Origin of the sequence: Gilliamella sp. CG25 (assembly GCF_046635705.1) — a bacterium.
GTDB lineage: Bacteria > Pseudomonadota > Gammaproteobacteria > Enterobacterales > Orbaceae > Gilliamella > Gilliamella apicola_I.
In genome coordinates this window covers 1-57,671 of sequence record NZ_JBIDFJ010000013.1, presented here as the reverse complement: position 1 = coordinate 57,671, position 57,671 = coordinate 1, and the positions used below count along the sequence as shown (strand labels likewise).

General features: G+C 36.1%; 58 protein-coding genes and 1 pseudogene (1 of these 59 running past the window's edge). 17 read left to right on the top strand and 42 right to left on the bottom strand.

The window, feature by feature from the left end; genetic code table 11:
- The 20 genes from dnaE to pgk form a co-directional block, all read right to left on the bottom strand.
- Positions 1 to 1,077, bottom strand: the start of a protein-coding gene (gene dnaE, locus ACGH6P_RS09885) for a DNA polymerase III subunit alpha (protein ID WP_411597370.1). It extends 2,400 nt beyond the left edge of the window; the window shows 1,077 of its 3,477 coding nt (coding positions 1-1,077); it begins with the start codon at positions 1,075 to 1,077; its stop codon lies off the left edge, out of view.
- Positions 1,078 to 1,241: 164 nt separating this feature from the next.
- A complete protein-coding gene (gene fabF / locus ACGH6P_RS09880; protein ID WP_267352156.1) occupies positions 1,242 to 2,486 on the bottom strand; it encodes a beta-ketoacyl-ACP synthase II in 1,245 nt (414 codons plus the stop codon).
- A 160-nt stretch (positions 2,487 to 2,646) separates the two neighbouring features.
- Positions 2,647 to 2,880: an acyl carrier protein gene (acpP, locus tag ACGH6P_RS09875; protein WP_065559736.1), complete on the bottom strand. Its 234-nt coding sequence runs from the start codon at positions 2,878 to 2,880 to the stop codon at positions 2,647 to 2,649.
- 150 nt (positions 2,881 to 3,030) lie between these two features.
- Entirely contained in the window at positions 3,031 to 3,765 is a 735-nt protein-coding gene (fabG, locus tag ACGH6P_RS09870; protein ID WP_267352155.1) for a 3-oxoacyl-ACP reductase FabG, read from the bottom strand.
- 19 nt (positions 3,766 to 3,784) lie between these two features.
- Complete coding sequence (gene fabD, locus ACGH6P_RS09865) at positions 3,785 to 4,720, bottom strand: ACP S-malonyltransferase (RefSeq protein WP_411597369.1); 936 nt, start codon at positions 4,718 to 4,720, stop codon at positions 3,785 to 3,787.
- 36 nt (positions 4,721 to 4,756) lie between these two features.
- A complete protein-coding gene (locus ACGH6P_RS09860; RefSeq protein ID WP_267352153.1) occupies positions 4,757 to 5,710 on the bottom strand; it encodes a beta-ketoacyl-ACP synthase III in 954 nt (317 codons plus the stop codon).
- Positions 5,711 to 5,714: 4 nt separating this feature from the next.
- Positions 5,715 to 6,761: a phosphate acyltransferase PlsX gene (plsX, locus tag ACGH6P_RS09855; RefSeq protein WP_267352152.1), complete on the bottom strand. Its 1,047-nt coding sequence runs from the start codon at positions 6,759 to 6,761 to the stop codon at positions 5,715 to 5,717.
- A gap of 33 nt (positions 6,762 to 6,794) precedes the next feature.
- Positions 6,795 to 6,962 carry a 50S ribosomal protein L32 gene (gene rpmF, locus ACGH6P_RS09850; protein ID WP_025316508.1) on the bottom strand — a complete coding sequence of 56 codons (168 nt, stop codon included), beginning with the start codon at positions 6,960 to 6,962 and terminating at the stop codon, positions 6,795 to 6,797.
- 4 nt (positions 6,963 to 6,966) lie between these two features.
- Positions 6,967 to 7,476, bottom strand: a complete 510-nt coding sequence (yceD, locus tag ACGH6P_RS09845) for a 23S rRNA accumulation protein YceD (RefSeq protein WP_411597368.1) — start codon at positions 7,474 to 7,476, stop codon at positions 6,967 to 6,969.
- A gap of 256 nt (positions 7,477 to 7,732) precedes the next feature.
- A complete protein-coding gene (locus ACGH6P_RS09840; protein ID WP_411597367.1) occupies positions 7,733 to 8,650 on the bottom strand; it encodes a TPM domain-containing protein in 918 nt (305 codons plus the stop codon).
- Positions 8,651 to 8,658: 8 nt separating this feature from the next.
- The gene (locus tag ACGH6P_RS09835; RefSeq protein ID WP_267352149.1) at positions 8,659 to 9,255 is read right to left on the bottom strand and encodes a LemA family protein; all 597 of its coding nucleotides are present in this window, start codon (positions 9,253 to 9,255) and stop codon (positions 8,659 to 8,661) included.
- A gap of 446 nt (positions 9,256 to 9,701) precedes the next feature.
- Positions 9,702 to 10,016: an antibiotic biosynthesis monooxygenase family protein gene (locus tag ACGH6P_RS09830; RefSeq protein ID WP_065559744.1), complete on the bottom strand. Its 315-nt coding sequence runs from the start codon at positions 10,014 to 10,016 to the stop codon at positions 9,702 to 9,704.
- A 79-nt stretch (positions 10,017 to 10,095) separates the two neighbouring features.
- Positions 10,096 to 14,313 carry a DNA-directed RNA polymerase subunit beta' gene (rpoC, locus tag ACGH6P_RS09825; protein WP_065559745.1) on the bottom strand — a complete coding sequence of 1,406 codons (4,218 nt, stop codon included), beginning with the start codon at positions 14,311 to 14,313 and terminating at the stop codon, positions 10,096 to 10,098.
- A 91-nt stretch (positions 14,314 to 14,404) separates the two neighbouring features.
- Positions 14,405 to 18,433, bottom strand: coding sequence for a DNA-directed RNA polymerase subunit beta (rpoB, locus tag ACGH6P_RS09820; protein ID WP_065559746.1), 4,029 nt, complete (start codon positions 18,431 to 18,433; stop codon positions 14,405 to 14,407).
- A gap of 245 nt (positions 18,434 to 18,678) precedes the next feature.
- Positions 18,679 to 19,047, bottom strand: coding sequence for a 50S ribosomal protein L7/L12 (rplL, locus tag ACGH6P_RS09815; protein ID WP_065559747.1), 369 nt, complete (start codon positions 19,045 to 19,047; stop codon positions 18,679 to 18,681).
- A gap of 58 nt (positions 19,048 to 19,105) precedes the next feature.
- Positions 19,106 to 19,603 carry a 50S ribosomal protein L10 gene (gene rplJ / locus ACGH6P_RS09810; protein WP_025316516.1) on the bottom strand — a complete coding sequence of 166 codons (498 nt, stop codon included), beginning with the start codon at positions 19,601 to 19,603 and terminating at the stop codon, positions 19,106 to 19,108.
- A gap of 234 nt (positions 19,604 to 19,837) precedes the next feature.
- Positions 19,838 to 20,539 carry a 50S ribosomal protein L1 gene (gene rplA, locus ACGH6P_RS09805; protein WP_065559748.1) on the bottom strand — a complete coding sequence of 234 codons (702 nt, stop codon included), beginning with the start codon at positions 20,537 to 20,539 and terminating at the stop codon, positions 19,838 to 19,840.
- A 3-nt stretch (positions 20,540 to 20,542) separates the two neighbouring features.
- A complete protein-coding gene (rplK, locus tag ACGH6P_RS09800) occupies positions 20,543 to 20,971 on the bottom strand; it encodes a 50S ribosomal protein L11 (RefSeq protein WP_065559749.1) in 429 nt (142 codons plus the stop codon).
- Positions 20,972 to 21,146: 175 nt separating this feature from the next.
- Positions 21,147 to 22,226, bottom strand: a complete 1,080-nt coding sequence (gene fbaA / locus ACGH6P_RS09795; RefSeq protein WP_065559750.1) for a class II fructose-bisphosphate aldolase — start codon at positions 22,224 to 22,226, stop codon at positions 21,147 to 21,149.
- A gap of 74 nt (positions 22,227 to 22,300) precedes the next feature.
- Positions 22,301 to 23,464: a phosphoglycerate kinase gene (gene pgk / locus ACGH6P_RS09790; RefSeq protein WP_065559751.1), complete on the bottom strand. Its 1,164-nt coding sequence runs from the start codon at positions 23,462 to 23,464 to the stop codon at positions 22,301 to 22,303.
- Between the two features lie 229 nt (positions 23,465 to 23,693).
- Between pgk and rpsT the strand changes: the two genes are divergently transcribed.
- Genes rpsT through dtd form a run of 4 tightly spaced genes read left to right on the top strand, consistent with a single transcriptional unit; the run spans position 23,694 to position 25,953 of the window.
- Positions 23,694 to 23,957: a 30S ribosomal protein S20 gene (gene rpsT / locus ACGH6P_RS09785; protein ID WP_025316521.1), complete on the top strand. Its 264-nt coding sequence runs from the start codon at positions 23,694 to 23,696 to the stop codon at positions 23,955 to 23,957.
- 34 nt (positions 23,958 to 23,991) lie between these two features.
- Complete coding sequence (locus ACGH6P_RS09780) at positions 23,992 to 24,660, top strand: SPOR domain-containing protein (RefSeq protein ID WP_411597366.1); 669 nt, start codon at positions 23,992 to 23,994, stop codon at positions 24,658 to 24,660.
- An 8-nt stretch (positions 24,661 to 24,668) separates the two neighbouring features.
- Positions 24,669 to 25,511: a virulence factor BrkB family protein gene (locus ACGH6P_RS09775; RefSeq protein ID WP_411597365.1), complete on the top strand. Its 843-nt coding sequence runs from the start codon at positions 24,669 to 24,671 to the stop codon at positions 25,509 to 25,511.
- Between the two features lie 7 nt (positions 25,512 to 25,518).
- The gene (dtd, locus tag ACGH6P_RS09770; protein ID WP_267360798.1) at positions 25,519 to 25,953 is read left to right on the top strand and encodes a D-aminoacyl-tRNA deacylase; all 435 of its coding nucleotides are present in this window, start codon (positions 25,519 to 25,521) and stop codon (positions 25,951 to 25,953) included.
- A gap of 89 nt (positions 25,954 to 26,042) precedes the next feature.
- On the opposite strand, the gene ACGH6P_RS09765 is transcribed toward dtd, so the two are convergent.
- Positions 26,043 to 27,422 carry a histidine-type phosphatase gene (locus ACGH6P_RS09765; protein WP_411597364.1) on the bottom strand — a complete coding sequence of 460 codons (1,380 nt, stop codon included), beginning with the start codon at positions 27,420 to 27,422 and terminating at the stop codon, positions 26,043 to 26,045.
- 269 nt (positions 27,423 to 27,691) lie between these two features.
- Here ACGH6P_RS09765 and dauA point away from each other — a divergent pair, with 269 nt between their 5' ends.
- Positions 27,692 to 29,365, top strand: coding sequence for a C4-dicarboxylic acid transporter DauA (gene dauA, locus ACGH6P_RS09760; RefSeq protein ID WP_411590802.1), 1,674 nt, complete (start codon positions 27,692 to 27,694; stop codon positions 29,363 to 29,365).
- Positions 29,366 to 29,552: 187 nt separating this feature from the next.
- Positions 29,553 to 30,101 (top strand): HdeD family acid-resistance protein, encoded by a 549-nt coding sequence (locus ACGH6P_RS09755; RefSeq protein ID WP_220215987.1) that lies wholly within the window; start codon positions 29,553 to 29,555, stop codon positions 30,099 to 30,101.
- Between the two features lie 108 nt (positions 30,102 to 30,209).
- Here ACGH6P_RS09755 and rsgA read toward each other — a convergent pair whose 3' ends face one another.
- Positions 30,210 to 31,238, bottom strand: coding sequence for a small ribosomal subunit biogenesis GTPase RsgA (gene rsgA, locus ACGH6P_RS09750; RefSeq protein ID WP_411597363.1), 1,029 nt, complete (start codon positions 31,236 to 31,238; stop codon positions 30,210 to 30,212).
- A gap of 79 nt (positions 31,239 to 31,317) precedes the next feature.
- On the opposite strand from rsgA, the gene orn reads away from it, so the two are divergent.
- The 5 genes from orn to ACGH6P_RS09725 all read left to right on the top strand — a co-directional run bounded on the left by orn (position 31,318) and on the right by ACGH6P_RS09725 (position 37,277).
- The gene (orn, locus tag ACGH6P_RS09745; protein ID WP_065559759.1) at positions 31,318 to 31,881 is read left to right on the top strand and encodes an oligoribonuclease; all 564 of its coding nucleotides are present in this window, start codon (positions 31,318 to 31,320) and stop codon (positions 31,879 to 31,881) included.
- Between the two features lie 5 nt (positions 31,882 to 31,886).
- Positions 31,887 to 33,158 (top strand): lipid IV(A) 3-deoxy-D-manno-octulosonic acid transferase, encoded by a 1,272-nt coding sequence (waaA, locus tag ACGH6P_RS09740; RefSeq protein WP_267380173.1) that lies wholly within the window; start codon positions 31,887 to 31,889, stop codon positions 33,156 to 33,158.
- Between the two features lie 9 nt (positions 33,159 to 33,167).
- The gene (gene hemH / locus ACGH6P_RS09735; protein ID WP_411597362.1) at positions 33,168 to 34,133 is read left to right on the top strand and encodes a ferrochelatase; all 966 of its coding nucleotides are present in this window, start codon (positions 33,168 to 33,170) and stop codon (positions 34,131 to 34,133) included.
- A 207-nt stretch (positions 34,134 to 34,340) separates the two neighbouring features.
- On the top strand, positions 34,341 to 35,672 hold the full coding sequence (locus ACGH6P_RS09730) for a CoA-disulfide reductase (protein ID WP_411597361.1): 1,332 nt from the start codon (positions 34,341 to 34,343) through the stop codon (positions 35,670 to 35,672).
- Positions 35,673 to 35,855: 183 nt separating this feature from the next.
- Positions 35,856 to 37,277 (top strand): cation:dicarboxylate symporter family transporter, encoded by a 1,422-nt coding sequence (locus ACGH6P_RS09725; protein WP_411597360.1) that lies wholly within the window; start codon positions 35,856 to 35,858, stop codon positions 37,275 to 37,277.
- Between the two features lie 79 nt (positions 37,278 to 37,356).
- Here the strand turns inward: ACGH6P_RS09725 and galU are convergent, their stop codons facing one another.
- The 4 genes from galU to ACGH6P_RS09705 all read right to left on the bottom strand — a co-directional run bounded on the left by galU (position 37,357) and on the right by ACGH6P_RS09705 (position 41,156).
- Positions 37,357 to 38,271 (bottom strand): UTP--glucose-1-phosphate uridylyltransferase GalU, encoded by a 915-nt coding sequence (galU, locus tag ACGH6P_RS09720; RefSeq protein ID WP_411597359.1) that lies wholly within the window; start codon positions 38,269 to 38,271, stop codon positions 37,357 to 37,359.
- A 756-nt stretch (positions 38,272 to 39,027) separates the two neighbouring features.
- Positions 39,028 to 39,177, bottom strand: coding sequence for an entericidin A/B family lipoprotein (locus tag ACGH6P_RS09715; protein WP_081299206.1), 150 nt, complete (start codon positions 39,175 to 39,177; stop codon positions 39,028 to 39,030).
- A 29-nt stretch (positions 39,178 to 39,206) separates the two neighbouring features.
- On the bottom strand, positions 39,207 to 40,400 hold the full coding sequence (locus ACGH6P_RS09710; RefSeq protein ID WP_411597358.1) for an aromatic amino acid transaminase: 1,194 nt from the start codon (positions 40,398 to 40,400) through the stop codon (positions 39,207 to 39,209).
- Between the two features lie 372 nt (positions 40,401 to 40,772).
- Positions 40,773 to 41,156 (bottom strand): RidA family protein, encoded by a 384-nt coding sequence (locus ACGH6P_RS09705; RefSeq protein ID WP_267380183.1) that lies wholly within the window; start codon positions 41,154 to 41,156, stop codon positions 40,773 to 40,775.
- 184 nt (positions 41,157 to 41,340) lie between these two features.
- Here ACGH6P_RS09705 and ffh point away from each other — a divergent pair, with 184 nt between their 5' ends.
- The gene (ffh, locus tag ACGH6P_RS09700; RefSeq protein ID WP_267352135.1) at positions 41,341 to 42,708 is read left to right on the top strand and encodes a signal recognition particle protein; all 1,368 of its coding nucleotides are present in this window, start codon (positions 41,341 to 41,343) and stop codon (positions 42,706 to 42,708) included.
- 88 nt (positions 42,709 to 42,796) lie between these two features.
- Here ffh and ACGH6P_RS09695 read toward each other — a convergent pair whose 3' ends face one another.
- A complete protein-coding gene (locus ACGH6P_RS09695) occupies positions 42,797 to 43,663 on the bottom strand; it encodes an EamA family transporter (RefSeq protein ID WP_220215998.1) in 867 nt (288 codons plus the stop codon).
- Positions 43,664 to 43,831: 168 nt separating this feature from the next.
- Positions 43,832 to 44,818: an octaprenyl diphosphate synthase gene (gene ispB, locus ACGH6P_RS09690; protein WP_267352134.1), complete on the bottom strand. Its 987-nt coding sequence runs from the start codon at positions 44,816 to 44,818 to the stop codon at positions 43,832 to 43,834.
- Positions 44,819 to 44,972: 154 nt separating this feature from the next.
- On the opposite strand from ispB, the gene ACGH6P_RS09685 reads away from it, so the two are divergent.
- A complete protein-coding gene (locus tag ACGH6P_RS09685) occupies positions 44,973 to 45,812 on the top strand; it encodes a TonB family protein (RefSeq protein WP_411597357.1) in 840 nt (279 codons plus the stop codon).
- Between the two features lie 102 nt (positions 45,813 to 45,914).
- Here ACGH6P_RS09685 and pepP read toward each other — a convergent pair whose 3' ends face one another.
- Positions 45,915 to 47,228: a Xaa-Pro aminopeptidase gene (pepP, locus tag ACGH6P_RS09680; protein WP_411597356.1), complete on the bottom strand. Its 1,314-nt coding sequence runs from the start codon at positions 47,226 to 47,228 to the stop codon at positions 45,915 to 45,917.
- A gap of 29 nt (positions 47,229 to 47,257) precedes the next feature.
- Positions 47,258 to 47,800: a UPF0149 family protein gene (locus ACGH6P_RS09675; protein ID WP_411597355.1), complete on the bottom strand. Its 543-nt coding sequence runs from the start codon at positions 47,798 to 47,800 to the stop codon at positions 47,258 to 47,260.
- A gap of 123 nt (positions 47,801 to 47,923) precedes the next feature.
- Here ACGH6P_RS09675 and ACGH6P_RS09670 point away from each other — a divergent pair, with 123 nt between their 5' ends.
- The 4 genes from ACGH6P_RS09670 to crr all read left to right on the top strand — a co-directional run bounded on the left by ACGH6P_RS09670 (position 47,924) and on the right by crr (position 50,967).
- Positions 47,924 to 48,268, top strand: a complete 345-nt coding sequence (locus ACGH6P_RS09670) for a hypothetical protein (protein ID WP_267352127.1) — start codon at positions 47,924 to 47,926, stop codon at positions 48,266 to 48,268.
- Between the two features lie 142 nt (positions 48,269 to 48,410).
- Positions 48,411 to 48,668 carry a phosphocarrier protein Hpr gene (gene ptsH / locus ACGH6P_RS09665; RefSeq protein WP_065559773.1) on the top strand — a complete coding sequence of 86 codons (258 nt, stop codon included), beginning with the start codon at positions 48,411 to 48,413 and terminating at the stop codon, positions 48,666 to 48,668.
- 55 nt (positions 48,669 to 48,723) lie between these two features.
- Positions 48,724 to 50,451, top strand: a complete 1,728-nt coding sequence (gene ptsI / locus ACGH6P_RS09660; RefSeq protein WP_065559774.1) for a phosphoenolpyruvate-protein phosphotransferase PtsI — start codon at positions 48,724 to 48,726, stop codon at positions 50,449 to 50,451.
- Between the two features lie 9 nt (positions 50,452 to 50,460).
- Entirely contained in the window at positions 50,461 to 50,967 is a 507-nt protein-coding gene (crr, locus tag ACGH6P_RS09655) for a PTS glucose transporter subunit IIA (protein WP_267352124.1), read from the top strand.
- Positions 50,968 to 51,038: 71 nt separating this feature from the next.
- On the opposite strand, the gene pgi is transcribed toward crr, so the two are convergent.
- From pgi to ACGH6P_RS09595, 12 genes and pseudogenes are all read right to left on the bottom strand, one after another.
- A complete protein-coding gene (pgi, locus tag ACGH6P_RS09650; protein WP_411597354.1) occupies positions 51,039 to 52,688 on the bottom strand; it encodes a glucose-6-phosphate isomerase in 1,650 nt (549 codons plus the stop codon).
- A 135-nt stretch (positions 52,689 to 52,823) separates the two neighbouring features.
- On the bottom strand, positions 52,824 to 52,988 hold the full coding sequence (locus ACGH6P_RS09645) for a hypothetical protein (protein WP_411597353.1): 165 nt from the start codon (positions 52,986 to 52,988) through the stop codon (positions 52,824 to 52,826).
- Positions 52,989 to 53,285: 297 nt separating this feature from the next.
- A complete protein-coding gene (locus tag ACGH6P_RS09640) occupies positions 53,286 to 53,555 on the bottom strand; it encodes a hypothetical protein (protein ID WP_411597352.1) in 270 nt (89 codons plus the stop codon).
- 198 nt (positions 53,556 to 53,753) lie between these two features.
- Positions 53,754 to 54,044, bottom strand: a complete 291-nt coding sequence (locus ACGH6P_RS09635) for a hypothetical protein (RefSeq protein WP_411590825.1) — start codon at positions 54,042 to 54,044, stop codon at positions 53,754 to 53,756.
- Complete coding sequence (locus tag ACGH6P_RS09630; protein WP_411597351.1) at positions 54,041 to 54,385, bottom strand: hypothetical protein; 345 nt, start codon at positions 54,383 to 54,385, stop codon at positions 54,041 to 54,043. The genes ACGH6P_RS09635 and ACGH6P_RS09630 overlap by 4 nt, the downstream gene beginning before the upstream one ends.
- A 342-nt stretch (positions 54,386 to 54,727) precedes the next feature.
- Positions 54,728 to 55,090 carry a DUF596 domain-containing protein gene (locus ACGH6P_RS09625; RefSeq protein ID WP_411590828.1) on the bottom strand — a complete coding sequence of 121 codons (363 nt, stop codon included), beginning with the start codon at positions 55,088 to 55,090 and terminating at the stop codon, positions 54,728 to 54,730.
- 186 nt (positions 55,091 to 55,276) lie between these two features.
- A complete protein-coding gene (locus ACGH6P_RS09620; protein ID WP_411590829.1) occupies positions 55,277 to 55,675 on the bottom strand; it encodes an Imm7 family immunity protein in 399 nt (132 codons plus the stop codon).
- Positions 55,676 to 55,691: 16 nt separating this feature from the next.
- A pseudogene (locus tag ACGH6P_RS09615) lies at positions 55,692 to 56,018 on the bottom strand (restriction endonuclease fold toxin).
- On the bottom strand, positions 55,984 to 56,238 hold the full coding sequence (locus tag ACGH6P_RS09610; protein ID WP_411597350.1) for a hypothetical protein: 255 nt from the start codon (positions 56,236 to 56,238) through the stop codon (positions 55,984 to 55,986). Before ACGH6P_RS09610 ends, ACGH6P_RS09615 begins: the two are co-directional and overlap by 35 nt.
- A 185-nt stretch (positions 56,239 to 56,423) precedes the next feature.
- Positions 56,424 to 56,765: a DUF6717 family protein gene (locus tag ACGH6P_RS09605; RefSeq protein ID WP_267380196.1), complete on the bottom strand. Its 342-nt coding sequence runs from the start codon at positions 56,763 to 56,765 to the stop codon at positions 56,424 to 56,426.
- Positions 56,762 to 57,187, bottom strand: a complete 426-nt coding sequence (locus tag ACGH6P_RS09600) for a hypothetical protein (RefSeq protein ID WP_411597349.1) — start codon at positions 57,185 to 57,187, stop codon at positions 56,762 to 56,764. The genes ACGH6P_RS09605 and ACGH6P_RS09600 overlap by 4 nt, the downstream gene beginning before the upstream one ends.
- A partial coding sequence (locus tag ACGH6P_RS09595) for a hypothetical protein (RefSeq protein ID WP_411597348.1) occupies positions 57,180 to 57,671 on the bottom strand: 492 nt, incomplete at its 5' end. The genes ACGH6P_RS09595 and ACGH6P_RS09600, both read right to left, overlap by 8 nt.

The window sequence follows — 57,671 nt, the reverse complement described above, 5'->3', positions numbered from 1 at the left end:
CGGACCGACAGGAATATCATTATCTTTAGACCATTGAATAAATTCCATAACGATCAGGAAATAGCCAGGAAACCCCATTTGGTTGATTACGTTTAATTCGGTTTCTAAACGTTCATCATATTCTGGTCGTTTTTGTTGTCTAACGTTAGGATCAGGAAATAAAAGTTCTAATCTTTCTTCCAAACCTTCACGTGATTTGTGAACTAAAAAATCTTCTGTAGACATATTCCCTGTTGGGAACTTAGGTAAAAAATACTCCCCTAATCGAATCGACACATTACAACGTTTGGCTATTTCAACACTATTTTCTAATGCTTCTGGAATGTCAGAAAACAGTTCGCACATTTCTTGTTCTGAACGTAAATATTGTTCAGCTGAGTAGTGTTTGGGTCTATTAGGATCTTCAAGGGTATTACCATCGTGAATAGCAACCCGAATTTCGTGAGCTTCAAAATCAGAAGGAACCAAAAATCTTACATCATTAGTTGCCACAACAGGTAATGCATATTGTTCTGCAAGTTTAACCGCACTATGAATAAATAGTTCTTCATTAACACGTTTGGTACGTACTAATTCAAAGTAAAAATGATCTGGAAAGTTTTCACAATAAAATTGAATAGCATTATCAATAATTGATTGATTATTGCGAATGATTCCGATACCAATATCACTTTCACGACCCGCTAAAACAATTAATCCAGATCGATACTCTGTTAACCATTCTTGATCAACAACCGGAATATCACCGATGTAACCTCTTTCATAAGCTTTGGAAATCAGTAAGGTAAGATTTTTATATCCATCATTATTGGCTGCAAGTAAAGTTAACCGAAAAATATCATCTGGCATTTGTGGATTTTTTATAGCAAGATCAGCACCAATAATAGGTTTGATGCCTTTTGACATTGCTGTGCCATAAAATTTTACAAGACCACATAAATTAGTAAAATCGGTAATCGCAAAGGCTGGCATCTGTAACTTGCTCACCTCATTTACTAATGTGCCTACTTTCGCAATTCCGTCAACCATAGAAAAATCGCTATGCAAATGGAGATGAATAAATTGTGGTTCTGCCATAATTTCCAGTAATGATAATGCTTTAAAATTTATATAAGATTATAACACAAGCTATATAAATATTCTTATTCTCTTTGTCGATAAGATTTAACACATCTAAAATAATTTTCAGGAAGGCTTTCGTCGATAATAAAAATTACCGACGAATAATTTAGAATAAGAAATTAGATTTTTTTGAATAACACTGAACCATTCGTTCCACCGAAACCAAACGAGTTACACAGTGCATACTCTAAATTCTTAACTTGACGAGCTGTATGAGGAACATAATCGAGATCACATCCTTCATCAGGATTATCTAAATTAATTGTTGGCGGTACAGCTTGATCACGTAATGCAAGTACAGTAAAGATTGATTCAACAGCACCAGCTGCACCGAGTAAATGACCAATCATTGATTTTGTTGAACTGACCATAACTTTGCTTGAATTTTCTTTAAAAATACTTTTTACTGCTTGAGTTTCAGCTTTATCACCTGCAGGAGTCGATGTCCCATGCGCATTGATATAACCAACTTGATTAGGTGTAATACCTGCATCACGAATTGCACATTTCATCGCTAAAGCTGCACCACTACCATCTTCTGGAGGTGAAGTCATATGGTAAGCATCGCCGCTCATTCCAAAACCGACAACTTCAGCATAAATTTTAGCACCACGTTTTTTAGCATGCTCATACTCTTCTAAAAACATGATTCCTGCACCGTCGCCAAGTACAAAACCATCACGGTCTTTATCCCAAGGTCGACTCGCCGCTTTAGGATTGTCATTATTGGTTGATAATGCACGTGCTGCACCAAAACCACCAATACCAAGCGGTGTACTCGCTTTTTCGCCACCACCGGCAAGCATGCCGTCTGCATCACCATAAGCAATCATTCTTGCTGCATGTCCGATATTATGAACGCCAGAAGAACAAGCGGTAGCTATAGTAATACTCGGTCCTTTTAATCCATAAATAATAGATAAATGACCAGCAATCATATTAACGATGGTTGATGGAACAAAAAATGGGCTAATTTTACGTGGTCCGCCATTAATTAGCGCACTGTGATTTTCCTCAATTAATCCAAGTCCACCAATACCTGAACCAATAGCGCAGCCAATACGTTCTGAATTTTCTTCCGTAATTTCGATGCCAGCATCTTGCATTGCTTGAATACCAGCGGCTATGCCATATTGGATAAAATAATCCATTTTACGTGCATCTTTACGTGAAATATTATAATCTTCGCCATTAAAGTTTTTAACCATCGCTGCGAAGCGCGTTGCAAAAGGGGCTGTATCAAAATGTTCGATGAGTTCAACACCACTTTGACCTGCTAATAAAGCTTGCCATGTGGATTCAACTGTATTACCAACTGGAGATATCATGCCCATTCCAGTAACAACAACTCTGCGTTTAGACACATTGTCCTCCAGAAAAGGATTGAGATGAAATTTGAATCAATGAAATTTTTACTTTGAGTTTTCTAATAATAAACATCAAGTTGATATACTTCAACAAGTTAAAGACATAAATATAAACTAGGCGATCAGTTGACCGCCTATTATGAAAACTCAGCTAAAATTATTGATTTGCAGTAATATAATCAATTGCTGATTGAACAGTTGTGATTTTTTCAGCTTCTTCGTCAGGAATTTCTGTATCGAATTCTTCTTCTAAAGCCATAACTAGTTCAACAGTATCAAGAGAGTCAGCGCCAAGATCTTCTACAAAAGAAGATTCATTTTTTACTTCGTCTTCTTTCACACCAAGTTGCTCAACAATAATACTTTTAACTCGCTCTTCAATAGTGCTCATACTCTTTTTTTTCCTATAAAAATCGCCGAAAGTGGCGGTGAATGTAAGTTTATAAAATGTTGAAAAAGATGCAAATCATTTTTCAACCCAATTGCTTAATTTTTGTTCGAATCGTCAAAATATTAACTTATTTTACACTATTCCAATCAATTACACCATATACATGCCACCATTGACATGCAAAGTTTCACCCGTGATGTAAGAAGCTTCATCAGATGCCAAAAATGCCACAGCACTTGCAATTTCAGCGGGTTCACCTAAACGCCCTGTAGGGACTTGTGCTAATGTTAACGCTTTCTGATCATCAGTAAGTGCTTCTGTCATATCTGTTGCGATAAAGCCTGGCGCAACAACATTGACTGTAATTCCTCGTGATGCGACTTCACGAGCTAATGATTTACTAAAACCAATTAAACCTGCTTTTGCTGCCGCATAATTCGCTTGACCGGCGTTACCCATCGTTCCCACAACTGAACCGATAGTAATAATTCTGCCATAACGCTTTTTCATCATAGTTCGCATTAAGGCTTTTGAGAGACGAAACACAGAAGTTAAATTGGTATTCAAAATATCTTGCCATTCATCTTCTTTCATTCTCATTAATAAATTATCACGGGTAATACCTGCATTATTAACCAAAATATCGATATCACCAAATTCCGTTTTAATTGCACCAATAACCGATTCAATTGATGCTTCATCTGTCACATTCAAAGCATAACCTTTACCGTGTGAGCCTAAATATTGGCTTATTGCTTCAGCACCTTTTTCCGTTGTTGCTGTACCAATAACTGTTGCACCACATGCAACTAATTTTTCTGCAATCGCTTTACCTATTCCGCGGCTGGCACCTGTAACTAAAGCAATTTTTCCTGATAGGTTCATAACTACCTCTTTTAAATTTTTATTTAGTATTTTCTAACGCAACATCTAATGAAGCTTTATCATTGACTGCACAAGCAGACAATGAATCATCAATACGTTTAGTCAATCCTGTTAATACTTTACCTGGTCCCATTTCAACTAAAATGGTTATACCTTGTTTTGCCATTTCTTCAACTGTTTCAGTCCATCGAACAGGACTATAAAGCTGAGCAATAAGCGCTGCTTTAATTTGATCTGCAGATGATTCAACTTTAACATCGACATTATTAATTACTGCAAATTTTGGCGTATTAAAAGTAATGTTTTCTAATGCTATTGCTAATTTATCTGCTGCCGGTTTCATCAATGCACAATGTGAAGGAACACTCACGGCAAGAGGTAATGCGCGTTTAGCACCTGCTTCTTTACATAAAGCACCAGCACGTTCAACCGCTTCTTTATTACCAGCAATAACAACTTGACCCGGTGAGTTGAAATTAACAGGTGCAACAATTTGACCTTGAGCGGCTTGTTCACATGCTTTACGAATTGATTCATTATCAAGTCCAATGATTGCATACATTGCGCCTGTACCTGTTGGTACGGCTTCTTGCATAAGTTGTCCGCGTAGTTCGACTAATTTGATAGCATCTTTAAAATCAATAACACCTGCACAAACTAATGCTGAATATTCACCTAAACTATGGCCTGCCATAAAATCTGGTTGTGCACCATTTACATTCTGCCATACCCGATAAATTGCTACAGATGCAGCAAGTAACGCAGGTTGTGTTTGCCAAGTTTTATTTAATTCTTCTACTGGACCATCTTGTACAAGTGTCCATAAGTCATAGCCTAATACCTGTGAAGCTTCATCAAAAGTTGATTTCACAATTGGATAATTATCAGCAAGATCTTTTAGCATACCTACCGCTTGTGAACCTTGTCCTGGAAATACCATTGCAAATTTGGTCATTTTAAAATCCTTGATCACATAAAAATAATTGATTAGTTAAAATCTAATGAGCGCAGAGCCCCATACAAAACCGCCACCAAATGCCTCTAATAGAATTAATTGGCCACGTTGAATGCGTCCATCTCGGACACCTGCATCTAATGCACAAGGTACCGATGCAGCTGAAGTATTTCCTTGTTTATCCAACGTTACAATGACTTTACTCATATCCATATCTAATCGTTTAGCTGTCGCTGAAATAATTCTTAAATTTGCTTGGTGAGGCACCAACCAATCTAAATCGGCTTTATTAAAAGCATTTTCAGTTAAAAGCTCATCAACTAAATTTGAGAGTTCTTTAACTGCTATTTTAAACACCTCATTACCATGCATCGTCATATAAACAGGATCATTCATATCACGGCGATCAACATAAGGATATTTTAATAGATCCCCGTAACGTCCATCGGCATGTAAATGTGAAGCAATAATACCAGGCTCTTCAGATGCGCCTACAACAACAGCACCTGCTCCATCACCAAAAATAATAATAGTGCCACGATCATCCGGATCAACACCACGTGTTAACATGTCAGACCCCACTACTAAAGCATATTTGATCGCACCACTTTTTACATATTTATCCGCAATATCTAACGCATAAACAAATCCTGAACATGCAGCCGAAACATCAAAGGCAATCACATCACCTATTTCAAGTTTAGCTTGTAGTTCAGTTGCAGAACTTGGAAAAGCATTCACTGAAGTTGCTGTTGCAACAATGATCAAACCGATATCATTTTTATCGATACCTGCCATGTCAATAGCATTAATTGCAGCTTCATAGGCCATTGTTGTTACAGTTTCATCTGGAGCGGCAATACGCCTTTCTTTGATGCCAGTGCGTGTCGTAATCCATTCATCACTAGTATCAACCATTTTTTCAAGATCTGCGTTGGTTCGTATCTGTTTTGGAAGATAACTTCCTGTTCCTAATATCTTTGTATACATCTAATTATTCGCTCTTAGGTAGTGCGGAAGAAAGACTGGTTGCAATCTTCTCTGGTATATTTGTTTGTATAGCCAAAATAGCTTGTTCTATTGCTGCAAAAAAAGATTTTTGATTGGCACTACCGTGACTTTTAATCACAATACTTTGAAGTCCAAGTAAACAGGCTCCATTATATCGCCCAGGATCCAAATAACAAAAATTTTTTGCAATCTTTCTTTGTATCCATTTGCTCAGTAATTTCATTAAAAATGAATTATGATTTAAGGATAATTTGAGCGAAGACATAAAAATTTTGATTAAGCCTTCTACCGTTTTTAATGTTACATTACCCACAAATCCATCACAGACTAATACATCGGTTTTACCAGTTAAAAGATCATTGCCTTCTAAATAACCGATATAATTAATTTGTTCATTCGATTTTAAAACTGCCGCTGCTGCACGAATTTTATCTAATCCTTTAATATCCTCTTCACCAATGTTAAGTAATGCAACTCGTGGAGTTTCGATCTTAAGTACGGTTTTGGCAAGAATCTCACCCATTATCGCAAATTGTACTAACATATCACTATCACATTCAGCGTTAGCGCCAAGATCCAAAACGACTGTATCATGATTATTTAATGCTGGTATAGTCGCAACCAGAGCGGGACGGTCAATACCGGTTAGAGAATGTAATAATAGTTTAGACAACCCCATCAAAGCGCCCGTATTACCCGCACTAACACATGCCTGAGCAGAGTTATCTTTGACAAGTTCCAATGCGATTCTCATTGAAGAGCCTTGACTATGACGAATTGCGTAAGAGGGTTTCATGTCATTCGTAATCACAGTGGTTGATTCTATCAATACCAATCGACCATCATTTTGATACTGTGCAATAAGTTTGGTGTTTTCTTTAGACAAAAAGGAGCTTATTTCTGTTAGATTACCTACCAGAAAAATAGAAAGATTTGGATAACGATTTAATGCTTGTATTGCAGCAGGAACAACAATACGAGGACCGAAGTCCCCGCTCATAGCATCTAACGCGATGGTTAGATTATCCAAAATGTCACCTGAGGATTTCTAAATTCGCAGTAATTATTTAGAAATCACTTTACGACCACGATAATAACCATCAGCGGTTACGTGATGACGTAAATGTGTTTTACCTGATTCATCAACTGAGATATTAGCAACAGTTAATGCATCATGTGAACGACGCATACCACGTTTTGCACGAGTTTTACGATTCTGTTGAACAGCCATGGATTTACCCCTTATTCTTTAAACTAACTAAAATTGCAAATGGATTTGGCTTTTCATTCTCTTTTGGAATATCACCAAATACCATATCTGCCTCTGACACTTCGCAGTGTTTACTATCATGTACCGGCGCAATTGGTAACGAGAGAATAATTTCGTCCTCAAGTAACGCTAATATATCCACTTCACCGAACTCGTTCATCAGAACAGGTTCATAATGTTCCGGTAGTGTCTCTGCTTGAGCATCGCTCTTTACAGGACTAAATTTATTCATCACATGAATTTCAGTGATAAAAGGTTTAAAACAACGTTGGCAAATCAGTTCCAACATTATCTTCGCATCAATGTTGATAACACAGAGTTTTTGCTCATCATAATCAAAAGATAAGCGGCACTCGATATCACTTTTTGGACTTTCAATCCTTGTTGCACTTTTTGCTGGATAATATCCAACATAATCAAGTCGTTTCTGTGCAGCTTTAATAGGATCGATCGTTAATGGCAATTTATTTTGCATAAAATATGCACATCTACCTTAAAAAATTATTCAGTGTAGCTAAAAACTACACGATGCCGTAAGGCGCGCATATTACCTTTAAATCAAGGTTTCGTCAATGGGATCGTAGAAGATAATTTGTTTTAGTCGTTGATTATTGGCTTGATATTTTTATTACTCCATTATTTCAATAATATAAAAAACATCAAATTTGAAATTTTTATTTGATAATTATAAGCCAATTTTAACAAACTAATTAAAACGATTTCTAATCAATCTACCAGCTACCAGAAGCGCCACCACCACCACTACGACCACCTCCGCCACCGCTAAATCCTCCTGAGCCGCCTCCAAACCCACCACCGCCAAAACCTCCTCCACGGAATCCGCCGCCACCTGAACCACTGCTACCATTTATTCGTAAAAATCCACTCGCAATCGTACTCATGACAAACGCCAAGAATAGTAAGATAAAAGCAATGGATATAGAATGACCATTCCATAAGGTAAACCCACCTACTGATAATCCATTAAGTAGCCCAGTACCCAAATTTCGACTGGCAGAGCGTTTAGACGATCCTAGCGGAATAATACTATTGATAACAAAGCAAATGAAAAAAGAGACCAAACCATAATTAAATAATTTAGCACCAAATTCACCAGCAAGAAGCGTACCAATATCGGATTCATTGCTATTTTCATTACCTAGAGGTTCTGAGTTATCTATTTTTTGTTTCAAGACGGATATAGCATTTTTGATACCTTGATAATAGTTATTTTGTTTGAATTCCGGTGTTAATTGTTCACGAATAATATGACTAGCAATTAAATCGGTTATGGTTCCCTCTAACCCATAACCGACTTCAATATGCATACGTCTATCGTCTTTAGCAATTAATAATAAAATACCATTATCTTGTCCTTTTTTTCCTATTCCCCATTGAGCAAAAACTCGAGTCGCGCATTGTTCAATGGTTTCATCTTCAAGTTTTGCAATCATTAATATGATAATTTGAGCACCGTCAGTTCTTGGTTTTTCAAATTCAATTAGGCTCGATTCTAAATCATCAATTTGTGATGGCGTCAGTGTATTTGTCGTATCAATCACCCGCTGGGTAAATTGTGGAATTTCAGTCAGCCCAAAACAAAACCAACTGAATATTAACAATAAGCTAACTGGAAAGTATCTCTTCATTATATTCACTACCCAAAATTAACTGCAGGTGCATTAGAAATCTGTTTTTCATTTTCAACACTAAACTGTTGTTTTGGTTTCACACCTAAAACATCTGCTACCCATTTTGTGGGTAATTGACGGATATAAATATTGAAATTTTGCACTGCTTCAATATAGCGTCCTCGAGCAACAGCAATACGGTTCTCAGTACCTTCAAGTTGGCTCATTAAATCTTGATATAGTGTATTAGCTTTAAGCTCTGGATAATTTTCACTGACTGCTATCAAACGACTTAATGCAGAACTCAATTCAGATTGAGCTTGTTGAAATTTAGAAAATAAAGTAGGATCGGTAAGTTGATCTGCGTTTAATTGTATTGAACCAACTTTGGCTCGGGCGTCAGTGACTTGTGTAAACACCTCTTTCTCGTGTGTCGCATACCCTTTAACAGTATTAACCAAATTAGGGACTAAATCTGCTCGACGTTTATACTGGTTAATAACTTCTGACCATGAAGCTGCCACTTTTTCATCTTGGGTTTGGATACTATTGTAGTTTTTAAAAAAAATGAATCCAGCAACAATAAGTAACGCAATAATGAGTAACACAAGTTTTGATTTCATCGTAAACCCCTTATAAAATTGTCTAATTAATAGGTAATTTAGAAAAACACAACTAATCGAAACTAATAACAATTAAACTAAGGACATCAAAATATAGATCAATATATGAAATGAGCACTGAATATCATCAATACATAAACATGATTTGAATCAGAACTAAAAAGAACACTATAAGTAATAAAGAAAAGATAGTCAGGAAAAAAGTAATTCAATGTGGATTAGCTTAATTTTTCATTGGTTTTGTATTTTTTAGAATAAATAACGCTAATCACACCAATATTTTTATAATAGTTAGATTGTATTATAGCCATTTTTATAAACTTTGCGAAGTATAATCATAACTTATTATTTAATTCCTTATGTCACTATTAGATTATTGCTCACATAACCTTAATGAATTAATGATGAATCGGAATATTAGATTTTTGTTTGTTTCATCAAATTTATTATTTTAGTAAAACATCAAAACATTCTAATTGTGCCGGTTCAAAATAGATATCACTATTATTCGGTCGATTATTCGTATTACGATGAGTGTGTTTGAAGTGATCTGAGTTTACCCAAGCTTCAAAATCAGCCTTAGATTCCCACTCGGCAAATGAAGAAAATAAAGTATAATCCTGCTCAGTTTTTCCTTGTAGAAAGTAAAAGCGATTAAATCCTTTCATCTCTTTCAAATGACTATCACGATTACGCCATATGTCAATAAAAGTCTCTTCACTACCTCGTTTTATTTTAAAACGGTTCATAACAATATACATATAAAACTCCTTTCATTTCATTTGAGATAAAAAAATAGCACGTGCAATCACGTGCTATTTTAATAACTCGTCCTACTGACTATTGGTTTTCTTCTGCAGAATTAAGTAACTCAGCTAAGTTAGCTGTTGCTTCTTCAGCAGAAATTGTTGTTTGAATATCATCACTTGATGGCATTGCACGTTTACGTAAACGCTCTTTATGGTAAGCATAACCAGTACCAGCCGGAATCAATCGACCAACAATGACATTTTCTTTTAAGCCACGTAATTCGTCGTTTTTACCAGCAACAGCTGCTTCGGTTAATACGCGAGTCGTTTCTTGGAACGATGCCGCAGAAATAAACGATTCAGTTGTTAATGATGCTTTAGTAATACCAAGTAGATCGTGTAAATAAACAATTGGTTCTTTACCTTGTGCTTCAAGTTCACGATTAATAATCTTCAAGCGTGAAACTTCAAGTTGTTCACCGTCAAGTAGACGAGAACCACCCGGATGAATAACCGTTGCTTTACGCAGCATCTGACGAACGATAACTTCAATGTGTTTATCATTGATTTTTACACCTTGCAGGCGATAAACTTCTTGAACTTCGTTAACAATGTAACGTGTTACCGCATTTACACCACGTAGACGTAAGATATCATGTGCTGATTCAGGACCATCCGAAATCACATCACCACGTCCAACTTGTTCGCCTTCAAATACGTTAAGTTGACGCCATTTAGGAATCATCTCTTCATATGGTTCACTGCCATCTAATGGCGTGATGATCAAGCGACGTTTACCTTTGGTCTCTTTACCAAACGAAATAATACCATCAATTTCAGCAAGAATAGCTGATTCTTTCGGTTTACGAGCTTCAAATAAGTCAGCTACGCGTGGTAAACCACCGGTAATATCTTTAGTCCCTACAGAGGCTTGTGGAATACGTGCAAGCGTATCACCCACATTGATTTCTGCACCATCTTCTAATTGAACTAATGCTTTACCTGGTAAGAAGTATTGTGCAAGCATTTCAGTACCCGCAACATAGATATCTTTACCTTTAGCATCAACAATCTTGATTGCCGGACGTAAATCTTTACCTACACCTGTTCGCTCCGCGACATCTAAAATAACAATCGATGATAAACCTGTTAATTCGTCGGTTTGACGGGTAATAGTTTGACCATCAACCATATCAACAAATTTAACAAAGCCTTTCGCTTCAGAGATAACTGGCATTGTATGCGGATCCCAGTTAGCAACTGTTTCACCAGCATCGACTGCTGCACCATTACCTTTTGTTAAAATCGAACCATAAGGAACTTTGTAAGTCTCTTTCATTCGACCTAAATCATCGATAATCGTTAACTCAGCATTACGTGATGTAATAACCAATTTCTTGTCTGGGTTAGTCACAAATTTAGCATTAGTTAATTTAATACTACCTTTGTTTTTAACTTGAACACTTGATTCTGCTGCCGCTCTTGATGCCGCACCACCGATATGGAACGTACGCATGGTTAACTGTGTACCCGGCTCACCGATTGATTGAGCTGCGATAACACCGATTGCTTCACCTTTATTCACCAAGTGACCACGTGCTAAGTCACGACCATAACATTTCGCACAAACACCAAAATCAGTATCACACGAAACGACAGAACGGACTTTAACACTATCAACCGATTCAGCTTCTAGTAAATCACAATAGCTTTCATCAAGTAATGTGTTACGTGGAATCAAGATATCGGCACTGCCTGGTTTTAACACATCTTCAGCCGTTACACGACCTAATACACGTTCACGAAGTGGCTCTTTAACATCTCCACCTTCGATAACCGGTGTCATCACTACGCCTTCTAATGTGCCACAATCGTCTTCAATAACAACTAAATCTTGTGCAACATCAACTAAACGACGAGTCAAATAACCAGAGTTCGCCGTTTTTAACGCTGTATCAGCAAGACCTTTACGAGCACCATGGGTAGAAATAAAGTACTGAAGTACGTTTAATCCTTCACGGAAGTTTGCTGTAATTGGTGTTTCGATAATAGAGCCGTCCGGTTTTGCCATCAAACCACGCATACCTGCTAACTGACGAATCTGTGCTGCAGAACCCCGCGCACCTGAGTCGGCCATCATATAAATACTGTTGAAAGAAGATTGTACTTCTTCTTTACCTTCACGATTAATCACTTTTTCAGTTGATAAGTTATCCATCATGGCTTTTGCAACACGTTCATTGGCTGCTGCCCAGATATCGATAACTTTATTATAACGTTCACCTGCTGTGACTAAACCTGATTGGAATTGCTCTTGAATTTCAGCAACTTCAATTTCAGCTTCGTTGATAATTTGTAATTTCTTAGCCGGAATTTCCATATCATCAATACCAACTGAAACACCAGAACGTGCAGCATAAGCAAAACCGGTATACATCACTTGGTCAGCCAAAATTACGGTTTCTTTCATACCTAGTTGACGATAGCAAATATTCAAAATACGTGAAATTGCTTTTTTGCCAAGTGGTTGGTTGATCACTGAGTAACTCATCCCTTTTGGCATAATCAACCATAAAATAGCACGCCCAACAGTAGTATCAATAACTGACGTGGTTTCTTCCCACTCACCAACACTATTACGTTGGCTTTCAGTAATACGCACTTTAACTTTAGCATGTAGCTCAACAAGACCTAAACGATACAGTTTTTCTGCTTCTTTAGGACCGGTTAAAATCATGCCTTCACCTTTCGCATTGACTTTATCACGAGTCATATAGTAAAGACCTAATACCACGTCCTGTGAAGGAACAATAATAGGCTCACCACTCGCAGGCGAAAGAATGTTGTTGGTTGACATCATTAACGCACGCGCTTCTAATTGCGCTTCTAACGTTAATGGTACGTGAACCGCCATTTGGTCACCATCGAAGTCAGCATTGAATGCCGCACAAACTAATGGATGTAACTGAATCGCTTTACCTTCAATTAAGATAGGTTCAAATGCTTGAATACCCAATCTGTGAAGTGTTGGTGCACGGTTCAGTAATACGGGATGTTCACGGATAACTTCATCTAAGATATCCCAAACAATCGCATCTTCACGTTCAACCATTTTCTTCGCAGCTTTGATGGTTGTTGCATAGCCACGACGCTCTAATTTACCGTAGATAAATGGTTTAAAAAGCTCAAGTGCCATTTTTTTCGGTAAACCACATTGGTGTAAACGCAAGTATGGTCCCACTGTAATTACAGAACGACCTGAGTAGTCAACACGTTTACCTAATAGGTTTTGACGGAAACGACCTTGCTTACCTTTAATCATATCGGCAAGTGATTTTAATGGACGTTTGTTTGAACCGGTAATAGCACGACCACGGCGACCATTATCTAATAATGCGTCGACAGATTCTTGTAACATACGTTTTTCATTACGTACAATAATATCTGGCGCAGCTAAGTCTAATAAACGTTTTAAACGGTTATTACGGTTGATCACTCGACGATAAAGATCATTCAAATCTGATGTTGCAAAACGTCCGCCATCAAGTGGTACTAATGGACGTAAATCTGGTGGCAACACAGGCAATACGTTTAAGATCATCCATTCAGGTTTATTTTCTGATTGAATGAATGCTTCAATAATCTTAATGCGTTTAGTGATTTTCTTCCGTTTTGTTTCAGAGTTTGTTGTTGAAAGTTCGTCACGTAGTGCTTCACATTCCGCTTGTACATCAATATTACGCAACAACTCTTGGATAGCTTCGGCACCCATGCGAGCATCGAATTCATCACCAAACTCTTCTAACGCATCTAAATATTGCTCTTCTGTTAAGATTTGACCACGCTCTAAGTTGGTCATACCACCATCAAGAACCATAAATGATTCAAAATAAAGAACACGTTCGATATCACGAAGTGGCATATCTAACAATAAACCAATACGAGATGGTAATGATTTTAAAAACCAGATGTGTGCAGTTGGCGATGCAAGTTCAATATGCCCCATACGCTCACGACGTACTTTCGCTTGAGTTACTTCAACGCCACATTTTTCACAGATCACACCACGGTGTTTTAAACGTTTATATTTTCCACATAAACATTCATAGTCTTTAACTGGTCCAAAAATACGCGCACAAAACAATCCATCACGCTCAGGTTTGAACGTTCGATAGTTGATTGTTTCAGGTTTTTTAACTTCACCAAAAGACCATGAACGAATCATATCAGGAGAGGCAAGACCTATCTTGATAGCATCAAAATCTTCTGTTTTTGTCTGTGCTTTTAGAAACTTTAGTAAGTCTTTCACAATTGGCTCCTATGGAGTTAAACCAATTAGATAACTTATTATCGCTAATAAGTTATCCCTATAAATAGAAATCATTTTTAGTGAGTGAAGATTACTCTTCATCTAACTCGATATTAATACCTAACGAACGAATCTCTTTTAACAATACATTAAATGATTCTGGAATCGCCGGTTCCATACGATGATCACCATCTACAATATTTTTATACATCTTAGTACGGCCGTTTACGTCATCTGATTTAACCGTTAGCATTTCTTGTAGTGTGTAAGCAGCACCATAAGCTTCAAGTGCCCATACTTCCATCTCACCGAAACGCTGACCACCAAATTGAGCTTTACCACCCAATGGCTGTTGAGTAACCAGACTATATGAACCTGTAGAACGTGCATGCATCTTATCATCAACTAAGTGATTTAATTTCAGCATGTACATATAACCTACCGTTACCGGACGTTCAAACTGTTCACCTGTACGACCATCATATAATGTAATTTGACCTGAAGTCGGCAAATCACCCAATTCTAGTAATGACTTGATTTCTTGCTCTTTTGCACCATCAAACACTGGTGTAGCAAGTGGCATACCATTACGTAAATTTTGTGCCAATGTCATCACTTCTTGATCGGTAAATTCTGCAACATTAACTTTTTGTGCAGCACCTAAACCAAGATCGTATGCTTTTTGGATAAACTCACGTAATTTAGCAAGTTCTTGCTGTTCTTTAAGCATTGTGTCAATTTTTTGACCAATACCTTTAGCCGCCATACCTAAGTGGGTTTCTAGGATCTGTCCAATGTTCATACGAGACGGAACCCCTAGTGGGTTTAGCACGATATCAACTGGACGACCTTTGTCATCATATGGCATATCTTCAATTGGATTAATCTTAGAGATAACCCCTTTGTTACCATGACGACCCGCCATTTTATCACCAGGCTGAATTTGACGTTTAACCGCTAAGTAAACTTTAACAATTTTGAGCACACCAGGTTGTAAATCATCACCTTGTGTAATCTTCATGCGTTTAGCTTCAAGCTTTTTGTTAAACTCAAGTTTAATTTCTTCGTGCTGTTCAGCAAGTTGCTCTAACTGTGCTTGTTTGCTTTCGTTTGAAATACCGATTGTTAACCATTTTTCTCGTGGTAAGGCATCTAATTTATCAGCTTTAATACCACCTGAAATTAACACATCACGAATACGCGCAAATAAAGCTGCTTCTAAGATTTTAAGCTCTTCAGTTAAATCTTTTCTTGCTTGTTTAAGTTGCATCTCTTCAATTTCAAGTGCACGTTTATCTTTTTGTACACCATCACGAGTGAAGACTTGAACATCAATAACCGTACCAGAAACACCATTTGGTACACGTAAAGACGTATCTTTAACGTCAGATGCTTTTTCACCGAAAATTGCACGTAGTAATTTTTCTTCTGGTGTTAATTGTGTTTCACCTTTAGGCGTCACTTTACCAACAAGAATATCACCACCTTTCACTTCAGCACCGATATAAACAATACCTGATTCATCTAATTTAGAAAGCGCAGCTTCACCCACATTTGGAATATCAGCTGTGATTTCTTCAGCACCTAATTTAGTATCACGAGATACACAAGATAACTCTTGAATATGGATCGAGGTAAAACGATCATCTTGTACCACTTTTTCAGAAACTAAAATAGAATCCTCAAAGTTATAACCATTCCATGGCATAAATGCCACGCGCATGTTTTGACCTAATGCAAGTTCACCTAAATCAGTTGATGGGCCATCTGCAAGTACATCACCACGTTCAACTTTTTCGCCTAATTCCACACATGGAATTTGATTGATACAGGTATTTTGGTTAGAACGGGTATATTTAGTTAAGTTATAAATATCAATCCCTGTTTCACCCGCATACATTTCATCTGCATTGACATTGACTACGATACGTGACGCATCAACATATTGAACAGTACCACCACGACGAGCAACGGCTGTTACACCTGAGTCAACAGCTACCGCACGTTCCATACCAGTACCAACAAATGGTTTTTCCGCTTTTAACGTCGGAACTGCTTGACGTTGCATGTTTGCACCCATCAAAGCACGGTTCGCATCGTCATGTTCCAAGAATGGAATTAATGATGCACCAACCGACACGATTTGTTGTGTTGAAACGTCCATATAATGAACTTGTTCAGGACTATATAAGCCCGATTCACCATTTAAACGACAAGTCACTAAATCTTCTTTAAAGCGACCTTCTTCATCAAGGTTTGAGTTTGCCTGTGCAATAACAAATTCACTTTCGTCAATCGCTGATAAATAATTAATTTCATCAGTCACAACACCGTCAATCACTCGACGATATGGTGTTTCTAAGAAACCATACTCATTAGTACGAGAATAGACCGCTAACGAGTTAATCAAACCGATGTTTGGACCTTCAGGCGTTTCAATCGGACATACACGACCATAATGAGTTGGATGTACGTCACGGACTTCAAAGCCTGCTCGCTCACGAGTTAAACCACCTGGACCTAATGCAGAAATACGACGTTTATGCGTAATTTCAGATAATGGATTGTTTTGATCCATAAACTGAGATAACTGGCTAGAACCAAAGAACTCACGGATTGCCGCTGAAATTGGTTTAGCATTAATCATATCTTGTGGCATTAATGAATCAAGATCACCTAAAGATAAACGCTCTTTTACGGCTCTTTCAACACGTACTAAACCAATACGGAATTGGTTTTCTGCCATTTCACCAACGCTACGAATACGACGATTACCTAAGTGGTCGATATCATCAACATCGCCATGACCATTACGAATACTGATTAATTTCTTCATAACGTCAACGATATCATCTTTAGTTAAGACGCTTTGACCTTCAATATCATCACGACCTAAAGAACGATTAAATTTCATTCGACCAACCGCTGATAAATCATAACGTTCATCAGAGAAGAATAAGTTGTCAAATAACGCTTCTGCAGCTTCTTTTGTAGGTGGCTCACCTGGTCGCATCATGCGATAAATTTCAACTAATGCACCTAAACGATCGCGTGTTGAATCAACATTTAATGTTTCAGAGATAAACGCCCCATGATCAAGATCATTGGTGAATAATGTTTCAATTTTTTTGTAGCCTGCATTCGTTAATTCTAATAACAATTCTAATGAAATTGGTGTATTAGCAAATGCAATGACTTCACCTGTCGCGTCATTGACATAGTTTTTAGCAAGCACTTTATTAACGATGTATTCAACAGGTACATCAATTTTGCTTACTTTATCTTTTTCTAATTCACGAATATGACGTGCAGTAATACGGCGACCTTTTTCAGCGTACACTTTACCTTTTGATTCAATATCAAATAAGGCTGTTTCACCACGTAAACGCTCTGGGACTAAATCCATTTTTAATTTGGATTTGCCAACTTCAAAAATGGTTTTCTCAAAGAAGATATTTAAAATTTCTTCTGTTTCATAACCTAATGCGCGCAAAATAATTGTTGCTGGAAGTTTACGACGACGGTCAATACGAGCAAAAAGATTGTCTTTTGGATCAAATTCGAAATCAAGCCAAGAGCCACGATAAGGAATAATCCGAGCATTATATAAAACTTTACCAGAAGAGTGTGTTTTACCTTTATCACTATCAAAGAACACACCTGGACTACGATGTAATTGTGAAACGATTACCCGTTCGGTACCATTGATTACAAATGTTCCATTGTCCGTCATTAAAGGAATTTCGCCCATGTAGACGTCTTGCTCTTTAATATCTTTTACAGTTCCTTCTGGTGCATCTTTATCATAAATAACTAAACGTAATTTTACGCGCAACGGTGCTGAGTAAGTGATCCCTCTAATTTGACATTCTTTTACATCAAACACAGGTTCGCCCATCTTAAAGCTCACGTATTGTAACTCAGCATTACCACTATAACTTTTTATCGGAAATATTGAACGAAAAGCGGCTTCTAAACCATACTGACCTTCTGGATCTTGCTCAATAAATTTCTGGAACGAATCAAGTTGAATAGAAAGAAGATACGGTATATCCAAGACTTGTGGACGCTTACCAAAATTCTTACGAATTCGTTTTTTCTCGGTATAAGAGTAAACCATTAGTTCCTCAACTTGCTTATCTGCTATTTTAGCATGATTAAATATTCATCAGGAGCACTTCAATCGAATAATAACGCCTGACACCTCATCGAAAATATCTATAAATATCAATTGATTAGGCTTAATAAATATACTATTTCTTTATTGCTTTTTATTGATAGTCTTCAAATAAAATTCTTCGACTTTTTACAGCGCAAAAAGGCTGGAGGTAAAACCCCCAGCCATTTAGCTTGCTATCGATTAACTTATTTAAGTTCGACAGCTGCACCAGATTCTTCAAGTGCCTTTTTAAGTTCTTCAGCATCAGCTTTGCTAACACCTTCTTTAACTGTTGCAGGAGCTGATTCAACAAGATCTTTAGCTTCTTTTAAGCCTAAACCAGTTGCACCACGAACTGCTTTGATAACAGCTACTTTATTTGCACCAACATCTTTTAAGATTACATCAAATTCAGTTTTCTCTTCAGCTGCTTCAGCTGGACCTGCTGCTGCAACTGCAACAGCTGCTGCTGCAGAAACACCGAATTTTTCTTCCATCATAGATACTAGTTCAACAACGTCCATTACAGACATTTCAGCAACTGCATCTAAAATTTGTTCTTTAGTGATAGACATAATATAGTTTCCCAAATTTACAATTTTTAATTAATAAAATTCGTCATCATACTGCTAATTAAGCAGCTTCTTTTTGATCACGAACAGCTGCAAGAGTACGAACCAATTTGCCAGCTGCGGCTTCTTTCATGGTTGACATCAAGCGAGCTAATGCTTCTTCATAAGTAGGTAATGTTGCTAAGCGATCAATGTTCGCTGCAGTAATTAACTCACCTTCAAAGGCTGCGGCTTTAATCTCAAATTTATCGTTTTCTTTTGCAAACGCTTTAAAAATACGCGCAGCAGCACCTGGGTGCTCGTTTGAAAACGCAATTAGAGTAGGACCAACAAACGTATCTTTTAAACACTCATATTGAGTGCCCTCTACAACACGGCGTAATAGCGTATTACGAACAACACGCATATAAACACCCGCTTCACGAGCAGATTTACGTAATGCAGTCATTTTTTCTACAGTTACGCCACGAGAATCGGCAACAACTGCAGATAGCGCACCTTTGGCGATTTCATTAACTTCAGCAACAATTTCTTGTTTATTTTGAAGATTTAGTGCCATTGGTTTTGCTCCTGGATTAAAACTAGGCAAAGCCTAGACTTATTTAAACTAACTATAACAATATAGTTAGCACAACCACGATGAGCAGAATTCCTGTATTATATCTTATCAGGTTCTGTCACCGTCTACGTAGGAAAATTAAGTAATTAAACGTCAATTACACCTACGGTCTTGGACGGGGTCTGGTTAAGGCCAGACACCAACCGATTTTTTTATTTAATTAATAATGATTAATTAAACAGATGCATTCAATGTTGTTTGATCGATAGCAACACCAGCGCCCATAGTAGTAGAAAGACTTACTTTCTTCACAAAGACACCTTTAGAAGATGCTGGTTTTGCACGTTTTAACGCAACAAGTAATGCTTCTAAATTTTCTTTAAGTTTAGCTGCATCAAAATCAGCTTTACCGATAGTAGTATGGATAATACCATTTTTATCGTTACGGTAACGGATTTGACCTGCTTTCGCATTTTTTACTGCTTCAGCAACGTTAGGCGTTACAGTACCAACTTTAGGGTTTGGCATTAAACCACGTGGTCCTAAAATTTGACCTAATTGACCAACTACACGCATAGCGTCTGGCGATGCGATAACGACATCAAAATTCATTTCGCCTTTTTTGATTTGATCCGCAAGATCGTCCATACCAACTAATTCAGCACCCGCTTCTTTAGCTGCTTCTGCATTTGCACCTTGTGTAAACACAGCTACACGAACACTACGACCAGTACCATGTGGCAATACAATTGCACCACGAACATTTTGGTCTGATTTACGTGAATCAATACCTAAATTTACAGCAACATCAACGCTTTCAGTAAATTTAGCAGTCGCAAGCTCTTTTAATAAAGCAATTGCTTCGTTGATTTCATATTGTTTAGTTGCATTCACTTTTTCGCGGATAAGTTTAGCTTTCTTAGATAATTTAGCCATCGATTAACCCTCCACTTCCAAGCCCATTGAACGAGCGGTTCCTTCAATAGAACGCATCATTGATTCAATGGTAGCACCATTCATATCTGCAGCTTTTAATTCAGCGATTTCGCGAATTTGAGCACTCGTTACTTTACCTACTTTTTTCTTGTTAGGCTCACCTGAACCAGACTTGATTTTAGCAGCTTTCTTCAATAGTACTGCCGCAGGAGGAGTCTTAGTAACAAAGGTGAATGAACGGTCTGAATAGACTGAAATAACAACTGGAATAGGTAGACCTTTTTCCATGCTTTCTGTTTTCGCATTAAATGCTTTACAGAATTCCATGATATTAACACCATGTTGACCAAGTGCTGGACCAACTGGTGGACTAGGATTTGCTGCACCAGCTGCAACTTGCAACTTGATGTAAGCCTGTACTTTTTTTGCCATTTTTTGGTTTCCTTCTCTCGGGTGCAAACGCTTCTATTATATAAATAGACAGCTCCCCTAAGTTAAATGAGGGCAGAATTATCCTACAATTGATATACAAATGCAAGATTTATTTTATGAACAATTAATACAAAGTAGGAGATTCCCCACTTTGTATTAAAAATGAAAACGTTAATTAAAGTACGTTAACAGCGTTAAGTTCTTTAAATGCAAGTTCTAAACGAGCAACTAAAGAATCTTGACCTTTACGTAACCAAACACGTGGATCATAGTATTTTTTGTTTGGCGCATCAGGTCCTTCAGGATTACCTAATTGACCTTGTAAATAAGCTTCATTAGCTTTGTAGTAATCTAAAATACCCGCCCAGTTAGCCCATTGAGTATCGGTATCGATATTCATTTTGATAACACCATAACTAACTGCTTCTGCAATTTCTTCAGGTGTTGAGCCTGAACCACCATGGAATACAAAATTCAGTGATTTTTCAGGTAAGTTAAATTTTTCTGATACGTATTTCTGTGAGTTATCTAAAATTTTTGGTGTTAATTTAACATTACCTGGTTTGTAAACACCATGCACGTTACCAAATGATGCAGCGATAGTGAAACGAGGGCTAATTTCGCTTAAACGCTCATAAGCATAAGCGACATCTTCAGGTTGAGTATAAAGTGCTGAACTATCCATATGGCTGTTATCCACACCATCTTCTTCACCACCAGTACAACCTAATTCTAACTCTAATGTCATTTTCATTGCAGACATACGAGCAAGATACTGACAACAAATATCAATGTTATCTTTTAATGTTTCTTCTGACAGGTCGATCATATGTGAAGAAAATAGTGGTTTACCAGTTTTAGCAAAGTGAGTTTCACCAGCATCAAGTAAGCCATCAACCCATGGAAGTAATTTTCTTGCACAGTGGTCAGTGTGAACAATCACTGGTACACCATATTTTTCAGCCATTAAATGAACATGTTTTGCACCAGAGATAGCACCTAGTACTGCACATTCTTGTCCTTCTAATTTAAGACCTTTACCAGCGATGAACTGTGCACCACCATTTGAGAATTGAACAATAACAGGAGAACCTACTTTTGCCGCTGTTTCAATTACCGCATTAATTGTGTTGGTATCAACACAGTTAACTGCTGGTAAAGCAAAGTTATTTTCACGAGCGATTTGAAATACTTTTTGAACATCATCACCAGTTACAACACCGGGTTTAACGACATCAGAAATCTTTGTAGCCATTTTATTACCTATGATTTAATTATTATAAAAAATAAAGGATGAGTAATCATCTCATCCTTTTTACTGAATCTATATTATGCTTTTGCTCTCGCTTCTAACATTGCAACAGCAGGAAGTTTTTTACCTTCAACAAACTCAAGGAAGGCACCTCCACCAGTTGAGATGTAAGAAATTTTATCTTCAATTCCAAATAAGTCAATTGCAGCTAACGTATCACCACCACCGGCAATTGAAAAACCTTCACTATCAGCAATTGCTTTAGCAACAATTTCAGTCCCACGACGGAAATTGGGGAATTCAAATACACCAACTGGACCATTCCATAATATGGTTTTCGCTTTTTTAATAATATCAGCTAATGCTTCAGCTGATTTATCACCTAAATCAAGAATTTGTTCATTTTCTTTAACATCAGAAACCGATTTTTCTGTAGCCGTTGCTGTTTCACTGAATTCAGTCGCAACACGTACATCAGTTGGAACAGGAATATGGCAGTTAGCCATCAATTTTTTCGCTTCCGGGATTAAATCCGCTTCATATAGCGATTTACCTACATTATAACCTTCAGCCGCAATGAAGGTATTAGCAATACCACCACCGACAATAATTTGATCAGCGATTTTTGAAAGCGAATCAAGTACAGTAAGTTTAGTTGATACTTTAGAACCTGCAACAATCGCAACCATTGGACGAGCCGGATTATCAAGTGCTTTACCTAACGCATCAAGTTCCGCAGCTAATAAAGGACCAGCACATGCGATAGGTGCAAATTTACCCACACCATGCGTTGAAGCTTGAGCGCGGTGAGCTGTTCCAAATGCATCCATTACATAGATATCACAAAGTGCGGCATACTTTTTAGATAACGTTTCATCATCTTTACCTTCACCCACATTGAAGCGTACATTTTCAAGAACCACTAATTCGCCTTCTTTAACATCTACACCATCAAGGTAATCTTTAACAAGACGGACAGGAAATGAAACATGTTCTTTTAAGTAATCAACGACTGGTTGCAATGAGAATTCAGGGTTATATTCTCCTTCTGTTGGACGACCAATGTGAGAAGTCACCATCACTTTAGCGCCTTTTTTGATTGCTTCTTCAATTGTCGGTAATGATGCCTTGATACGTGCATCAGAAGTGACTTTACCATTTTTGACTGGTACATTAAGATCTGAACGAATAAATAAACGTTTCCCTTTTAGATCAAGATCTTGCATTCTAATAACAGACATGAGACTTCCTCTTAATAAAAAAATATAAATAAAAATAAACTTCATGTATTCTAACATAAAAATTCTTTTTAGGTTATAGCGATTATTGTTCAAATAGTAAACGTTTGTCATCAATGTGTAATTTATAAATTGCAAATTTTTTATGTAACGGCATTGACAACTGGCAGAAAATCAGGCATATTTTGCCGCCTTATTAATATGTAATTTTATTTAAACTTGGGAGTTGACTTTGGCTAATATCAAATCAGCTAAAAAACGTGCGGTTCAATCCGAAAAACGCCGTAAACATAATGCTAGTAACCGTTCAATGATGCGTACTTATATCAAGAAAGTTTACGCAGCTGTTGCAGCTGGTGATAAACAAACAGCTGAAGTAGCATTCAAAGACATGCAAGCAGTTGTTGACCGTCAAGCGGCTCGTGGCTTAATCCACAAAAATAAAGCTGCACGTCATAAAGCAAATTTAATTAAACAGATTAAAGCATTGGCTTAATGCCCGAATCTGTTAACTATTGTAGTTAAAGAAAATGCTAAAAAGTGGTGTAAGCCACTTTTTTTATTTGTATAATAATCAGTTATTCCATATCAATAAAAAAAGAATAAGAGAGTATATTGTGGTTCAGCGTGATTATGTGAGAAGAAAAAGTCGACCGAAAAAAAACAAATCAAGCTTTATGCCAAAATTTATGATATTTATGGCAATTGTTCTTATTGTCTTATTTTCCGCCATTCTCTATTTAATTACCAATAATAAACCTAACAAACCCGTTGAACAACCAAAAGTCAAAACGCCTCCACCTGCCGTTACCTTACCAGAGCAACCTCAGGAACGTTGGACATACCTTAAAGCGTTAGAAACGCCCAATGCCAGTTCAAACGCAACATCGAATTCAGTTGCAAGCGAACGGCAACAAATTTTAGATAGTTTTGCGAATAACACCAATACACGATCGAATACCAATCAAACCTCATCGACAACAACGAAATGGACATTACAATGTGGTGCTTTTAAGGAAAAAGCCAATGCGGACACCCTAAAAGCTCAACTTGCTATGACAGGTATAAATGGTAATATTTCTTCTGGTCAGTTATATCGCGTTACAGCTGGGCCCTATACTAGCAAAAGCGAAGCTGATAAGGCGTTGAACTCATTAAAAAATAGTGGGATCAATAATTGTATTCTTTCTAACAAATAGAAAAAACCATGAAAACATTTCAGCAGATAACGTTGTTCTTAAAAATGTTGTGGGCTAAAATCAATCAGGATCAGTTGACCACATCCTCTGCCAGCCTTGCCTATACCACAATACTGGCACTCGTTCCGCTTATTACTGTTATTTTTTCATTATTATCCGCTTTTCCAATGTTTGATGAAATTAGCCTATCGCTAAAACAGCTCATTTACAGTAATCTCGTGCCTACCGCAAGTGAAACCATTCAAAATTACTTAGAACAATTTATCACCAATACTAAAAAGATGACGGTAGTGGGTATAGTTGGATTAATCGTTACCTCATTATTGCTTATTAACTCAATTAATAGTGCGCTTAATCATATTTGGAGAACGAAACGCAAACGCTCATTTATGTATAATCTAACTATGTACTGGACAATATTGACTTTGGGGCCTATTTTAGCGGGCTCAAGTGTAGCGGTCAGTTCGTATATATTTTCGTTAAACTGGTTATCAACTGGAGCAACGGGGAATATTATGCTGAGTAGTTTACCGTTTATTATTTCTGTCGTTGGATTTTGGTTACTTTACAGTATTATCCCTACTGAATCCGTTCCTTTTAAAGAGTCATTCATTGGTGCGATTGTTGCAGCAATATTGTTTGAAATAGGTAAACGTGCCTTTGCGTTTTATGTAAGTTCATTTCCAACTTATCAGTTAATCTATGGCGTAGTATCTTCTATTCCAATCATGCTTGTTTGGATTTACTGTTCTTGGTGTATTGTCTTATTTGGCGCTGAATTTGCAGCAACCTTAACCGAATTTAACCGCCCTAAAAAACGAATATCGGATAACCAAGCTCAAGCGGAGTAATATTTTTATGATTGCCTTAATCCAACGTGTTAAACAAGCTTCTGTCACTGTTGAAGATCAGATTATTGGAAAAATTAATCATGGTTTGTTGATATTACTTGGTGTCGAGCAAGATGATGATGAACAAAAAGCAATTCGATTATGTGAAAAAGTCCTTGGCTACCGTATTTTCAGTGACAGCGACGGTAAGATGAACCTTAATGTTAATCAAGCTCAAGGTGAAGTTCTTGTTGTATCCCAATTTACTTTAGTTGCAGATACCCAAAAAGGAATGCGTCCAAGCTTTACCAAAGGGGCTAAACCAGAAGATGCCAATAGACTGTATCAATTCTTTGTTGAGCAATGCCAAAAGAATATTAAGACGCAAACTGGTCAGTTTGCAGCAGATATGCAAGTATCATTAATTAATGATGGTCCGGTAACCTTCTGGCTTCAGGTTTAGTCATTTGACGGATCATAGGCTTATGCAGAAATAGTTTCTACTTTACCTAATTCAGTAATACAGTCATTTACCATATGCTCAATCTAGAATCATTTTAATTTTTTTAGCATATCGATATCGGATTGATTTTCATTTAAGCCTAATTGATTTAATTTATTGGTATAATACTGTTTAACATCCTGCCAACGATAATAAGGATATTGTTGGGTGCTAATTGGCAGATGGACTTCTTGTTCATTTAATAAGATTTTAACCAGTATCGGATGATGTGGTTGTTCACTTTTATAAAAAATCCATTGTATATTGGCGCCCATAGGAATAATTTTTTCTGCATGCCAGACAGTCGGATAATCAAATAGCGTCTTGGCAACTTTTGTTGTACCCTCAATTTCCATTAGCGTTGCAAACGGAGAAAGCGTCTCTGCATGGGCAAAACGCAAATTAGCATCAACATTATTATTGGTAATTGCGTTATCGGCCGTCATTAGCATATTCCTTAATAAAGGTGCAGCAATTTTAATTTGAATACCATTGGCATCAAATGCCGGACCAATTTGTAAATAATTTTTGGCAGTGACAACCGTATTAAACCACGCATTTGCTTCCTCTGAAAAATAATCATCAAAATTAAGTTGATGATTAACTAATACCTCTGTGGGTAATGCCTGTAACTCTTGATAGAGTTGATAAACGGCCAGACTAAAATCTTCGGTTTTAATCGAATAATATTCACCAATATCCATTCCTACATTTAATTTTTCAATAAAATTATGGGTAAAAAATTTTATGGCGACGGTTTGACTCAGTGCGACAGTTTTAGGTGAACATTTAATTGCTTTTAAGGCATTTTTAACCGCTTTACTCTGTTTATATTTATCATAAGCAGGCGAATAGTTAAAAAAGCGTAACAACGTTTGTTCATTTTCGGGCTGGGTGGTGACTTGAATATGAGGATATTTTGCTTTAAAGGGTTGGACAAAAATTTCAGCCGTCTCTTTAGCCCTGGGCGACGTAGATGAAATCACCGCAATGTTATGTCCTTTAAAGACCGTTGGATTATTTTTTAACATTCGCTGACTGATGAGACCAATATCTTGACGCCCTAAATCGGTTAACTCTCCATAGTGATTATTATTCAACTGTTTAATATACAAAACTTGCTTGAGTAACGATTTTCCTTCATCAGTGAGTTGATTATCTTTGTCTGCTAATAATAATGTTTGATAGGCAATCTCTTCATATTTTGATTTACTAATATAGCGAGAACCATGACGACCAATATGATTAATATAAAATGCTTGATAGCCTTTTGGAGCAGGGGTAATGGTTTGCTTAGTATCATAATGATAGGCGGTTTTTGAGCCTGCTAGTTGTGGTAATGCAAAACAAAATGAAGAGAAAGCAAGTAACATAATTGTACCTATTCCCCTAGAAGAATGAACAAACACGTTTTGATTAATTACTACCATACATTGCTCCTGCTAATCATACCATATCAAGAAAAGCGAATGGGTCTACGACATTATTTTTAAACGATACTGGTATCAAATCAATAGAAAAAAGCACCTTAGAAACAATTTACAAAATCATTCCTAATAAACTTATTTATGCCTCAATTGAAAAAGCCTAACGCAATTAAATGACAATATAAATTATTTTAATAACACTCTTTTAATTTTTGTAAAAAAGATTATCTTAGTAAGCATTTCAAAAAACTTCTATTAGTCGAATAAAAATAATGAAATTATATGGCATAACTGGCACCAAAATTTGTTGCGCTTTTATCGCAGCGTGCATAAAAGATCGTTACACATCTACCCGTTTTTTTAAGGATTTAATTGCTGGTATTACGGTTGGTATTATTGCTATACCATTAGCCATGGCTTTAGCAATAGCGAGTGGTGTTCCACCACAACATGGGCTTTACACCGCAATAATTGCAGGTTTTGTCATTGCATTAACCGGAGGTTCACGCTTCAGCGTATCGGGCCCAACAGCGGCATTTGTCGTGATTTTATATCCCGTTTCATTACAATTTGGTTTGTCTGGATTACTTGTTGCGACCTTATTATCCGGTGTCTTTCTAATAATCATGGGAGTAATTCGACTTGGTCGATTAATTGAATATATTCCTTTACCTGTTGTTTTAGGCTTTACCTCTGGCATTGCGATAACTATCGCCACCATGCAAATCAAAGATTTTTTTGGTTTAACACTTGAACACATGCCGGAAAGTTATATCAGCAAAGTAACCGCTTTAGTTAAAACCTTTCCAACTATTAATTTTGCCGATACTTTAGTAGGGATTGTAACACTGATAGTACTGATTGTGTGGCCGAAACTTCGAATAAAAATATCCGGGCATTTACCTGCATTAATAACGGGTATTTTGGTCATGTTTATTTTGAATCAATTTGGCTATGAAATTGAAACTATCGGTTCTCGATTTATCTATATTTTACCTGATAATAGCATCGGTCATGGTATCCCGTCCGTTTTACCCGAATTTATCTTACCTTGGCAGCACGCTGATTTTAAATGGGATTGGTCAATGTTATCCGCTCTGCTTCCAATTTCGCTTACAATGGCAATGCTATGCGCGATTGAATCATTATTATGTGCCGTCGTATTAGATGAAATGACCCATACAAAACATCACTCAAATAGTGAACTTATCGGACAAGGATTAGGCAATATTATTGCGCCATTTTTTGGAGGGATTTCAGCAACAGCCGCTATAGCCCGTTCCGCTGCTAATGTCAAAGCTGGCGCAACATCACCTATTGCTGCCGTGCTGCATTCGATTGTAGTATTGCTTGCACTCATTTGTTTTGCACCATTATTATCCTATATCCCTTTATCAGCAATGGCAGCCTTGTTATTAATTGTGGCATGGAATATGAGCGCTGTGCAACGAGTGATATATATAATTAAATGCGCACCTAAAGATGATATTTTAATCATGCTTATTTGCATGTCTTTAACGGTATTATTTGATATGGTTATTGCTATAACACTTGGCATAGTGTTAGCTTCAATCCTATTTATGCGTCGTATTGCACACATGACACGATTGGTTGAACTCAATCGAAGCAGTGAAAAAACATTAGTACTTCGCATTAATGGACCACTATTTTTTGCCGCCGCTGAACGTACCTTTTCCGAAATCTATCAGAAAATAAATGGCTATGAGCACATCGTATTACAGTGGGATGCGGTGCCTATTCTTGATGCGGGTGGGCTTAATGCATTACGCCATTTTGTTGATGAATTGCCAGAACAAGTAGATTTATCTATTTGTGAATTACAATTCCAACCATTGAAAACATTAGCCAGAGCCAAGTTTATACCGATTTCGAATAAATTAATGTTTTATTCAACATTAGATGAAGCACTGAAAGATAAAAATTAAAAGGACAATTAGTTTTATTATATTGATTAATTATTATACGCAAAGGAAATGGTACGCATTTTCTTTGCACATTTAGCATTACTTCCGTCATGCTTTCTTTTCGCTCGCTAAAAACGTCTGGCAAGTTTGAATTGAAAGGCTATGTTGATTACAACCGAAAGTTAACCATATAAAATAGGAATTTAATATGATATCTACTGAAAATAACACTCAAGATCTTAAACAAAAAACAGGCTGGTTTATTTTTATCGGTGTGATTTTAATTATTTTGGGATGCTTAGCATTAGGCTACCAGTTTATTGCAACTGTCTTTTCTGTTTACTTTATCGGTTCATTACTTTTAATTGCAGGTATTGCGCAAATAATACATGCCTTTAATATTAAAGGTTTTGGTCAAACAGCCTTATGGGCGGTAATGGGCATTTTGTATATCTTTATTGGATTAATGGCGTATTTCCAACCTATTGCCGTTTCTTCTGCGTTTACATTACTGATTTCACTCTTACTGGTTATCAGTGGATTTACACAAATATTTGCTTCATTAAATAACCGAGAAATACCACGTTGGGGATGGATTTTAGCATCGGGGATTATTACGCTAATTTTAGGTTTAATGATTATTGCCGGCTGGCCATACGATAGTCTTTGGGTATTGGGCATGTTTTTAGGAATTGACCTTATTTTCCAAGGTTGGGCGTATGTTGCTATCGGTTTTGCACTTAAAAAGCGCCAATAGTTAAAATAACTATACTAATTGCTCATAATCAAGTGTTTTGGGATTATGAGCAATGTTTTCTAACTCATTCAATCTCACTGTCATTTTCTGAACGTATTGAAAAGCAGGCTATTTATAGCTTTTATTTGTTTTAGCCTTCACATCCTTCATGGATAGTAAAATACGATGATAATTATCAAGTCTCGATGGTGCTATTTTTCCTTCTTGTACCGCTTTTTGTAACAAACATCCTGGTGTATTTAAGTGATTACAATCACGGAATTGACACCCGCCTAAATAATCATCAAACTCTATAAAGCCATGAATAACTTGTTCAGGTTCAAGATGCCACAATCCAAATTCACGAATCCCCGGCGAATCAATAATATCGCCACCATTGGGTAGATGATAAAGCCGTGTAGAGGTTGTAGTATGTTGACCAAGACCCGATAATTCAGAGATATCGCCTGTTAAAGCTGATTGTGCCTGTTCAGGCAATAACAGATTAATAATGCTTGATTTACCTACGCCAGACTGACCAACCAAAATAGACACTTTTCCTTGCAACGCATCTTGCAAAGGGGCTAACCCTTGCTGATTTTGACAAGAGACAAACAATAACGGATAACCAATATCCCGATAAATTGATAACTGCTTTTCAATCTCCGTACGCTGTTCAGGGGTAAGTAAATCAATTTTATTTAACACAATTATGGGCTGAATATTGGTTGCTTCACAAGCCACTAAATAACGATCAATAATGTTCAAAGATAATTCCGGTAAAACTGCCGATATAATGACAATCTGATCGACATTGGCTGCGACAGGTTTTACACCGTCATAAAAATCCGGACGCACCAATTCTGAGTGTCGAGGATGTACTGCCTCAATAATACCATTAGTATTGGGTTCCAAACTCTCTCGCCATATTACTTTATCACCGGTAACCAACGACGGTAAGGTACGGCGAATACTGCAACGATAAATTAGTCCAGTATCATCTTCGACGTCAGCGGATTTACCATAACGACTCACAACGACACCTTCACGCGGCAACGAAAAACTCGACAAGTTGTCATCTTGTCTTGTCTCTAATCGTTGCTGATGTTTAGCAGCTACACGCCTTTTTTGATTTTTTGATAATTGATTTTTTGCCACAGTTACGAATTTTTTACTAAACAGTTTGACAGATATGCTACACTACTCGGCATTAAAAAGAAAATTTCCACAGCAAATTATGATCAAACACTCTCAAATTAATAGTAGTAATCTAATTTGGATTGATCTTGAAATGACGGGACTTGATCCAAAAACTGATCGTATTATTGAAATTGCCACTATTGTAACTGATTCTGACCTTAATATTCTTGCAGAAGGTCCGGTTATTGCTGTTCATCAATCAGATGAACAATTAGCGCTCATGGATGAATGGAATCAAAACACTCATGGCAATTCGGGATTAATCGACCGTGTACGCAAAAGTACTATTTCAGAACAGCAAGCCGAACAACAAACCATCGCATTTTTACAACAATGGGTACCAGAAAACTGCTCACCAATATGTGGTAATACGATTGGTCAAGATCGACGTTTTTTATTTAACTATATGCCGAAGTTAGAAAAATATTTTCATTATCGTTATTTAGATGTCAGTACTATTAAAGAATTAGCAAAACGTTGGAAACCCGAAATTTTGAAAGGCATTACAAAACAAGGTACCCATCAAGCACTTGACGATATTCGTGATTCCATTTCAGAACTTGTCTATTATCGTCAGCATTTTTTTAATCTAGATCATTAACGTGCATGCAAATTATCTATACCCTTTTATTATATCTAATTCAGCCATTTGTTTGGCTAAAACTATTATGGCGCAGTCGTAAAGCGCCAGCCTACCGTCAGCGCTGGTTAGAACGATATGGTTTTTGCAAAAATAAAGTCAAACCAAATGGTATTTTAGTGCATGCCGTATCCGTAGGTGAAACAATAGCGGCGATTCCGCTAATTAAAGCATTGCAACAAAAATATCCACAGTTACCAATCACTGTTACCACCATGACGCCGACAGGTTCTGAGCGAGTAAAATCGTTATTAAAAGACAGTGTCAGTCATGTTTATCTACCCTATGATCTGCCCGGAGCCATAAAACGATTCTTAAAAACCACAAAGCCTAAAATTGTTATAATTATGGAAACTGAACTTTGGCCTAATTTAATTAGCCAATGTTATAAACAAAAAATTCCTTTAATTATTGCAAATGCCAGATTATCAGAACGATCTGCTGCTCGCTATGGCAAATTAGGCAAAGCAGTCAAACAATTATTTTCGAAAATCAGTATGGTGGCAGCTCAAAATCAGCAAGATGGTGAACGATTTGTTTCACTTGGTTTACCTGCTGATCATTTAGCAATAACAGGCAGCATAAAGTTTGATATTAACTTATCCAATGAGCAGCGCCAAAACATAAACCAGTTAAAACAACAATGGCAATTAAAAAGGCCTGTGTTAATTGCAGCAAGTACCCATAGTGGCGAAGATGAAATTATTTTAACTGCATTTAAAAAATTACTGCTTAAACATGCCAATTTATTGTTAATTCTGGTTCCACGTCATCCTGAACGTTTTAAAACGGTTGAAAAACTCATTAGTGATAATGGTTTTAATTATTTAAAGCGTAGTACAAATCAAATACCTACAGAACAAACTCAAATAGTTTTGGGCGATACAATGGGCGAACTAGTAGAGCTTTACGCAATGGCAGATATCGCTTTTGTTGGTGGTAGCCTAGTAAAACAGGGTGGACATAATCCTTTAGAGCCTGCACTGCACCATATTGCTATTATTACCGGTGAATATTTTTTTAATTTCCAAGTGATTTGTGAACAGTTGATTGAAGCGCAAGGAATGATTGTTTGCACAAACTCAGCGGATGATTTATATTCAACAATAGATCGCCTATTAAATGATAATAGTCGCCGAGTACAACTGGGCGAAAATGCCTATCTCGTTTTGAAGCAAAATCAAGGAGCACTCAGTAGACTTTTAGCAGTTATTAACCATTATCTTAATATCAAATGAGGCTAAGCTGTGGATAAAAAAAACGGTTTATTATTGGTTAATTTAGGTACACCTAACGCGACAACGCCAGATGCTATAAAACAGTATTTAACAGAATTTTTGCTTGATCGACATGTTGTTGATCTGCCCAGCTTTATTTGGTATCCAATTTTAAAATATATTATTTTACCTAAACGTATCCCCTACATTCTCAAGCATTACCAAAAAATCTGGATAAAGAGTAGTTCACCTTTGTTACATTACAGTAAATTGTTACACGAAAAATTGCAGCAACACTTACCCAATATAAAATGTGAGCTTGCCATGACGTATGGTGAGCCGAGTCTTCAAGCTGCCTTAAATAACTTAAAATCCTGTAAAAAAATTACGTTGTTACCCCTATTCCCGCAATATTCTACAACCACAACACTTGCCGTTCTAGATAAAATCAAACAATTAAATGATACCAATATTATAAGAAGTAATATTCACTATATTCGAGACTATGCTGATCACCCAAGTTACATTAATGCACTCTATTTACAGATAAAACAGGCTTTTTTAAAACAAGGGCAACCCGATGTTTTACTCCTTTCTTATCATGGTATGCCTGAGCGCTATATTATTAAACGCCATGATGATTATATCGAGCGATGTGAACTCACCACCTTATTATTAATTGAAAAGTGTTTAGCGAACGGAATCACACTGCCAATACAAATGGCCTATCAATCAAAATTTGGAAAAGGAAAATGGGTTGAACCAAACACGAGTGACATACTTAGAAATTTAGCTTTAAATGGCGTGACTCGTGTTCATGTGATGTGCCCAGGATTTTCTGCGGATTGTATTGAAACTTGTTATGAAATAGATCAAGAAAATCGAGAAATATTCCTTAATTCAGGAGGAAAACACTTTCATTACATCCCTGCATTAAATGATTCACAACAACATATTAATACTATCATCGATCTCATACATCAGACGGAATCTTAAAAACCGATCCGACTTTTTTTTCGATTAATTTGATTTTTAATAAGATTAAAACTATATTTGCAAGTGAAATGTTAAATTTAACACATCATTGTACATTTATTACAATTAAAATGGACAATTATGAATACTTATCGATATGCTTTGTTACTTTACCTTGATCAATGAGCAGATAAGTGTTCAAAATAGGCGCACAAAGGAGAATAATAGATGAAAATAATCATTATTGGAGCTCAAGCAGCTGGGGCGAGTGCTGCAGCTAAAGCCAAAAGAATAAACCCTAATGCAACAATTCGTATCTATGAAAAATCGGATATTGTTTCATTCGGTGCGTGTGGCTTACCTTATTATATTGGCAATCATTTTACTGATGCTAATGAAATGATATCCCGAACACCTGAACAATTTCAAAAAGATGGTATTGAAATAAAAACACGACATGAAGTGATATCTGTTGATGTTAAACAAAAAAAATTACTTATTAAAGATTTAAGTAACGGTGAAAACATTGAAGATAGCTATGACAAATTGCTATTTGCTGTAGGTGCAAGTCCAATTATTCCAACACTGGCTAATGATCAGCTGGACAATATTTTTACGTTACGCAATCTTTATGATGGATTAGCAATCAAAGAAGCGCTGTCAAAACCGGAATGCAAAAATATTATTATTGTTGGAGCTGGTTATATTGGATTGGAAATAGCCGAATCACTGGTTGCATTAAAAAAGAAAGTAAAATTAATTCAATTAGACAATCGAGTATTAGTCGAAGCATTCGATGAGCAACTTACTGACATTATTCAGGAAAATATTGAGCAACATTGTGACTTACATTTACAAGAAAGTGTCCAAGGTTTCATTGGTCAAGATAAAGTGACGCAGGTTATTACAAATAAAGGACAATATCCTGCTGATCTGGTTATTATCGCTACCGGTGTTAGACCAAATAGTCAAATCTACAAAAATATTGGCATTAATACCCTAAATAATGGTGCCATTATTACCGATGATTTAGGTAGAACAAATATCACTGATATTTATGCCGCTGGAGATTGTGCCACGCTGTTCCATAAAGTCAGCCAAACTAAAGTCTATATTCCATTAGCAACTGGCGCAAACAAATTAGGGAAAATTGTAGGTGAAAACATTGCAGGTGGCAATTGTCAATTTCCTGGTACGTTAGGCACATCAGCGCTCCGAGTATTTAATATTGAAGCAGGACGAACAGGAATAACTGAAAATGAAGCCATCAAATTAGGTATCCCCTATAAAACGGTTTTAGTAAACGATAAAAACCACAGTAATTATGTCGAAGGTCAATCACCCGTTACGGCTAAACTTATTTATCATGCTGAAACACGCAAGATTTTGGGGGGACAATTAGTCGGCGGCACTGGTTCTGCATTGAGAATAAATGTATTAGCAACAGCAATATGGTCACAAATGAAGATTGACGAACTTACAATGTTAGATTTTCTGTATGCACCACCTTTTTCACGGCCTTGGGATATTTTAAATATTGCAGGTTCCATTGCCAAATAGAGATGATGAAAAGAGTGTTTACTAATCACTCAAAAATAGTCAATAAAAAATTAAATTTGTTAATCAACGGCTTTAGTCTCAACACAAACTCTTAAAGCACTTAACAAATTGATTAATAGATAAAATTAAAGCATTATTGATAATTATTTAATTATATACACCCTAAAAGGGCGAGGATCGATTATGTCAGATGCCATTTTTCACGGGATTTTTTTTGAAAAATTCCTATCCATTACTCATTACCAAACATTAATTGGTCTTGGGCTATTACTTATTTGTTTTTTTCTCATAATGAAACCATTACAAGACAAAAAAGTTAATTTTTCAGTTCGCATGTTAGTTGGCTTGATACTTGGAGCAGTTCTTGGTCTGGGAATCCAATGGTCGGCAGGTTTTCCTAAAAGTTCGACGGTTTGGATGCAAGAGATTGCAACATGGTATGGTCTTTTTGGGCGTGCCTTTATTGCCTTTATACGTATGCTAGTGATTCCACTGGTATTTGTCTCAATTGTTAAAGTTATTATTGATTTTTCGGGAAAAAAGAATTTACCCCAAATAGCATTCCGTGGCATTTTTTGGTTACTTTTCACCACGGCAATCGCTTGTATAGTCGGCATTGTTTTAGCTAACGTTTTTGAACTCGGTGAAATAAGCTCAACATCAGTACATCACGCTCAAGCTAAACATTATACCAATATTATTGATACCTTCGTTAATCTGATCCCTAGCAATATTATCGGAGCCATGGCAAAAGAAAATATTGTAGGATTAGTTATCTTTTCAGCATTAATGGGGCTTGCCGCCAATAGAATGGAAAAGAAAAACCCTCAACCGATTGCCTTGTTTAAAACATTTATTGAAGCGCTATATAAAATTGTTATGTCAATTGCAATGACCATTATTAAATATATGCCGTATGCTGTCATTGCGTTACTCGCCCGTACAATCATATCTAATGGTATTCCTGCAATTGTTGAAGTATCAAGTTTTGTTGCAGCGGTTTATATTGCAACTCTCGTTATGCTTATCGTACATTTATTAATCGTCTTAATTCATGGTATTTCACCAGTAATGTTTATCAAAAAAGCATTAGGAACATGGCTATTAGCATTCACTAGCCGCTCGTCAGTGGGCACCTTACCAATGACTATTTCAACATTAACCGTCAGAATGGGGGTCAACACAGGGACAGCAAACTTAGTTGGCTCACTTGGCAGCACCATGGGTATGAATGGTTGTGCTGGATTTTTTCCTGCGTTATTAGCAGTAATGGTTGCGCATATGGTTGGAATAGATACCAATGTTCAATTTTACATTATGCTTGTAATAGTCGTTGTCATTGGATCAATAGGAATTGCAGGCATTCCAGGGACAGCAACCGTTGCGGCAACAGTGGTTTTATCTGGGATGGGAATGGTCGAATACTTCCCGTTAATTGGTATGGTACTCGCTGTCGATCCAATTATTGATATGGCTCGAACTTTAGCTAACGTATCGGGTGCAATGACCGCAGCGGTTGCCACAGATCGTGAAGTAGGATTGATAAATATGAATGTCTTTAACGATCCGAATGTCACTCTGGATAATGACAACGCCGAAGCTTAAGTAACAACAATATATATTCAATGATAAAAAGGACGCGATTAAGCGTCCTTTTTTAGGTTAATAAAACCATTCAAACCAATTAAATTGATTTCAACCAATCAGAAACATCTTTACCTAATGTTTTGTGACGCATGGCATATTGAACAAACGTTTGTATATAACCAAGTTTATTGCCACAATCATGACTTTGTCCTTTAATACAATAGGCATCAACCGGCTCTTCTTCAAGTAACATTGCAATGCCATCTGTTAATTGAATTTCACCGCCAGCACCTAATGGCGTTTTAGCAAGTAATGGCCAAATTTTCTCAGATAATACATAACGCCCAACTACAGACTGATTTGATGGCGCATCCTCAACCGACGGTTTTTCAACCACACTATACATCTGTGCCACATTCCCTGCGGCAAGTTCTTCACCACGACAATCGACAATACCATATGAAGACACTAATTCCTTAGGCACAGGTTCAACCATAATTTGACTATGTTTAGTTTCGTGATAATTATGAATCATGGCAGCTAAATTGTCACAAGCCAAATCGCTTTCATATTCATCAATAATCACATCCGGTAATACTACTGCAAAAGGTTCATCGCCCACTAAAGGATAGGCACATAAAACAGCGTGACCAAGCCCTTTAGCTAAACCTTGACGTACACTTGTTATCGTTACATGTTTAGGAAGTATACTTTGTACTTCTTGCAACAATTGACGCTTCACCCGTGCTTCTAACATGGCTTCTAATTCAAAACTGGTGTCGAAATGGTTTTCTATTGAATTTTTGGATGAATGCGTAACAAAAATGATTTCGGTAATACCGGCTGCAATACATTCATTAACCACATATTGAATAAGTGGTTTATCCACAACAGGTAACATTTCTTTAGGAATTGCTTTCGTTGCGGGTAACATGCGTGTTCCTAGACCAGCAACAGGGATAACCGCTTTTTTTACTTTACCCTTTAGGGAATTTTCAAAATTAAATGACATAATCATTCCTCAAAAAAATTAACGGCTAATACTATCATAATTTGCTTCCGTTGGACGACCATTTATAAATGGTATTTTTAACGCTCACAGACTTTAACATAAAAGGTATCAAAATAAGTGTATGAATAAATGCTCTCTACATCTTTTTTCGATCAAACTGGTCTAAAAAATTGAACCAATAGATTTTGGTATAGACCATGATCGCCTACGATAAAAATAGTATTGATAATCTGTAAAAAAACGAATGCATTAGCAAATTTATATTGTTTTAGAAAATAAGTAAGTTAAATAGATGTTTATAACAATTAACAGCGAATTCCCAATTAGTTCAAATAAAAACAACTTATCAATATATGGAATAAAATGATGTGAATTACTATAAACAAATTCTTCCTAAAAACAGCGAAAACATCATATGTAATCAATCATAAAGTTAATAACCAATAAAAAATAAGTTAAAAAATACCAATGTCGACTACAATGAATTAACCCTCTAATCCTTACAATTTTTTTGTATTAGTATTAGCTTGTCTCAATTTAATAAATTATCAAAAATCATTTTATGTAAATATTCATTTCAAAAAAAAATAAGATCTGACGCAATATGAATTAATATATATTATTAAATATCCAACAGTTACTTGATTAAAAGCACAGTTCGTCAACTTGACGAACTGTGCTTTTATGAGAAAAATAGATTTATTTTAGAAGTAAATGTGAATGATAAATTATGTATATTTCGACTCACTGCTCCATTTATAATCTATCGCTCACTTCATCAGCCGTATGGGTAATTGCTTTACCACCAGATTGAACATCTTTACCGACACCACTTACCGTATTACAACCCACGACAAACGTTGCCATAACTAACCCTAGCATTAACATTAACATTTTTCGGAACATATTAAATACTCCTCTAATTAATTACATGGTTATTTTAATGTAGCAAACGCTTCTGCTACTCGATGAATATTATGGTGATTTAAACCCGCCACACATATCCGTCCACTGCCCACCAAATAAACAGCAAAGTTATTTTTTAAATGTGTGACTTGTTCTTCAGAAAATCCAGTATAACTAAACATACCTCGCTGTTTGATCAGATAATCAAAATTGTTTTTGGGTACTAACTTATTTAGTAATTCAACAAGCTTTATTCGCATTGAGATAATACGTTCACGCATTGCAGTAACTTCATTAATCCATTGGGTTTTAAGTTCGACATTATTCAAAATATAACTAACAAGATGAGCACCATAGGCCGCAGGACTTGAATAATTTCGACGTACGGTTGCTTGAAGTTGACCAAGTACACGATTAGCGACTTCGCCGTTATCACATAAAACGGATAAACCCCCCACTCTTTCACCATATAACGAAAATGTTTTTGAAAAAGAGTTACACACAAAACCACATATTCCTAACTCTGCCACTCGTCTAATTGCATATGCATCATCTTCGATACTCTTACCAAATCCCTGATAGGCAATATCCATAAAGGGAATAAGATCGCGTGTTTTTAATATATCAATAACCTGATCCCACTGTGCATGTGTTAAATCGGCACCGGTTGGATTATGGCAACAAGGGTGTAGCAAAACAACGCTTTTAGCCGGTAATTGATGTAAAGTTTCAAGCATTGCATCAAACTTAACGCCACAAGTTTGTGAATCAAAATACGGATATTTATTTACCTTAAATCCAGCACCATGAAAAATGTCTATATGATTTTCCCATGTTGGATCACTGACCCAAACTTCTGATTTCGGAAAATAGCGAAACAAAAAATCAGCACCTATTTTTAATGCACCTGAACCACCTAAAGTTTGAATGGTTGCAATGCGTTTATCTTTAAACGCGCTGTGTGCTTCACCAAATAGCAAACATTGAATAGCTCGACAATACTCAGGTAATCCACTCATCGGTAAATAAAGTGATGCAGTTTTATCATTCTGATAGATAAAATCACGTGCAGCTTTTACACATGCTAATTGAGGTACAATACTGTTTTCATCATAATAATAACCGATACTTAAATTTGTTTTATTCATCCGGTTATCCTGATTAAACTCAGCAACTAATGATAAAATAGGATCCCCTGCGTACGACTCAACTTTTTCAAACATATTTGCAACCTAATTACACGGCAACTAATAATAAATAATTGTAGATTATTGCATCAACTCCATCGGCAATCAATCATTAAATAGAAGTTTACACGTTCTGGGTATGATTAATCATTCACTTGAATGATTAATGTAAAAAAAGATAAATATGGCAAGGCTTAAACGATAAAATTTCTTTAGATATTGCTAATCATAAAAGATGTTTGTCACCCTAAACGAGTATACTGACTACCTTATAGGATTATCTAAAAAAAGCGGAAATGAAGGGCGAAAATTCATGCAATTAAAAAGTAGTCACCAAGTGACTACACCAATTCGATTTGGGCACTAGGTATAAGTCCAAAATTTTTCAGAGTAAAGGATGTATTGCGTTTATTTTACAGCAATGACTTCAATTTCAACCTTAGCATCTTTGGGTATTCTGGCGACTTGTACGCAAGAACGAGCAGGAAACGCAGCATGATGTTCTGTAAAAAAGGCTTCATAAATTGCATTAACGGCCGCAAAATCATTCATATCAGCTAAAAAAATGGTGGTTTTAACGATATCACTAACTTGATAACCCGCCGCCGTGATAATAGCTTTTACATTTGCTAAACTTTGTTTAGCTTGTTCTTTGACACAATCTGACATTTTACCGGTAACTGGATCTAACGGTATTTGTCCTGATGCAAATAACATATTGCCCAAATCAACGCCTTGTACATAAGGTCCTATTGCTGCGGGTGCGTTATCTGTATTAATGATTTTTTTCATATCAATATCTCCTGTAATCATCTGCCCTTGCTAAAAAAATAAAGGGGAATATTATGCTAAGTTAATTTTCAACATTTGAACAGGAACACTATTTAGTGTCAAGTAAGAACAAAATTATGATCATGGGACTTCTTAAGATTTTCTGTTATGATAATCACAATTTTTTTGTTTATTGAGAGTTAACATGTTTGAGAATTTAACCGACCGTTTATCGCAGACATTCCGTAATATCAGTGGTCGAGGACGACTGTCTGAAGATAATATAAAAGAAGCACTACGTGATGTACGTATGGCATTACTTGAAGCCGACGTAGCACTTCCTGTTGTACGTGAATTTATTAATCAAGTAAAAGAAAAAGCCGTTGGTCTGGACGTTTCTAAAAGCTTAACACCAGGTCAAGAATTTATCAAAATAGTGCAAGCTGAACTCACATCGGCTATGGGTGAAGTTAATAGCACCCTCAATTTGGCAACACAGCCCCCCGCTGTTATTTTGATGGCTGGTTTGCAAGGGGCAGGTAAAACCACCAGCGTCGCTAAATTAGCTAAATTTTTAAAAGAAAAGCAAAAAAAGAAAGTGCTGGTTGTGTCTGCTGACGTCTATCGTCCGGCTGCAATTAAACAATTAGAAACGCTTGCAAAAGCCATTGATGTGGAATTTTTCCCATCGGATATTCATGAAAAACCAGTGAATATTGTTAATAAAGCCATTTCTCACGCTAAACTTCAGTTCTTCGATGTGTTAATTGTCGATACAGCGGGACGCTTACATATTGATAGCAACATGATGGATGAAATCAAAGAACTGCATCAGGCTATCAACCCAATCGAAACGTTATTTGTTGTTGATGCAATGACAGGGCAAGATGCCGCCAATACCGCAAAAGCCTTCAATGATGCCTTGCCACTTACCGGTGTGATTTTAACCAAAGTTGATGGTGATGCCCGTGGTGGTGCGGCGTTATCGATTCGTCATATTACGGGCAAACCGATTAAATTCTTAGGAATGGGAGAAAAAACAGATGCTTTAGAGCCATTCTTCCCAGATCGTATTGCTTCACGAATTTTAGGTATGGGAGATGTCATCTCCTTAATCGAAGAGTTGCAACAAAATGTTGATCGTGAAAAAGCAGAAAAAATTGCCAAGAAGTTAAAAAAAGGCGACAAGTTCGATTTTAACGATTTCCAAGATCAACTTAAACAGATGCGAAATATGGGTGGAATGGGAGCTATGTTGGCAAAACTTCCCGGTGCGGGGCAACTACCTGAACACATTAAAGCGCAAATGGACGATAAAATTACCATTAAAATGGAGGCGATTATTAGTTCAATGACGTTAAAAGAAAGAGCCAATCCTGAAATCATCAAAGGATCTCGAAAACGTCGAATTGCTAATGGATCAGGTACTCAAGTACAAGACGTCAACAAACTACTTAAACAGTTTGAAGATATGCAAAAAATGATGAAAAAAATGAAAGGCGGCGGCATGATGAAAATGATGCGCCAAATGAAAGGACTTATGGGTGGCGGAATGGGCTTCCCCCACCGCTAATAAGCTGATATCAACTCGCTTGTTATGCTTTAACAAGCGATATTTACACGAGCATTGCGTATTAATCTGCGTAATGCTAGTAAAAACATTATGGATTAACCGATTTAATTTTAGTTGGTCGGCTCATTGTCAATACCGTCCCGATTGATGAAACAATAATAAATGTAATGGCTAACCATTGATAACGCGTTAATTGCTCTTGCAAAACAATGAAGCCTGACAAAGCAGCAAAAACTGGCGACAAACTCATTAATGTACTAAATGTTTGAGCGGGTAATCTTGGCAACGCTATCATATCTAATCCATAAGGAATGGCCGACGCCAATAATGAAACCACAAACACTAAAGGAAGAAGTTCCAAAGAAAACATAGCACTCCCACTATCCCACACACCAATAGGAAATACAAATAAAGACGCTATTAAAGACCCTATCGCAACACTTGATGAACCATATAATGCCCCAGCTTTACGCCCAAAGACAATATAACATGCCCAACCTGAACCGGCTAATAATGCCATTAAAATGCCAACGGGATCTAAATCACCAGAAGCTTGATGAATCGGTAAAAGTATCGCAAGCCCGATAACTGCAACGCCTAACCAAATAAAATCAACTAACCGACGCGAATAACACATTGCGACAACTATCGGTCCAGTAAGTTCTATCGCAACGGTAATACCAAGCGGAATTCTGGCAATGGCACTATAAAAAGCCAAATTCATGCAACCGGTTGCTACACCATATAAAAACACATACTTAAAAGCTTGTTTAGTAATGGGTTTACGCCATGGTTTAAAAATAATGATAAGCATCAAGGATGAAAAAGTTAATCGCCAAGCAGTCATCCCTTCAGGGCCTAATACCGGAAAAAGATATTTGGCCATAGATGCACTTGATTGTAACGAAATCATAGAGATAAAAATAATAAAGACCGGCCAAGATCGTTTAAACATGCCTAATTACCTTGTTAATATAATCAGAAAAAATTGCTCGTCATTTCACAACATACGATGAAATCTAAAGAAATCAATTTTTGATCATTGCTAATGATGATTTAATATAAAATGTCCATATAAGTACGAGTAGGAATGTTTTCAATCCATACTTCGATTTAACTCCTGTCAATTTTCTCTTTTTACTGAGAGCAATGCGAGATCTTGCAATGCTTTTTTATAGGGAGAGTCTGGCAGGATAGCAATCACATCAAAAGCCTTTTGGGCTTCTTGCTGTGCTATTTGTAAAGTATATTCAAGTGAACCACACTCATTCATGATCTGCAAAATACGATCTAACAAATGTCGCCCGTTTCCTTGCTCGATGGCTTGACGAATCAACTTGGCTTCCTCAGCATTTTGACAATGACGCATCGCATGTAACAATGGTAAAGTTGGTTTGCCTTCATTAAGATCATCACCCAAATTCTTACCTAAGGTTTGATTACTATCAGCACTATAATCTAATAAATCATCAATAATTTGGAAGGCCGTACCTAAATATTTTCCATATTCTTGTAAGGCAAATTCTTGTTCTGCATTGGCGCCAGCTAATACCGCTGCCGAATGCGAAGTTGCTTCAAACAAACGAGCAGTTTTACGATAAATGACTTCTAAATATTGTTCTTTAGTAATATCGGGATCATTACAATTGATTAATTGTTGCACTTCACCTTCAGCAATCACATTTGTTGCTGCCGACATAATAGTTAAAACTTTGAAAGATTCTGTCCGTACCATCATTTGGAAAGAACGCGTATAAATATAATCACCAACTAAAACACTGGCTGCATTACCAAATAATGCATTCGCGGTTGACTTTCCACGCCTGAGATCGGACTCATCAACGACATCGTCATGTAATAATGTAGCAGTATGAATAAATTCAATGAACGCAGCGGCAACGATGTGCTTGTCACCTTGATAATTAAGTGCTTTGGCAACTAACAACGCAATAATAGGGCGAATACGCTTACCGCCACTACTAATAATATAATTACCTAATTGATTAATAAGCACAACATCCGAACTAAGCTCCGCCTGAATTGCCTCATTAACTTTAACTAAGTCATCTTTTACAAGATCGAGTATTTGACTCATTGAAGGATTATTCATCACCCAAACCACTAAAAAAATAGATATTTAATTGCTATTATCTGATAAATATTGCCGAGCAACAAGGTGTTGGATTAGCATATTTTAAAAAAGACTACAAATGATAAGCATTTTCATTTAGAATGATTACCTTAAGTTAAACATGATAATTGTTATGAAAATCAATTTTGATATAGACATTAGCAACGAAAAAGCGCCTCAATCGCCAACACATATCAAACCCAAGAGTGTTTATTTATTCACGTCACTTTCGATTGTGTCACATCTATTTTTACTAGCGTTGCTGTTCAGCCCTATGCTTTTTGCCAAAAATATCATCGTTGATGAAGGTGACAACTCAATTAAAGCAATCATGATTGATATATCGCAAATGGCAGCGCCTGAACAATCATTAGTTGAAAATACACCTGATATCAAAGGTGTAAAAGAAAGTGACATTATCGATAATAAACCAATACCAGAACCGTTAGTTGAGCCAGTTATTGAAACCCAAATGACTAATGAAGAAACACCGGAACCTATCGTTGAAAAAAAACCGGAAGTCATGCCCGAAAATAACATTGTCATCGAGCAAAAACCGAAACCGAAGCCAAAACCCAAACCAAGAACGGAATCCAAACCGATTCAAAAAGAGTCTCGTCAGCAAGTCAGACAAGAAGTGATCACGGATAACTTTGCCAAAACAGCCGTCGCATCTTCCATTTCTGATAGCCGTCAACATTCGGGTAATCCCTCGCCAATTAGTCGTAATCAGCCAGAATATCCTCGTCGGGCACTTGACATGCGCATAGAAGGCTATGTCGTTGTACTCTTTGATATCAATAGTATTGGGCGGGTCGAAAATATTCGAATTATCGAAACCAAACCGAACAATATTTTTAATCGTTCAGTTATCACAGCGATGAAAACGTGGAAATACGAAGGTAAAATAGCAAAAGATTTAAAAATAAAAATAATTTTTAATCGGGATAAATCAATCAGATTAGATAATTAATGGTCTGAACAGTTTCTTAAAATAATGAAATACGATTTTATTATCTGTAATCAAAACAAAAGCAATAATCACAGTTAGAAGATTATTGCTTTAGCGATAAGATTATTGATCCAATAACATCAATTTTTCGATTTGCTCTGGTTCTTTTGGCACATCACTGGTCAATACTTCATTACCCGATGTTGTGATTAAAATATTATCTTCAATACGAATACCAATACCTTTATAACACTCCGGCACATCTGCATCGTGATTGATGTAAAGCCCCGGCTCAACAGTCAACACCATACCCGGCTCTAAAATACGATCCCTTCCACTACCGACATCATGCACATCAATGCCGAGCCAATGCCCTAAACCATGCATATAAAATGCGGTATAAGCTTTATCAGCAATGAGCGAATCGACATCCCCTTGCATAATGCCTAATTTAACTAAGCCCGTCACCATTGTTTTAACAACATGATCATTTACTTCCATAATCGATGTTCCGGGTTTAAACAGATCAATTGCTTGATATTGAGCAGCTAAAACAATGTTATAAATATCCCGTTGCGCTTGGCTAAATTGACCATTAACAGGAAAAGTCCGTGTTATATCCCCTGCATAATATTGATATTCACAGCCGGCATCGATTAACACTAAATCACCCTCGTTTAAAAGCGCACTGTTATTTTCATAATGCAATATACAACCATTGTTTCCGGCTCCTACAATCGTATTATAGGAAGGAGAACGCGCACCATGCCAGGCAAATTCATGTAAAATTTCTGCCTCTAACTGATATTCATACATCGAAGGTTTACAGCTACGCATGGCTCGACAGTGGGCTTGGGCACTAATTTTGCACGCTTGACGTAAAAGGTCTATTTCAAAATTAGATTTAAACATCCGCATTTCATGCACAATAGGACGCCAATCAATCACACTACTGGGTGCTGAAAGCTTAAATCTTGCACCTTGTTTTAAAATCGTAAGGGCTTTTTTGACAATCGTGTCAGCATAATCATATTGCAGATCAGCATGATAAATTGCCTGCTTACCATTCAACAACTCAGGCAAAATAGTATCAATTTTATCAAAAGGATGCGCTTCATCAACACCAAGGGTTTCTAACGCAGCTTGCTGCCCTAAACGATAGCCTGTCCATGTTTCAGCCAGAGGGTCTTTTTTACGATTAAACAGCACATATCGAGCATGATTATCTTGTTGTTTAATCATCACTAATACGGCTTCGGGTTCATCAAAACAGGTAAAATACCAAAAATCACTATTTTGCCGATAAGGATAATGCGTGTCATTGCTTCTGACGACTTCGGGTGAGGCAAAAAAAAGTGCGACGCTGTTAGGTTGCATCTGCGAAAGAAGCTTTTCTCGACGAGAAAAAAGCTCTTTTTTGGTATCGATATTTAGCATAGTGATAACCTTTTAAAAACAAGTTAATATTAATGAATGGTTGGTGCGATATCAGCCTCATTAAATTCATCAAAACAGAGAATCGAAGTCATGCGAACATACTCTTTGATCTCTTCAAATGCAAAGCCTAACTCTTGCTGATCTTCGTTTTCATCGTAACCTAGCTTCACAATTTGCCTTAAATCATAAATTGCTTCACCTACATCACCTTGAATACGATTTAATTTTGGTTGAACTAATCCAATCCCTAATAAAAAATGGTTAACCCAACCGACTAAATCATCTATTTGTGAAAAAAGATCATGTTCGTTAAGTAGCAATTGAAATTCAAAATCATCATCCAAAAATTGTTGCTTGGTAACACAATAAAGTTCCACCATTTTCTTATTTAAAGATTCTGGGATTTTTTGCCCATTATTGAGCATATCTTCAACTAAAGGGCGCCAACTTTCATCATGATTGCCTCCGGCTAAAATACCCGAAATAAAACCATGTAATTCAGCAGCAGTAATACCCATTTTATTTAAGTTTAATTCATGATTAAGTTCATCATAATTTACAGTTTTGGTCATTAATGTCACCCTGATTTTGTCATATCAATAAAAAGCACTCTGCACTTTCATTAATTATTAGTATATAATCCACAACTAGCTATAAATAATAAACAGGTTACTAAGCTTTATAAAGGAATTATTTTGAATATTGTAAGATTTGTGATGAAATTTTCCCTTCTCCTTCTGGCGTTTGCTATATCATTAACTGCTTGTAGTTCATGGTTATCTAACAAAGGCACTATCATCCTTGACGTGCAGAACAAAACCCAAACATTCATAACAAGTCACGATTTACCTCATAATTACCAATTAGGTAATGGTGAAGAAGAACTTCAACGATTTGAAACATTTTGCAGTAAAGAAATAAAAGAGTCACAACTTGATGGAAGTGAAGAAATTGTTTTTGAAAATATAAAGCGTGGTATACATGGAGAAGTAGAATTTAAAAAATGTAGTGATAGAATCACTCGAATTTACCGTTATTGAGAAATATGGATATAACAACTATATTTTGATTTGAATAAGATTAACTAAATTTCCAAAGATCGATTAAATGTTACTAGCCATTAAGGCGGTTTTTATTTATATTGGTCGCGTAAATGAAAATATTTTTAGGAGTAGAATTATTATGTATAAACAAGATGTAACCATTACCGCACCAAATGGTCTCCATACCCGCCCTGCTGCACAATTTGTAAAAGAAGCAAAAAACTTTAATGCTGAAATTACCGTCACATCAAATGGTAAAAGTGCTAGTGCTAAAAGTCTATTCAAACTACAAACACTTGGTCTAACACAAGGTACCACCATCACCATTTCAGCAGAAGGCGAAGATGAAAAAGAAGCGGTAAATCATCTAGTTAAATTAATTCCTGAATTGGAATAATTAGCTCCAAAATGCGATAAAAAACAGATTTAAAATTGAATAAGGATTAAATGTTATGGTATCAGGTATACTTGTTTCCCCCGGTATCGCTTTTGCAAAAGCGCTATTATTAAAAGAAGAACCTATTGTTGTTAATAATAGGGCAATTCCAGATAACAAAATTGATGCTGAAATTGCGCGTTTTAAAGATGCTCGTCAAAAATCCAGCGAGCAATTAAATGCGATAATGGAACGAGCAAAATCCACATTAGGCGAAGATAAAGCTGCTATCTTTGAAGGGCATATTATGCTTTTAGAAGATGAGGATTTGGAGCAAGAAGTTATTTCTCGTATACAAAGCAAGCATTCAACCGCTGATGCCGCTGTCCAATCAGTATTTGAAACTCAAGCTAAAGAGCTTGAAAACTTAGACGATGAATACTTAAAAGAGCGTGCTGCTGATATTCGTGATATTGGCAAACGTTTACTCAAAAATATTTTAGGGATTGAAATTGTCGATTTAAGTGCTATTAGCCAACCTTGTATTTTAGTTGCAACAGATCTTACTCCATCTGAAACTGCACAACTAAATCTAGATATGGTACTTGGTTTTATTACTGATGCAGGTGGACGTACATCCCATACTTCAATTATGGCTCGTTCATTAGAAATTCCAGCAATTGTTGGTACATCAAATGCAACACAAACAATTAAACAAGGTGATTTTGTTATACTTGATGCTATAAATAACGCCATTTATATCAATCCTGATCATACTACCCAAGAAAAACTCAAACAAGTTCAAGCAAAATATATTGCCGACAAAGAAGAGTTAGCAAAATTAAAAGACTTACCTGCCGTCACGCTTGATGGTCACCAAGTTGAAATTTGTGCGAATATTGGTACGGTGCGTGATATCGCTGGTGCGGATCGCAACGGTTATGAAGGTGTTGGTCTTTATCGTACTGAATTTTTATTTATGGATCGTGATGCCTATCCTAACGAAGACGAACAATTCAAAGCTTACAAAGAAGTAGCCGAATCAACGAATGGTTTATCTGTTATTGTCAGAACAATGGATATTGGTGGCGATAAAGATGTACCTTACATGCATTTACCAAAAGAAGAAAACCCATTCTTAGGTTGGCGTGCAATTCGTATCTGTTTAGATCGCAAAGAAATACTCCATGCACAGTTACGCGCAATATTACGCGCATCAGCATTTGGTAAATTACGTATCATGTTCCCGATGATCATATCGGTTGAAGAAATTCGTATCTTAAAATCTGAAATTAATATCCTCAAAGAACAACTAACTGCCGAAGGTAAAGCATTTGATAAAAATATCGAAGTTGGTGTAATGATTGAAACGCCTGCGGCTGCTGTCATTGCTCATCATTTAGCGAAAGAAGTTGATTTCTTCAGTATTGGAACCAATGATTTAACACAATACACATTAGCGGTTGATCGTGGTAACGAATTAATTTCACATCTTTATAATCCACTTTCACCATCTGTCTTAACACTGATTAAGAAAGTCATTGATGCTTCGCACAAAGAAGGTAAATGGACTGGCATGTGTGGTGAGCTTGCTGGTGATGAACGAGCAACGATTTTATTACTTGGTATGGGACTTGATGAATTTAGCATGAGTGCAGTATCAATTCCTAAAATCAAAAAATTAATTCGTAATACACATTTTGAAGAAGCGAAAAAACTTGCAGACAATGTGCTAGAAAAAGCAACTTCTAAAGAAATTATGGATTTAATCGAAAAATATAACGCTGAAAAGCAAATTTGTTAGGAGAAAATAATGGGGTTATTCGATAAATTGAAGCAATTCATCAAATCTGATGATAGCAATGATAGCATCGAAATTATTGCACCTCTGAGTGGCGAAATCGTTAAAATCGAAGATGTACCAGATGTCGTTTTTGCAGAGAAAGTCGTTGGTGATGGTATTGCAATTAAACCTGCTGGTAATAAAATTGTTGCACCACTAAACGGTAGAATTGGCAAAATTTTTGAAACTAATCATGCGTTTGCTATTGAATCAGATGAAGGTATTGAGCTATTTGTACACTTTGGCATTGACACTGTTGAATTAAAAGGCGAAGGTTTTACCCGTATCGCTGAAGAAGGTCAACAAGTAAAAGTTGGTGACACCATTATCGAATTTGATTTACCACTACTTGAAAGTAAAGCAAAATCAGTGTTAACACCTGTTGTCATTTCTAATATGGATAGTATTGTCGAACTGACAAAACTATCTGGTACCGTAGAAGCAGGTAAAACACCTGTTATGCGCGTGAAAAAATAATCATAAAAAAACCTTCAGTTTTACTGAAGGTTTTTCTGCTCAATTCATTAACTGTCTAAAGTTAAATCAGTTTAACGCCACTTTTTATATTGATTAATCAAATTATTTGTTGAATCGTCATGTGAAGTTACTGGCGTATCACTCGCTAATTCGGGTAAAATTCGGCCGGCTAATTGCTTACCTAACTCAACACCCCATTGGTCGAAACTAAATATATTCAGAATAATACCTTGAGTAAAGATTTTATGCTCATACATCGCAACTAATGCACCCAAGCTATAAGGGGTAATTTTCTTAACTAAAATTGAATTAGTCGGTTTATTTCCTTCAAACACTTTAAACGGAACAATTGCTTTAACCTCATCAAGCGTTTTTCCAGCAGCAATAAATTCTTGTTCAACTTGTTCTTTGGTTTTACCAAATGCTAATGCCTCAGTTTGAGCAAAAAAGTTAGATAATAATTTAGGATGATGATCACCAACTGGATTATGGCTAATTGCTGGCGCAATAAAATCACACGGAATAAGTTTAGTACCTTGATGAATTAATTGATAAAATGCATGTTGACCATTGGTCCCTGGTTCACCCCAAATGATTGGGCCAGTAGTATAAGTTGTTTTATGACCATTACGATCGACACTTTTACCGTTTGATTCCATATTGCCTTGTTGAAAATAGGCAGCAAATCGATGCATATACTGGTCATAAGGTAAAATGGCTTCTGTCTCAGCACCATAAAAATTATTATACCAAATCCCAATTAAGGCTAATAATGCAGGAATATTTTTATCAATTGGTGTATTTTGGAAGTGTTTATCCATTGCATGACCACCAGCCAAAAATTGTTTAAAATTATCAAATCCAATGGATAAAACAATCGATAAACCAATCGCAGACCAAGAAGAGTAACGACCGCCTACCCAATCCCAAAATTCAAACATATTCGCTGTATCAATACCAAATTTTTCAACTTCTTTGGCATTAGTGGATAACGCAACAAAATGCAAAGCAACAGCTTTATCATCTTTAGCCGCATCAAGTAACCAAGAACGAGCCGTTTGTGCATTAGTCATGGTTTCTTGTGTGGTAAATGTTTTTGATGCTACTAAAAACAAGGTTGTTTCAGGATTTAAGCCTTTTAATGCTTCAACAATATGAGTACCGTCAACATTTGAAACAAAATGCATGTTTAAATGATTTTTATAAGGACGCAACGCTTCGGTAATCATGACAGGCCCAAGATCTGAACCTCCAATTCCGATATTTACCACATCAGTTATCGCTTTACCGGTATAACCTTTCCACTCACCGCTAATAACTTTATTACTGAATGATTCCATTTTTGCTAATACCGCATTGACATCATCCATCACATTTTTGCCATCAACATAAATAGGGGTATTCGATACATTTCGTAAAGCAACATGCAAAACAGCACGATTTTCGGTGCGATTAATTTTTTCACCGCTATACATAGCTGAAATTGCACCTTTAAGATCACATTCATCAGCAAGCTTATGAAGTATTGCTAAAGTCTCTTGCGTAATACGATTTTTAGAAAGATCAACCAAAAACTCATCCTCAAACGGAATACTGAGTTTTTCAACTCGTTTTGGCTCTTCTTTTAAAATCTGCGCAATGGTCTTATTTTGATGCTTTTGATAACTTGCTTGAAGGGATTTCCAAGATGAAGTGGTAGTTGGATCAATTGATTTTAACATAACTCATTCCTTAAATAATAAAGCACTCTATCCATAATATAACTATGCCTAAAATGATGCAAGATAAGGATCTTTTATCTTTTATTTTTGAATTAAGCACACTGACCAATTGACTAAAGCACCGATCCATAATCTTTATAAACGACTTTTTAGTCGTCTTTCAGCAAAATTATCGCCCAGTTTGGCTTGTAAATCTTCGGTTATTGAGTTAGCCAGTTCGGGAAATTCTTGTACTAAGTTTGACAGGCGTCCTTCATGAGGGCTAAATACCGTAAAATCTGTGACACTGCCTGCTATCATCCCTTTTACCCACGAGCCTACATTTTTCAAGGGTTTTATAAATTTGGTTGCCCTTACCGCCGGTATAAACCCGACAATAAATTGACTGACATGATTAGGTAAACATTTTTGATGAAATGTTTTAGTTTATTTGTTTTTTTAATGTGTTGTGAATCCCATTAAAGGCTGGAGCAGAATGGTGTTTATGTCGCACGATCATTTATTATTAAAGTTATTCAGAATAGATTAATTATTGAACCTATAATGTTGATCTGGGTACTTAAAAATTAGCTCCCCACAAGTTAAGTGGGGAAGTGATTAACAAGCGTAAGGAACCAAATGAGAATTTGGCAATCCATTATAGATATCGATCGCTTCTTGCCCTTCTGCAATAAACTCAACATCAATAGGATCGGGTGGGTTATTGGGATCTTTAAAATCTCCTTCTAAGAAAGCTTTATATTGCTCTAACACATATAAAAGTTGTTCTTTGGTCATAATGACTTGTTGTTCTTCGACGTATTCAGTACCTATAAAAACATAATTTCCAGTAATCAATACCCAGTGAGCATTACCAATACCAAACATGCCATCAGGTGCTCGGCTGTGTTCTAAATCTGTCAGATTGTTAATCCAGATATTGACTGAGTTTATTGAATATTAACTCTTAGCCAATTAGCAATTACTCTCGCATCAAAACCAAATATTCTGTGGTCGTCTGTAGATTTTACAAGCTTTCCTCCCGTAGGAATAAAACTAGAGTCATCCCACCAGAATATAATTTTATCATTGTTGATATGTTACTTCATAATCATCACCTAATTCGGCTTGCAGCTTTTCTTTTAAAGATTGCCCCATTTCATTAAAGACCATTTCTTCTTCTGGAGTCGCAAATCCAGAAGTTAAAGGATCATCTAAATTTAATGTTTCATCATATTTATCTGACCAGCTATTAAGCTCTTTTTTTAGTACATTACTTATTGGTAATGTATTAGGGTTAATATTTCCAACAGCATCATTTGAATTAAGCCATAGAGGATAACATTGATAATCAGCCATTAATTTTATTTTTTTCATTTAACACTCCCTGCGGGGTTAGTTCCTACAATAAAACCGTTATTACCTGTCGTTACAGCTATACGTTGTTTTTGCCCATTAATCAGAACTTCATAGATTGGACGTCCGGTTCCTTTCCCTTGATAACCAATTATCTTTCCTTTAGAAACCGCATCCATAACAACATCTGTTATTTGTGATTCTGAAACGCCTATTTTTGCAAAATCGTCAGCATGCTCTTTAATAATATGTTGAAGACTTGCAGATAGATTTCCTTTTTCAAGAAAAACTATTTTACCATTAGGCAGTTTTTCAACCCTTAAAACATTTTCAGGTGAAAATTTAACTCCATTATTGGACATTTCAGTAAGATATTGTTGATTTACCGTCCTCTTTTCAACAAAATTATTCCAATTAATCTCATCTAATTCAATCTCTACCGCTTCAATTTTATGATGTACTTTCGCTCTGACTTCAGTGCCGGTTATTTTGATGCGGGCGTATTTTAATAAGCGGAGTGAACGGGTTAAGTATCCGGATAAAAAAACGACTAACTTTTATTTAATTTAAATTAAGTTGGAATGAGATATTTATTTAATCCTCTAATATTGATGCAAAGCCGAAATTACTGATTATTAAGGCTGGAAAGCTGTACTAGAATGTTTTAAAAAAACTTCTCACAGTATCCGAGAAGTTTTATAAATTTACGTCCAGATCTCTTGACCTTCTGGTGTAATCCAAACAATACCACAGTCCAATTTCACATAGAACCACATACCAATATCATCTAGATCATCGTCTTCATCATCTGAGGGGTAAGGCGGCCAAATATCTTTAATCGACTGGATTTGTTCTTCACTGGTACCAGTCAGAAAAACACCATGACTAGCTAATTTGATGTACCCATCATTCATTAATTTATTTAATATTTTAAAAAAGATATTCTTTCTGATTTCATAAGGTTCACCCATATCATTCATGTAATTTGCTACATGTTGCCACATTGTGCCCATTGAATAACCAAAAGAACTTTCTAATATTGAATGATAAATTTTTTCAAAATTCATTGGAATTTCATCTCCACACGATTTCCTTTGTAAATATTTGGATTTTTGATATCTATAGTCCACTTAGCATTAGTTTGCTCCACTGAATCAGAGAAATTTCTTAATGTTATATTGCTACCAGCATTGGGACCTTCAGTAACCTGTGGAGTTAGAAAATAATATCTTCACAATTTGATTAATTTAACCTTAATCATCTTCTATTTTAGGAATACATGGAGACAAAAACTGATCTTTTTCTTTTTTTATTTTCCCTCTAGCTAAGACATATACTTCAAATTCATTAAATTTATCCGAAGATTCATCGTTTTTAACATACAATAAACCATATGAGCCTTGAGAAATTTTTGCTACATATTGATATAACTCAAAAATTTCTGCTACATCCTGAGAATAATGATTAGTATTCCCACTAAACAAAAGCTGACAACAACCATTAACTTTATGAATTTTAATAAATCCTGTACTATTTTCAAATTCATGTTCTGATATGAATAAAGTAAGTTTATTTAGAATTGAATTCATCTCATTTTCATTGTTTTCGTATGTAGAATTTCTTAATGATATCCACCCATAATATTCGATCATTTTATTACCTTATTTTTTAGTTAAGAGGTTGAGTATCTATAATGACTTTCACATCATAATGATTACTATATTCATTTAATTTATTTATTACTGATTTTGCAGGTTCACCCTCAAAATGATAGTATACAGAACGGTTAGTTTCTTTAGCTGCTTCAAATGTTGCTTTCATTTGAGATCTTACACTTTGATTTAATTACTTTAGGGGCGGTTTTGTTTGAGCTATATATAAATCACTAATCACATCAAACTCTCTTGTATCATTAACAAATCTTACCCTTGACACACCATTTAATCTTATCGCTAAAGCATCAGCTGCTGCATCTGGCTTGTTTACTTTTATCATGTCGCCCAAAGTATCGGCTCACTTCTTTTAGATCTATTATTTCATTTAAAACATCATTCCAATTAACCTCATCTAATTCAACCTCTACCGCTTCAATTTTATGATGTACTTTCGTTCTGACTTCAGTGCCGGTTATTTTGATGCGGGCGTATTTTAATAAGCGTAGTGAACGGGTTAAGGATTCGGCTAAACCAACTAATAATAATGCTTCTAAATTCAACCACTAAAAAATTGGTTGAATTTAGTATGGTCAATGATCACTTTTCGACGTAGATTAATAGCAAGCATTACAACTTTTCCTTCAGATAATCACATACAATATTGTGTGGTTTTTTATATTCTGCCGATTTATAAAGCACTAGTGACATTAACATTCATGATAATTTGTAATATTAGATTTTCTAACTAGATAGATTTAATTTTGATATACAAGTTTTTGGGGGCTTCAGGAAAATACTTAAACAAAGCAGGACAAAGCCAGCCTTCCATATCAAATTCTTTCGAGTAATACCAGTTACCAGCATTATCAGATCTTCGCCATTCTAAACAAAGATCGGTATCAGGGAAATAATCTTTAGAAAAGATTAAAATAAATCCTTTTTCAGCATTTGGGATTGATTCAGTGGCTTTATCAATTAAAGTATCTGCGCCAGAAACAAAAGGCTCTTGTAACAAGCCTACCTTTTCATCATCAAAGACCCACATATCAAGATATTTATATGGTTTTATAATATTAATTGAGTTCATGTATTTTCCCTTAATGGAAACATTCGTAAAATATTCATGAGCGCGAAGAGAATTTTGGAGTTAGGAGTCCAAATTGGTAGCTTTTCGTGACCAATAAATAAAAAATTGGAGTCGTATTTCAAGTCATCATCAGAAATACCTTCTTTCCTAATATCAATTAACTTCTCTATACTATCTAATTTTAATTGATAGATACTATTATTATGATAACTAATAACTTTATCTGTTGTTATAGCTGTCCAGCGCTTCTTGTTATTTTCGAAAAATAAAAATATTATTTCATCATCCGAATTCACATATTCTTTGTGTAATTTGTCCGCAAAATTATCCCGTTCTTCACCATTGAGTCTTGTTTCCGAAAGAGACTTGAACTGATTTGCCTTCCAGAGAAGGCGATCTTTATACCATTCTTTTTTAGTCATATATTATTGTAAAGTCTGTTGTGCTTGAGTTTCCACGAACTACTTTACCTCCCATGAAAGGTTTACCATCAGCAACTCTTTTTTCTAGAAAATCCATAAGTTTTTCATTTGCAATATATCCAGTATTAACCTCGACTTTCTGTGCACCTTTAGATTTTGCATGTGCAACTAACAATTTAACATCAGAATAATTGATTTCACTTGTAATTTTAATTTCTACTTTAGCAGTCCCATTGTTAATGTTAATATTTTTTAAATCAATACCAATTTTTTCAGCTGCAGCTTGTGTTTCTTTTGATATCTGATTCTCACCCGTTTCCTTTACAACATTATTCCAATTAACCTCATCTAATTCAACCTCTACCGCTTCAATTTTATAATGTACCTTCGTTCTGACTTCAGTGCCAGTTATTTTGATGCGGGCGTATTTTAATAAGCGTAGTGAACGGGTTAAGGGTTCGGCTAAGCCGCCGGCTATTATTCC

Excerpts from the sequence above, each read along its gene's own strand:
- ACGH6P_RS09775 (WP_411597365.1), top strand. The coding sequence starts at position 24,669 with ATGAAAACATTTCAGCAGATAACGTTGTTCTTAAAAATGTTGTGGGCT.
- ptsH (WP_065559773.1), top strand. The coding sequence starts at position 48,411 with ATGTATAAACAAGATGTAACCATTACCGCACCAAATGGTCTCCATACC.
- ACGH6P_RS09705 (WP_267380183.1), bottom strand. The coding sequence starts at position 41,156 with ATGAAAAAAATCATTAATACAGATAACGCACCCGCAGCAATAGGACCT.
- ACGH6P_RS09840 (WP_411597367.1), bottom strand. The coding sequence starts at position 8,650 with ATGAAGAGATACTTTCCAGTTAGCTTATTGTTAATATTCAGTTGGTTT.
- rplJ (WP_025316516.1), bottom strand. The coding sequence starts at position 19,603 with ATGGCACTAAATCTTCAAAATAAACAAGAAATTGTTGCTGAAGTTAAT.
- ispB (WP_267352134.1), bottom strand. The coding sequence starts at position 44,818 with ATGAATAATCCTTCAATGAGTCAAATACTCGATCTTGTAAAAGATGAC.
- rplA (WP_065559748.1), bottom strand. The coding sequence starts at position 20,539 with ATGGCTAAATTATCTAAGAAAGCTAAACTTATCCGCGAAAAAGTGAAT.
- yceD (WP_411597368.1), bottom strand. The coding sequence starts at position 7,476 with ATGCAAAATAAATTGCCATTAACGATCGATCCTATTAAAGCTGCACAG.
- ACGH6P_RS09710 (WP_411597358.1), bottom strand. The coding sequence starts at position 40,400 with ATGTTTGAAAAAGTTGAGTCGTACGCAGGGGATCCTATTTTATCATTA.
- pgi (WP_411597354.1), bottom strand. The coding sequence starts at position 52,688 with ATGTTAAAATCAATTGATCCAACTACCACTTCATCTTGGAAATCCCTT.
- ACGH6P_RS09675 (WP_411597355.1), bottom strand. The coding sequence starts at position 47,800 with ATGACCAAAACTGTAAATTATGATGAACTTAATCATGAATTAAACTTA.
- ACGH6P_RS09635 (WP_411590825.1), bottom strand. The coding sequence starts at position 54,044 with ATGAAAAAAATAAAATTAATGGCTGATTATCAATGTTATCCTCTATGG.
- acpP (WP_065559736.1), bottom strand. The coding sequence starts at position 2,880 with ATGAGCACTATTGAAGAGCGAGTTAAAAGTATTATTGTTGAGCAACTT.
- ffh (WP_267352135.1), top strand. The coding sequence starts at position 41,341 with ATGTTTGAGAATTTAACCGACCGTTTATCGCAGACATTCCGTAATATC.
- dauA (WP_411590802.1), top strand. The coding sequence starts at position 27,692 with ATGAAATTATATGGCATAACTGGCACCAAAATTTGTTGCGCTTTTATC.
- fbaA (WP_065559750.1), bottom strand. The coding sequence starts at position 22,226 with ATGGCTACAAAGATTTCTGATGTCGTTAAACCCGGTGTTGTAACTGGT.
- ACGH6P_RS09755 (WP_220215987.1), top strand. The coding sequence starts at position 29,553 with ATGATATCTACTGAAAATAACACTCAAGATCTTAAACAAAAAACAGGC.
- ACGH6P_RS09625 (WP_411590828.1), bottom strand. The coding sequence starts at position 55,090 with ATGAATTTTGAAAAAATTTATCATTCAATATTAGAAAGTTCTTTTGGT.
- dtd (WP_267360798.1), top strand. The coding sequence starts at position 25,519 with ATGATTGCCTTAATCCAACGTGTTAAACAAGCTTCTGTCACTGTTGAA.
- ACGH6P_RS09725 (WP_411597360.1), top strand. The coding sequence starts at position 35,856 with ATGTCAGATGCCATTTTTCACGGGATTTTTTTTGAAAAATTCCTATCC.
- ptsI (WP_065559774.1), top strand. The coding sequence starts at position 48,724 with ATGGTATCAGGTATACTTGTTTCCCCCGGTATCGCTTTTGCAAAAGCG.
- ACGH6P_RS09695 (WP_220215998.1), bottom strand. The coding sequence starts at position 43,663 with ATGTTTAAACGATCTTGGCCGGTCTTTATTATTTTTATCTCTATGATT.
- orn (WP_065559759.1), top strand. The coding sequence starts at position 31,318 with ATGATCAAACACTCTCAAATTAATAGTAGTAATCTAATTTGGATTGAT.
- ACGH6P_RS09765 (WP_411597364.1), bottom strand. The coding sequence starts at position 27,422 with ATGGTAGTAATTAATCAAAACGTGTTTGTTCATTCTTCTAGGGGAATA.
- fabG (WP_267352155.1), bottom strand. The coding sequence starts at position 3,765 with ATGAACCTATCAGGAAAAATTGCTTTAGTTACAGGTGCCAGCCGCGGA.
- rplK (WP_065559749.1), bottom strand. The coding sequence starts at position 20,971 with ATGGCAAAAAAAGTACAGGCTTACATCAAGTTGCAAGTTGCAGCTGGT.
- rplL (WP_065559747.1), bottom strand. The coding sequence starts at position 19,047 with ATGTCTATCACTAAAGAACAAATTTTAGATGCAGTTGCTGAAATGTCT.
- ACGH6P_RS09685 (WP_411597357.1), top strand. The coding sequence starts at position 44,973 with ATGAAAATCAATTTTGATATAGACATTAGCAACGAAAAAGCGCCTCAA.
- ACGH6P_RS09715 (WP_081299206.1), bottom strand. The coding sequence starts at position 39,177 with ATGTTCCGAAAAATGTTAATGTTAATGCTAGGGTTAGTTATGGCAACG.
- fabD (WP_411597369.1), bottom strand. The coding sequence starts at position 4,720 with ATGACCAAATTTGCAATGGTATTTCCAGGACAAGGTTCACAAGCGGTA.
- pepP (WP_411597356.1), bottom strand. The coding sequence starts at position 47,228 with ATGCTAAATATCGATACCAAAAAAGAGCTTTTTTCTCGTCGAGAAAAG.
- galU (WP_411597359.1), bottom strand. The coding sequence starts at position 38,271 with ATGTCATTTAATTTTGAAAATTCCCTAAAGGGTAAAGTAAAAAAAGCG.
- ACGH6P_RS09860 (WP_267352153.1), bottom strand. The coding sequence starts at position 5,710 with ATGTATACAAAGATATTAGGAACAGGAAGTTATCTTCCAAAACAGATA.
- ACGH6P_RS09645 (WP_411597353.1), bottom strand. The coding sequence starts at position 52,988 with ATGATAGCAGGCAGTGTCACAGATTTTACGGTATTTAGCCCTCATGAA.
- waaA (WP_267380173.1), top strand. The coding sequence starts at position 31,887 with ATGCAAATTATCTATACCCTTTTATTATATCTAATTCAGCCATTTGTT.
- ACGH6P_RS09630 (WP_411597351.1), bottom strand. The coding sequence starts at position 54,385 with ATGTCCAATAATGGAGTTAAATTTTCACCTGAAAATGTTTTAAGGGTT.
- ACGH6P_RS09830 (WP_065559744.1), bottom strand. The coding sequence starts at position 10,016 with ATGTATATTGTTATGAACCGTTTTAAAATAAAACGAGGTAGTGAAGAG.
- rpmF (WP_025316508.1), bottom strand. The coding sequence starts at position 6,962 with ATGGCTGTTCAACAGAATCGTAAAACTCGTGCAAAACGTGGTATGCGT.
- ACGH6P_RS09600 (WP_411597349.1), bottom strand. The coding sequence starts at position 57,187 with ATGACTAAAAAAGAATGGTATAAAGATCGCCTTCTCTGGAAGGCAAAT.
- ACGH6P_RS09640 (WP_411597352.1), bottom strand. The coding sequence starts at position 53,555 with ATGTTTGGTATTGGTAATGCTCACTGGGTATTGATTACTGGAAATTAT.
- ACGH6P_RS09780 (WP_411597366.1), top strand. The coding sequence starts at position 23,992 with ATGCTAAAAAGTGGTGTAAGCCACTTTTTTTATTTGTATAATAATCAG.
- ACGH6P_RS09835 (WP_267352149.1), bottom strand. The coding sequence starts at position 9,255 with ATGAAATCAAAACTTGTGTTACTCATTATTGCGTTACTTATTGTTGCT.
- ACGH6P_RS09620 (WP_411590829.1), bottom strand. The coding sequence starts at position 55,675 with ATGATCGAATATTATGGGTGGATATCATTAAGAAATTCTACATACGAA.
- crr (WP_267352124.1), top strand. The coding sequence starts at position 50,461 with ATGGGGTTATTCGATAAATTGAAGCAATTCATCAAATCTGATGATAGC.
- rpoB (WP_065559746.1), bottom strand. The coding sequence starts at position 18,433 with ATGGTTTACTCTTATACCGAGAAAAAACGAATTCGTAAGAATTTTGGT.
- pgk (WP_065559751.1), bottom strand. The coding sequence starts at position 23,464 with ATGTCTGTTATTAGAATGCAAGATCTTGATCTAAAAGGGAAACGTTTA.
- ACGH6P_RS09730 (WP_411597361.1), top strand. The coding sequence starts at position 34,341 with ATGAAAATAATCATTATTGGAGCTCAAGCAGCTGGGGCGAGTGCTGCA.
- ACGH6P_RS09605 (WP_267380196.1), bottom strand. The coding sequence starts at position 56,765 with ATGAACTCAATTAATATTATAAAACCATATAAATATCTTGATATGTGG.